Here is a 57,671-nt window from a genome sequence, read left to right on the forward strand (position 1 = left end):
GTTAATAATGCAGTACAGACATTTGCAGAGAATAAGCCAGATGAGATAACAAATATAGAAATTTTTTTCCCAAAGGAAAACAAGAAAAGAGTGTATTTGGGTAACGGATGGTTGTGGATGGCAGATATCATGGAACATAACCTTCCGGTGGTATTGACGGACATTGTTTTTGTAATAAAGAAGACTGTTATTAATTCTATGAGAAATTCTTCTGACAGTACATATATTAAAGGCTTAGCAGAATACGTTAAGAATACTATATATGAAAAGGCAAACAACGTATTGCTTTTGTCTATTATTGAGGCTATAGGGATGAATTTTCAAAAAGAAATGCCGGGATATGCATTAGAATTAGCATCCAGTATGGAATTAATATATTTTGATATTCATCGTAGTGGCGAATTTATTTCTAATCCGACAAAAGAATTGTTGGAAAAACACATAATGCTATCAATGGGAGTTCCAGAAATAACCAGGCGATATGAGAAAGATGAAAAGTGTGCATGTAATTTGCAACAATACTTTGCTAATTCGTATCTTTATGGAGATGATGGAATAAAAAACAGATGTCATGTTATTTTAGATTACTTATATTCTATATACGATGAAAAAACGTATTCCAATGAGAATTTACAGATTCAAAAAATGGACTTTCGCGATGCTGCTGTGACAAAAATAGATGAAAAGACAATAATGATCGAACCGCAGATCAAGGGGGAAGCGCAAAAGATTATTAAGAATAATGAAGTTACAAACGAACCAATATTACATTTGAATGAAACTATAAATTATCTGATAGAGGATATAAATGAGAAAAAAGCGAATGCTGACCGAATTATTACAGTGATTGATACTCTTTGTGAAAAGATGAAAGGTGATTATCGTATTGAAATGCAGTTCGAGAAAGTACTTGTTACATTTATTGCGTCTGCATTGATAATGCCAGATATTACGGATGAACAGCGAAATAAACTAGTCGAGGAGTGGATTAGGCGTGTAAAGAAAATATTTTTAAATCAATCTTATGTTGCTGAAGTTAATATGGTAATTGCATTGTGGGAACAATTGAATAAAGATATAAATAACGACCTTAAGCAACAGATTTTGTTAATGATATTAGAGAGTATAATTAATGACGATAATTCAGGATTAATTAGCCAGATAGCAGAATTAACAAAGTATTTTTTGGAAAAAAATAGGAATTATGCAAGTAGGATTTTTAATACAATTATTATGCTTGCAGAAGATGAGATGAATCACCAGAAGTTTAATGCTGCATATATAAAAGATAATCGTAATGATGATGACTATGAATTCATTCCTAATATGGTTCCTAAATTATGTGGTGTGGATCATTGGATTCGGGAAAATAATGGAAATGAATATCAAAATAAGAGGTCCGAGATAATTCAAGAATATTTGTATGATGGTAAGGGGGTAGATCTTTCTGAGTTTGATATCAGTGATTATGATATAGACATTCTCAGTAATATTGCATGTTGTGGATTGAATACAGAAGATGAGAAATTTGCCATAGTTATTAGTTCGATTGTGCAATGTATGATTGAAATATGGCATAAAAACTGTAAAGAAATGCGGGCTCATGAAATAATTGACACATTTCAAGAACATAAAGTATCCTCTTATTTTCAAAGAGAATTGAATATTACAGGACGAAATCCAGAAGCTGTTTATGATATTCTGTTTAAAGGAACTGACTTTTCGAAATTTACCAGAGATACATTGGACTTTTATGAAGATGTTCTTAGTGGCTTTTTGGTGTCATATGTTGATGGATTTAGGGAGAAGGGTAAGAGAGATGACATTGAGAAGAAGATTCGAATTCTTGAAACTTATGTAAATAGTATTCCAGAGGACTATGTAAGAAATATTCTTGAAAAGAGATTGTTCCTTTGTAAAGGAAGATATAGCAGATGGGATGTAAACAAAGTAAAGGCAGAATATAGTTATAAAGATAAGTGCTTTCTGAATGTACAGATTGAGAAGTATGGCTCCAATCATTTGAACGATGTTCTATACACAGTATATTTGCTCAATATTAGTGAACTCTTACCAGAAATTTTGATATCTATTAGTTCATGCTTTACAAAAGCTATTAGAAATAGCAAAGAACAGTTTGCAAAAGAAATAATAGATTCACAAGTGATAGTTGATATGATTATCTTAAAATCCTTTATATTCTATAGCGATGAAATAAAAAAGGATGAGAAGCTGATTAATGCATATGAGGACATACTATTAGCATTGACAGAAATAAGAAATGAGAAGGCTGCTGTACTATTAGATGAATTTCGAATTCATTGATTTGAATGTGAAGATTGGAAGATAGAATTGGGATGTTAAAAGGAATTGGACGGAGTTATATCGTTGGATGATTTGGAAGAAATTAGTGATGATTAAAAAAGGCAGTGAAATATATATTAGAGAAATGGTAAATCTTAGTCTCACCAGTCTCAAATTACTATGAGACTGGTGAGACTAAGATGAGACTAACTCAATAGAGTATTTCCTCAACTGGGGGAATAATTAATTAAATTCATTCATAGCATCCACATAATCCTGCAATCCGTTTTCTTTCAATGCCAGTTTGGCATATAGCAGAGGGGTTTCCTCTGCCAGCCGGTATAGATATACAATATCAGTAGGATTATCAAAGATAACAGAGAAATTACATTCCTTACAACGTATAACAAGAATTGCGTTCTCGCCGGTATTGACGATAATGGAGTCTGTGGAAGGTTCGTACATTCCGAACTGAAAATTAAGATTGTTGTTCATGACAGTCTCCTTCCCACAGATATTTTGCATCATCCAGCAGGTCGATAATAGCTGTTAGCATATTAGTGTATTCGATTTGTAATTCCTTGATGGCTTCCGAAGAAGGAAGAGTATCGGGAGTGCGGTCTGGTGAGGTAAATGCCTTTTGCATTTCAAGTAATTGCAGATAAAATGCATTCACAGTTTGCACCAGAGGATAGATGTTTTCTTTCTTGCCAACAACGCAGATACGATTGTAGATGCATGAACGGACGAAGTAATCTTTCTTCATCAGTCCACTGGCAAGGATACGGGCTTCAATTTGTTTCCTTTCAGCGTCAGTGATTCTGAAGCTGATGGTTGGGTTTTTATGTTGATTGCTCATGGTAATGCTCCTTTCGTTTTGGCTGTGGCAGCAGGCGTAATAGATAACCTGACAGCCACAGGAATTTATTCATTGTGAGTAATAAAAAAGTAGATTATATCATTCCTATGGAAAAAAGTTTAGGTGCAGATACTGCAACTAATTTGCTACTAAAAGTTTTGAAAACGATGCGAAAAGAGCGATATTTGGCGAAATAGATGTGTCCAAAATGCGGGAAATATCAGCATTTATGAGTTGCCGATAATAAACTCGGGAAGAGTTTGAATAAAATACTATTGTTAACAGAGGATGCGGGAATATATTTCTGCACCCTTTGTTAATTGTCAGCCCCCTTGCGGGGCTGTGAGTTGAAACAAAAATCAGGTAATCGACTTTTCTGCCGCCCTCAAAGTCAGCTTTCTTGTGGATTGTGAGTTGAAACAATTTTTCTCTACATCTAAATGAAAAACTTAAGCTTTCAGCTGTTCTTGGGAGAATGGAATAAGTGCAGTCGGTGAGGACAACTAAATAAAGCCTCCTGCAATATGATGTCGCAAGCCAAACTCAAAACCAGAGGAGGCGTTCCAAATGAACAATGGAAGTTTATCACATACCCAATGAAATAATATAAAATTGCATACATGGTATAATTATGGTACAATTAAACTACATAAAGGAGGTGCTTTTATGCCGCAAATTGTTCCAATCAGTCATTTGAAAAACACTTCAGAAATTTCAGAAATGTGTCATTCTACAAAAGAACCAATCTTTATTACGAAAAATGGGTATGGTGATATGGTGCTCATGAGTATGGAAAACTATGAACGGATGATGAAGTTGTCAAAAGTTTATAAGGAGCTGGAGGAGTCGGAGAGCCAGATAGAAGCGGGGCAGACGATGAATGCGAGAAAGCAGCTTGCATCCATGAGGGAGAAATATGGGTTATAAACTGGAAATTGCGCAGAAGGCATCTGAACATTTGGATCAGTTGCTGGCTTATCTGTTGAATCCGTTGAAAAGCGATCAGGCAGCCAAACATCTTCTTTCGGGAATCGAAGAAATTTATGATCGTCTGGAAGAAGATCCATGGCAATTTCCAACATGTATCGATTATGTGCTTCGAAAAAAGGAATACCGGAAGGCAAAAATACCGGGCATGGCATAGCTTATGATTTATCGGGTAAATGAAGATATAAGAACGGTCTATGTCATGGGAATCTTTCATGAATTAGAGAACTATGGAAGCAAGTTATAAAGAAGACCTGAGAGAAATCCGGTTGGATGACAATATATTTCCCTGGATATTACGGTAATGGGAAGAGCCGGACTATTTTGAGATGTTCTGCAAAGAACTAGAAGCGTGTGGGATCACATATAGGCTGAAATCGGAAGGACCGCTGATATTGACACAGATGGCGGAACTTTGGCACTGTGTTGCGGTGGTTCTATGCCGATAGTTGGGGTGGGATTTCTTAGAATCCCGCTCCATTATTGAATTTGGAGCTTTTCCAGATCCTTTGGAGGAAGTTTATAATTACGCACATTTTTTGACATGGAAAAGATTATGATGGCAGATGAAAAAAATCAGCAGTATTCCAGTTGCAAATGAGGTTCACTAGAAAGCGAAAGAGAGAACAATAAAATGAACAACAAGATCGTAGTCTGCCTCGGAAAAGGTGGGCAGAGAGATATGGCAGAGTCTTTTGCCAGAAAAACAGGAGCGCCGATCGTGGATAAGCCAGGAGAATATCTGACGATTCATTTTGATTCCAAGGGAGTGTCACTGTCAGGATTCGGGTTGACTTATCAGGGAGACTTTGCGGAGACAATGATGCATAGAGTCACCAATGGAAGACTGCAGCATGAGATGCTGGTAAAGGCGGCAAGCTCCGAGAAAGAAGGGCGGAAAGCAATCGATGCCACTGCCGGTATGGGAGAAGATGCTTTTTTACTGGCTGCACAGGGGTACGAGGTGACATTATATGAGCAGAATCCGGTGGTCGCTGCACTTCTGAAGGATGCCATCCGTCGTGCAAAAAAGAATCAGATTTTAAAGGATATCGCCGGCCGCATGAAAGTAGTGGAGGCAGATAGTGTAGAATGCATGTCAAAGCTTTTGGATCCGGTAGATGTGATTTATCTGGATCCGATGTTTCCTGCGAGACAAAAATCCAGTCTGATCAATAAAAAACTTCAGCTGATCCAGAAGCTGGAGCCGCCATGCTCGGAGGAAACAGATCTTTTTGATGCGGCACTAAAAGTCGGTCCGTCCAGAATTATCGTTAAGCGGCCATTGAAAAGTGAATGTCTTGCAGGCAGAGAGCCTTCTTATACATTGAAGGGGAAGGCAATTCGGTATGATTGCTATGTGCTGTAAAAACTCCCACTAACAGAAGAATCGCCCATGCGGTGTGGTCTGAGCAATTTTCCGGGAAATGGGAGATCAATAGTCTTGCAGTCTTAAGGTGCGAATGATATAAAATTTCATGATAAATTGGGCAAAACAAGAAATGCGAACCAATAGATAAAATAGTGGAATCAAGAGTCATAAAGAATAAAACATCACAGACTGATTCGGATGGCAACATTTACTACCTGAATCCGATCTCTGACAACACCAAAGGTAAAATGCAGACCGGATGGTTATGGATCCCGGATGCCAATGGTGTTAAGAGATGTTACTACTTCAACCCGGTTTCCGATGGCTACCGCGGAAAACTGCTGAGAAATACTGTCATTGATGGCAGTACCGTGAACGCAGACGGTGCATGGACGGTCAATGGAGTGGTGCAGACGAAATAGGGAAGAGAAAACAGATATGTAAGACATCATAATAAAAATATCACAGGCAGGGGCAGATGAAGCAGTCGTGTTTCATCTGCCCCTGCCTTTTTGTGTCCAAAATTTGTGAGAGCCTGAGCATAGAATAAAAATCACAGAGCATAACAGAAAGCACACTTTACAATATGAAGGAGGACACATATGAACACATTACTGAAAAGCGCAGGCGGTATCACACAGGTTTCGGCAGATTCCAGACTGCTGTCAAATCGGCTGATCTTTCTGGAGGGAAAGATCGATGCGGGCAGTGCGGGGGAGTTTGTCCGTCAGATCCTGATCCTGAATCAGGAGAGCACGGAGAAGGCGATCCGTGTCCTGGTCAACAGTGCTGGCGGGGAGATCAGCTCCGGTCTCATGATCTACGATGCGATCCAGGGAAGCCGGGCACCGGTCGAGCTCTACTGCATCGGACATGCGTACAGCATGGCGGCCGTGATCGTTGCGTGCGGATCGCATGGAAGATATATCCTGCCGCATGGGGAGATGATGATCCATGAACCGATGCTTGGGCAGCAGGTTGCCGGGAATTCGTCCTCGATCCGTTCCATCTCGGAGGGACTTTTGGAGATGAAGGGGCGGATCAACCGTCTTCTTGCAAAGCACACAAAAAGGAGTGAGGAGGAGATTGAAAAAGCAACTGCCTACGACCATTTTTTCAGCCCGGAGGAAAGCGTCGAATTCGGACTGTGCGATGAGATCGTGGGATTTGAGAAGATCCTGGAACCGATTCTGTAAATGCTCCTCGCCGGAGTTATCTGGGATTCCATAGTACAAGGAAATAAGATTTGCCCGGAGATAGAAGGCAAAGCCATCGGTGCAGCAGATGCGGGATGGTTTTGATCCACGTCTGAGAAAACATGAGACTGTGAACTGCTGCGGCGCAAAAAGGCACGTGCAGGGGGAGTGTACAGGCCGGTGCAGTAAAGATGCAGTTTAAAATTCTGTTACATAGTTTGGAGGTATGCGTATATGAAAAAAGAACGAGTTATTTTAGGAAAGAACTGTTCCTACAGCGCGGACAGCAAAATCACAGGAGTCAACAATAACCGCGTGATCGTCGGCGGTTCCGGATGCGGAAAAACGGTTTCCATCCTGGAGCCGGAGCTTTTGGAGCTTCTGAGAGCCGGATCCTCCAACATGATCGTTGTTGCGACGAAGCGGCGTCTGGTCGACAAGTATAGAAATCCATTAAAAAATGCCGGATATACTGTGTATGACTTGAATTTCGCGGAGCCGGAAAATTCGAATTGCTGCTATGACCCATTAAAATATACAAAAACCGAGGAGGACATCACAGATCTGGCATCTGCGATCGTGCTCGCAAATGCGAAAAAAAGCAACTCGAAAATGGACCCGTTCTGGGATGACAGCGCGATCTCGCTTCTCACTGCGGAGTGTGCAGCATTTCTGGCACTTGGTAAGGACTGCTTTGCCGATGTTGTCCGGTTTCAGAGCAGCATGGGTATCTATTCAGCAGGAAATGCAGGAATCACGACCAGCTTCGATAAGGTGATGGAAGAAGCGGCTGCCAGCCGGCCGGAGTATTGTATCGAAAAATACTGGAATACATTCCGGGAGAATCCGGATCGGACTGCCCGCTGCATTTATACATCATTAAACACTGCGATGGATAAAATGTTCACATCCAGGATCTGCAAAGTGATGAAGACAAGACCGGTTATCGATTTCCAGAATGTGGCGAACGAAAAGAGCGTGATCTTCGTGACGACAAGTCCGGTAAAAAAATCACTCCACGCTCTTGCCCAGATGTTCATCTCCCAGGCGGTGAAAGAGCTGTTTGAGATCGCGGAGAAAAAGCCATCCGGTACGTTGAAGAGGCCGGTCCATATTTCCTTCGACGATTTTGCCACCGGCGGGCGGTGTGCAAACTTTCCGGAGTATATCTCGATTTTCCGGGAAAAGGGAATGTCCTCGACGATCCTTCTCCAGTCGGAGGCGCAGCTTCACCAGATGTATGGGAGCGACGCGATCACGATCCTGGATAACTGCGACAGCTATGTATATCTCGGCGGAAACAATATCGATACCGCAAAGAGCATCAGTATTCGGCTGAATGTCCCGGTAAATGAAGTGCTGCACATGCCGGTCGGGCGGGAGATTGTTTTCCGCAGAGGTCAGCAGCCGGTCGTGACGGAACGGTACGATGTCTTTCAGGACGAGGACTACCGGCGGATCACGAGAGAGTACCAGGAGGAGGTACGGAAAAGTGAAGAGGTGATCGGGAGAATAGAAAATCGGTGCCAGAGTGTCAGACGGGCGAGGATGAACCGGCTGCTGAGCGAGGAGAGCGGCGAGGTGGAGATTAGGGAGGTGGAATAGGCGTATAAAAACATCCCGGTCACGTGGGAAATGTGACCGGGATGTTTTTATACGCTTGCGAAAAGACAAAGATCATTACAGATGACTAGGTACGCCGCGCGGGATGCGGACCGCAGACTTTATATAAGGAGTAATCAAGCCTTTAAATCTTTTTCAATCGCCTCGTAAATCTGCACATAAGATTCCAATGCGTGACAAATGACCGCAATAGAGTGACGGTTGCTGTCGTTGCCGGCATGATTTGTCTTATTTCGTTCATCCTTTAACTGCATATGCAGACGGAGAAGGATATTGATCTTCCGGTAGGATTTCGGATTTTCTGCGATATAATATTTGCGAACCGGAAACGTATTATCTTTTGTATTGAGGACGGATATAACCGGATTAGAGTTATATGCCTCCAGCGCGAGATAATTGGTCCGCTCTTTCAGCGGTACAAATGGGACCTTCTTGGAAGGACGTTTCGTATATCCGACCGCCTGCACAATATAGTTTTCTGCAGATTCCCACCCTTTTTTAGGTGAATTCTTCTGGGTGATATAGCTCAGAAAATCGTCACTCAGAACTGGATCCTTTGATTTTGAATTAAAGATAGAAAAAGCAGTTACTGCTTTTTGACCATTTTTTTCTTCTTTCTGCTTCTCAGAAATTAAAAATCCATTTTTCAGAAATACAGCCGGCATTTTGCTCTCCACCAGAGTAAGAGCCTGCTGAATGAAGCCCTTTTCGGTACACCATCTGATCTCATCAATAACACGGCGGTCTTTGTTATTCAGAAGACTATGACCATAGCTGTCACGGATCAGATCCTGGAACATTGTGAGATAACCGACATTCTGGAGAGAATTATTCTGTTTTCCCAGTTTCGGAAGAGAATCAGAAAGATTCTTTAACCCAGTTTCGAATTTTGTAACATCGCAAAGCTGAATACCTTCCGCAATCGTCTGCATATTTGCTAAAACTTCCTGTTCATCGCTATTGCTGCTTTTAAGAGCAGTATCCGAATGGGATTTTTCCGGTGCGATCGCCTGCTTCAGCGATGCAGTTTGTCCGTAATAGATACATTCATGAATGCCGGATACGAAATTCATGATCTTAAAAATTTCAGAAGCAGAGGTAAAAACAGCGCGAGGTCTGGAGTATTCAATGCTGTGAATATTTTTTTCCGGGATTGTGATGCCTTCCATCTGAAGCAGGGAGAGGATACTGTTCAGAGCTTCTTGATCAGTTCGGATACCACCGTGAGTGTCTACATGAATATCCATATTTGGGTAATGCTTTTTCAGAGAACGAATTTGCTTGACCACTTCGTTGATGAAAAGTACAGTCTTTTGCGTACGCCGCTCCTGGGTGTCAGATGACTTGGGAGAAGTATCTATATCCGTGTGAATTTCCTTATCAGACAATGAAGTGATCGAAGTTATACAATGGCGAAGAAATCAAAACAGACACAGGCGTGGCAGAGCTGGAAGAGCAGAGAGTGTCTGGCGGGAGCAAAAGCGGAACAGGCAGGGGATAGATGGACAAAAAATCCATCTGTCCCTTTTTTCGTCAGAAAGAAGAAACCTGTTTACTTTTCCAGAAATCCCTTTTATACTGGGTAAAGCGCATATATTAGCGGCTGTTCAGCGGGGCTGTGCAGTTCCTGCACGGACTGGAAAAAGAGTATGAGTAACGGAGGAGAAGAAGGATGCAAAAATGTAAAAAGGGGGGTAGCGCTGCTTCTTGCGGCGTCCATGATGACATTTCTGCTTGCCGGATGCGGATCGAACCAGGTGACGACGGAGAATACAGGCAGCTCGGACTACAGACCTGATCGCGGGCTTCCGTATATCATTTCTCTTCTGGTCCTGGCGGTTTCTTCGAAGAAGTCGAGAGCACCGAAGGCGGAAGGAATCCCGTATGATAAGGGACAGAGATAAGATCAGGGAAAAATTTTTGTCTGGGGTAGTCCGGAATGGGAAACTGCCCCAGATGTTGTGAAAGTGTTATGCTAGAGATAAAGGAGAAGAATATATAAGATGGGAATCGTTGTAATCGGAGATGTTTTTATTGATATTAAGGGATATTCCTTATCCCCGTATATCCCGCAGGGAAGAAATGCCGGAACGGTCATTCAGATCCATGGCGGAGTAGCAAGAAATGTGGCGGAGAATATCGCAAACATCGAGTTAAAGCCGACGTTCATCAGCGCTGTGGACAACAACGCGATGGGTGATGATGTGATCGAGAAGCTGAAACGCCATAAAGTTGAGACAAAGTATATGAAAAAGGTTGAGAACGGAATGGGAACATGGCTTGCCGTTTTCGACCATGAAGGAGATGTTGTCGCCTCCATTTCCAAGAGACCGGATCATAAGCCGATCGAGCAGATCCTCGATGAGTATGGGGACGAGATCTTCAAGGACGCGGACAGCATCGCGATCGAGATCGACACGGATAAGGAGATCGTGAAAAAGACATTTGCGTATGCGGAAAAGTATGGGAAAGAGGTCTACGCACTCGTGTCCAACATGACGATCGCAGTCGAGAGACGGGACTTCCTGCGCAGAACAGCATGTTTTGTCTGCAACCAGCAGGAAGCCGGGATCCTTTTTTCCGAGGATTATGAACACATGACAGCGGCGGAGCTCGCAAAGGTCCTTCCGGAGCGCGTCCGCTCAGCGCAGATTGCCCGCATGGTTGTGACCATGGGCGGGGACGGCGCTCTCTATGTGGATAAAGACGGAAGTACCGGGATCTATCCGGCAAGAAAAGTGGATGTTGTCGATACGACCGGAGCCGGAGACGCGTTTTTCTCAGGTGTCTGCATCGGTCTGACTTACGGAAAGAGCCTGCAGGATTCCTGCAGGATCGGAACAAGACTTGCAGCGACCGTGATCTGTACTTCGGAGAATATCTGCCCGAGATTTATGCCGGAAGAATTTGGTCTTGTGCAGTAGGATAGCAGCGTACCCGGGATGAACCGGGTACATTCGTTTTATGAGGTGATCAGAAATGAAAAGTGTTATTATCGGAATTGCTGGAGGTTCCGGCTCCGGAAAGTCGACCTTTACGAACAGGATCAAACAGTATTTCGGGGACGATGTGGCAGTTATTTATCATGATAATTACTACCGCAGACAGGACGGGATTCCGTTTAAAGAGCGTGTGAAGGTCAACTATGACCATCCGGATTCGTTGGAGACGGATCTTCTGGTGGAGCATTTGAAGGAATTGAAGGACGGCAGAGCGATCGAATGTCCGGTCTATGATTACAGCCAGCACAACCGCTCAAACGAGATCATAAAGATCGAGCCGCGACCGATCATCCTGGTGGAAGGGATCCTGCTCCTTGCGGATGAGCGCATCCGGGATCTTCTGGACATCAAGGTATATGTGGAGGCCGATGCGGATGAACGAATTTTAAGACGGATCGTCCGTGACGTGGAAGAGCGCGGCAGAGACTTGAGAGGCATTATCAGCCAGTACCTGACGACCGTAAAACCGATGCACTACATGTATGTAGAGCCGACGAGAGCTCTCGCGGATATCGTGATCAACAGCGGAAAGAACGATGTGGCGTTCGACCTCTTCGTCTCGAAGATCGGACAGCTGTTGGAGAGCACGGGATATTAGCAAGAAAGTAGAGATTATGTGATAACTTATATGTCAGATAACATGGTACCATCTTCCCCTTCATTCGCCTCGTCCATCGTGACGACAGCCTGTGAAACATCATCAGCGTAGTGGAACCTGAGTACAGCCTGGGGCCAGTTTAGCTGGATGTGGGCGGTCTTATTCTGCTCGGTTCCGGCTTTTTCGATGAGTTCGATCAGCTCTTTTAAGACTTCGCGGGTCAGATAGCCGCCTCGCCAGTGGAAGGTGAAGGTCCTGTTTTTCTTCGCAGTCTGCAGGGCACGTTTGTAGACTTCCTCCTGCTTTGTGAAGGAGAGTTTTTTCTCCTTGTAGTAAAAATGATCGCCGTCGGTGCAGGCCGGAGCCGGGGCAATCAGCGGTTCATGGTCACGGAAGATGGCTTTATCATCGAGATTAAAGTAGTCATATCGGATCTCCGCACCGGTCTCGAAGCATTTTCCGAGGCTGTTGTCGAAGGTTGCATCGAGGTGATAATAAGTTTTTCCAATCTTTACGATATTCCAGGTATGGCGGTATTTGATGCCTTTTTCCGGATTATTCCCGCACAGGGCGATCATGCACCAGATTCCCAGAGCATCACAGAGGATCTTGACGGATTTGGCAATTCCCTCACAGACGCCGACGCCGTGTCCGAGGGGACCGATGATCTCGTGGGAGTACGGCTTTTTCAGCTTATCGTAATGAATGTTTTCACAGATGAAATCGTGGATATATTTTTCTTTCTCGATTTCGGAAAGCTTTGCAGCCGGACGGGCAAGTTTTTCTACCCGAGCATTCATCGCTTTCTGATGATCTTTGATCTTGCTCTTTTCGAAGAGATATTCCGGAATAAAGATCAGATTGGGAGAGTCTGCGTAATATTTATATTTGAAGCTTGCGGCCCAGAAGAGTTCCGGGTGGTCCAGGCGGAGTTCAAAGAAGATGTCGCTCAGCGCATGACCGTCGATCTTCGGGACCTGAAATGAGTCAGCGAGACTCAAAAGTCCCTGGTGCATGGCGCGGTAGACGGACTGGCGTTCCCGGTCCATGTGGTTATAGTAGTATGGTTCCATTGTATGTATAGACCTTTCTTGGTTATCGTGATAAATGATCTAGATGTTGGGGTCAAAAGGTCTTTTGCCCCCTATGATACCGGATTGCTCCGTGCTTTGCACTCCCGCAATCCTCAAAAACATTCATAATCCGCTCATTTTTCTACGAAAAATGGCTACTTATTCATGTTTTTGGCGGGTCAAGAGTTCGAAAATCCTCTCGCAAGCAAGCTTGCATCAGATTTCCGACCTTTTGACCCTGGTATCTGATCAATTTAGGATAGCATATTTGGCCATGATTTACCAGTGCTTATACCAGCAATAAAAACATTGACTCTACAACTGTTGTAAGGTTTAAATGGAATTTTTTTTCATTTACGTATTTACATCTTTCAAACTTGTGCTTATAATAACGATGCACTACATAAATACTGCTAATAAGACTGCGGAAATGGGAACCCGACCGCAGATCGTGGCAGAAAAAACAAAAAGAATCCGGTCTCACTGTCTGGCAGAATGATAACAGAAGAACCGGAACTTTACGTAAAGGAGAAAATGTATGAGTGAAGAAAACACATCCAACCGGGCACCCTATGAATTTTATGGAAAAATGCCGTTGAAGCAGGCAATCCCGTTAGGACTCCAGCACGTCCTTGCGATGTTCGTCGGCAACCTGACACCGCTTCTGATCATCTGCGGTGCGTGTGGGATCAGCGGAAGCGAAGAATTTGCACATCTGCAGGTCAGCCTTCTGCAGAATGCGATGTTTGTCGCAGGAGTTGTGACTCTGGTACAGCTCTATGCGATCGGACCGATCGGAGGAAAAGTCCCGATCATCATGGGAACAAGCTCCGGATTCATCGGCGTATTTAAGAGTGTCGCAGATACAATGGGCGGCGGAGTTGCAACATACGGCGCGATCATGGGAGCGTCGATCATCGGAGGTCTCTTTGAGGGAGTTCTCGGTGCTTTTATCAAGCCGCTGCGGAAATTTTTTCCATCGGTCGTAACCGGAACCGTTGTTTTATCGATCGGTCTGTCCCTGATTTCTGTCGGAGTGAATTCTTTTGGCGGCGGGAGCAGTGCAAAAGACTTTGGATCGGCGGAAAATCTGCTGCTGGCGCTGTTCGTACTGATCGTAATCCTCATGGTGAAACACTGGACGAAAGGTCTTGCGAGCAACTCTGCAATCCTCATCGGGATCATTGCCGGATATGCGGCAGCGGTTATTATGGGACTGCTCCTTCCGAATTCAGGGATTACCGCGGATGGAGCAGAATATACAAAAGCATGGGTATTAAACTGGAATAAAGTGGCGGAAGCCAGCTGGATCAGTATCCCGGAATTTCTTCCGGTAAGGCCGGTCTTTGATGTCCGTGCGATCGCACCGATCATCATCATGTTTATCGTGACCGCTGTTGAGACAGTCGGTGATATTTCCGGCGTTATTGAAGGCGGAATGGACCGGGAGGCAACCGACAAAGAACTTTCCGGCGGCGTGATCTGTGACGGAATCGGTTCTTCTTTTGCAGCATTATTTGGAATTCTGCCGAATACTTCCTTCAGCCAGAATGTGGGACTTGTGACGATGACGAAGATCGTAAACCGAACAGCTCTGGCATCAGGAGCAGTTTTTCTGATCCTCTGCGGACTGATCCCGAAGCTTGGTGCGATCATCTCCATCATGCCGCAGGCTGTTTTAGGAGGCGCTGCAGTCATGATGTTTTCCTCGATCGTTGTCAGCGGAATCCAGCTGATCACAAAGGAACATATGACTCCGAGAAATCTGACGATCGTGTCAGTCGCACTCGGTGTCGGATATGGAATGGGAGCGAACACGGCAATTCTTGCGCAGACACCGCAGGCTGTCCAGCTGATCTTCGGCGGTTCCGGAATCGTTCCGGCGGCGCTGGTTGCGATCCTGTTAAACCTGCTGCTTCCGAAGGATGATAAGAACCTGTAGAGGTCAGAGATAAAAAGATAATAGAATGATAAAAAGAAACCGGAGGTGATCCAGGATGAATGTATGTCGTGGATGATCTCCGGTTTTATTTACGCGAACAACGAGCCAAAGTCTGCGCTTGCGCGAGACCCTGGCGACTGTCGCGATAACAAGGGGAAAACTCGTGAAGCGTGTTTTCACTTGTTGTGGTACATGAAGAAAAAACATTAGAGACTTCTAAAAATTTTTCAGATATTCCAATTCCTCCGGTGTATCGGCATCTGCAAGCTCCAGCGGAGAGGCAGCCGGGAAATAACGGACATGTTGCGGATATTTTTTCAGGAGTACATTTCCTCCGGAGTTGTCCGGAAGTGTGAGAAGCTCATTGAAATACCGGCGATCAAAGAGGATCGGGTTCCCGGGGGATTTGACCTCTCCATGCTCCATTGATGCGAGCCGGAGAATTTCGCCGCACGAACGATAAGCTTGAGTAGAAAATGTCAATACCATCGCTTCGATCGTTTCCTGCGAGAGAAGCGGCTGGTCCCCGAGTGCAAATATGCATCCGGCGAGATCTGGATTTTTTCCCAACAGCGCGGAGAGACCGAGTTTTACCGTGTGGTTCCGGTACGGCATCGTGTGGAGCAGGACCGGAATCTCGCGCTCCCGGCAGAGAGACTCGACCTCCGGAGATCTCGTCACGACGATCCGTGCCGCGAAGAGCGGTCCGTCTGTGGCGGACAGGATCCGGGTAATCAGCGGTTTTCCGTTAAAATCAGCCATCAGTTTGTTGGACCCGAATCGTTTTCCAAGCCCCGATGCCATGATCACACAGCCGACGGGGAGAACCGGATGGTCAAGGTCATAGACATAGACGTCGTCTCTGGCACGCAGGGCGTCGAGGAACGGCGTGGACTGGCTGCGGAGAACAGCGATCACCCGCTTTGTATCGAACAGGTGGAAAATGGCATCACAGAATTCCGGGCAGGAGCTTTCAAGGTAGCCGAGTTCGTCGATGACGGCGAAAGCGGCGGGAGAGTCGATCGCCCGTTTTATGGAAGCAAGACCGCCGCCGAGAAAACCGTTGAGATCCGGAACCATCTGATTGCCGGAAGAAGCGGATGAAGCCGCCGATTTCCCGGAATCAGAATCTGCCGGAAAGGCATGGAAAGAGAACTTTGGACGGTAAATTCCGATCCGCGAGGTTTCTCCGGTCAGATTGTCAGTCAGCTCAACGCGATCCTGTTTGAAAGCATGTGTTGTAAAGCCGGGAAACATCTGCAGGCGGGATTCGGCTTGACCAGGCAAAAACGGAATGTCTGAGATATGTCTTCGCAATCCGTGAAACACTGGCAGGCAGGATCCGGGCAGAGAGGAGTCGGCGGAGACAGGATTCCGGAGACTTTCAGATATTTCACTGGAAATCGTATCAGCCGGAAAATCCGGCAATGTCAGAATTTCCCGCAGCAGTGTGCTCTTCCCACTTCTGCGGCTTCCGGTGATGATCAGATGCCGCTTTTTGACCGGAACCGGATCGCTATCAGTTCCCAGGGAATTCTCTTGCGCCGTCTGCGCCGCTGTTGTTTCGGCTATATTTAGAAAAGATCTGAGTATAGAGCTCGCGGCTGCTCTGAATGCAGGCGTTCCGCCAGGTTTCATAATCATGTAAAAACTCCTTTGCTTCCGGTGTCAGGACACTCCCGCCGCCGCCTTTTCCGCCGATCGTTCTGGCGGTCAGTGAAAAACCAAGATTCTTTTCCGCACGCTTCATGAGATGGAGCGCTTTTGTGTATGCCATCCCCATCGAGAGGGCTGCCGCCCGCAGCGAACCGGTCTCCTCGATCAGGTGGAGCAGGCGGCAGGGACCTTCACCGAAGAAGCGGAGATTGTCGTTGTCACATAGAAAGACGCGGATGTCAGATTTCATGAAAAGATCACCTTCTTTCGGGTACATCAGTGGTATGGTGCGCAGGGATCATGAGGAAAATCCAGAGGTTTCCTATGAACAGGATCATGAGCCGGTTTTATGGAAAATACAACCAGGATCACGGGGCTATAGCTATAAAACCGGCAGGAGAACGAGTCGATTCCCTGCGCATTTTGATGGATCAGGAAGCGGAACCAGACGCACCTCCCCGTAGATCTCAGAAAAAGCCTGCTCCATGACGGAGACAGGATCCGTCTTCGGATGCAGCGTGTGGATCAGCGTGCCGTCCTTCAGGAGCAGCAGGATATCACAGTATGCGAGTGCGAGTGTCGGATCGTGGAGACAGAGAATTGCAGTTTTTTCTGTGAGAATTTTTCCGGTTGAGTAAGATAGCCCATCTGGTTCATCGGCGCTACATGCCAATGATGTGCATTCACGCAAAGAGTGAGATTGTTGCAAACAATCGGGCCCAGTGTGAGAATGTGTCGAGACAGGTTCTTTTTTATAGGGAAAAAAGGCAGGGGAAGCAGATCTACCGCCCTGTGCCGCCTGTACGATATCTGCGATCAGCCCCATCATCCGGTACTTATTCCCAAGGTCCAGCGAACTGTCCGGCTCATCAAAGAGCAGGAGCGAAGTATCTTCAATGAGTGTTCTCGCCAGGATCACGAGCTGCTGTTCCCCACCGCTGAGTGTTAAGTAATCCCGATTCGCAAAATCGTCCATTCCGACGGAAGCGAGCGCCTGGAGGGCTGCCTCCCGCATCTTGGCAGACGGCTGTTCGAAGAGTTTCAACCGGGAGTAAAATCCCATGAGCACGACATCCAGCGCACTCATGGAAATGGAGATCCCGCTCTGCTGCGGAATATAACTTACGAGTCCTGCGAGAGCTTTTGGAGAGAGAGCTGTGAGGTCCTGCCCGTTCAGGAGAACATGGCCGCTGTGGGAAAGCTCTCCGCATATGGCCCGCAAAAGGGTAGTCTTTCCGCTCCCGTTCGGTCCGAGAAGCGCGATCATATGCCCGGGATTTTCAACCGAAAGGGAAAGATGGTTTAGGATCTGATGACCGCCCAGAGAGACGGAGAGGTCCTGAATGGAAACATGTTCAGACATAATGATCAGCGCCTCCTTTCCGAGAGGATCAGATAGATCAAAAACGGCGCTCCGAGGAGCGAAGTAAAGATACTGACAGGAAGCTCCACTGCGGCGAGTGATTTTGCAAGAATATCCGCGGTCAGGAGCAGGAAACTCCCGATGAGACCGCTGAGAAAGCATGCGGACTTCCGGTTATGCCCGGTCAGGAGTCTTGCCGTGTGCGGAGCGAGAAGACCGACGAAGCTGATGAGTCCGGTCACACTGACAGCGGCTGCGACGGTGAGTGTGGCGAGAAAAAGAACGAAAAAACGTGTTTTCCGGACAGATACGCCGAGCATGCGGGCCTCATCCTCACGGACCGAGAGTGCCAGAAGATGGCGGTGGAGCAGGAAGACCAGCGCGGAGGAGATCAGGATGATCACGACCGGAAACGGGATTTTCGATGCGGTGACGCCGGAGAGACTTCCCATGATCCAGTATTCGATCGAGGCGAGCTGTTTTTCCGGATCTGCCATGAGCTTTAAGAGCATGAGAACGGTCTGCGCGAGAGCATGGACCGCGATCCCCGCGAGAACGATGGAAGAATGGTCCCGGACCGGGGAGAGGGCGGTGAGCCCGAGGGAAAGGCAGACGGCGAGAAGAGCACCGAAAAATGCGAAGAGCGTTGTGGACGGCGCGGCGGCGGAGACGAACAGGATCGCGAAAGCCGCACCGGCACTGGCTCCGGAGGAAACACCGATGATGTCGGGGGATGCCAGCGGATTCCGGAAGACCGTCTGGTAGACGAATCCTGCGATCCCGAGTCCAAAACCGCCGACGAGTCCCATGACAGCGCGCGGCAGGCGGAGAACCGTGAAGGTACGGAGCGCCATCGGATCCCCGGCGGCCAGGTCAGATAATGTGATCGGATATTTTCCGGTACTCAGGGCAGAAACAAAGGCGATGACCACAAAAGTCATCGCCAGTGTTAAGATTGCCATGGTTCGGTTTGAGTTAGTTTGCACTTTCCGGAGTGAATCCATAGAATGTTTCATAGAAATTCTTCTCTGCTGTCTTGAAATCGTCTTCAGTTACAACGTCCGGGTGAAGAACGGAAGCGACGTAGTAGCTTCCTAAAAAGTTTGCTGGAACCGGGGAATCGAGTGCCTCGATGTCGCTCGGGATCTGGTAAACATGTCCTTCTTTTACGGCTGTGCAGTCAGCAAGAGCGGAATCGTTCAGAACGGAGTCCACATCGTAGTCTGCATCAGCTGCGAGAATGATGTAATCCGGGTTCCAGGAAAGGATCTGCTCGTAGGAAGTATCAGCCCAGTAGGTATCTGTGATCTCAGAAGCTGCATTGACGCCGCCTGCATGCTCGATCAGAGTGGACTGGTACATTTCCGGACCAGCAGTCTGTAACAGAGCGCTGTTTCCTGCAAGATATACGGACGGAGTTTCTTTTCCCTCGAGAGACTGGACAAGCTCTGCAGTGGTATCAGAGATCCAGTATTCGAGTGTCTGTCCTTTTTCTACTACGTTTGCTGCGGTGGAGATCATGTCGATCGTCTCCATCAGCTTTGTGTCATCCTCCGGATTGACAGCGATCACGGTGAGACCGAGCTCTTCCATTGCCGGGATGGAATCCTTTAATTTCACAGGAACAATTACAAGATCCGGCTTTAATGCTGCGCAGCCTTCCAGATCGAACTCTTTTGCGGTTCCGACGGACGGAAGACTTGTGAGCTCCGGAGCGCTGAGTTTATAGATATTTCTTTTGTCCGCTTTTGCCTCGACGCCGACTAACTTGTCGTCAAGACCAAGCGCGATCATCAGGCTTGTGGAGATATAGTAGCCGCTGACAAAGGATTCTGGCTGCTTCTCGATCGTAACCTCACGGCCGAGATGGTCGGTGATGGTAACCGGATAGGTGACTTCCACGTCGGAGGCAGCGGCCTCGGAAGTCTCAGAAGCGGATTCAGAAGCTGCTTCGGTGGATTCTGCGGTCGTCTCAGCGGCAGCAGTTGTTGTTGATGCGGTGTTGCTTCCACATGCAGTTACGCTCACAGATAATGCGAGAGCTAAGAGCAGAGCGGAGAGCTGTTTGAAATTTTTTTTCATAATCTTTTGTCCTCTTTCGATCTTTTTTTGCTGGAATATCGTTGTGTTTTCCCAACTATAACGGAATTATAGCAGAAAGTATGTTAAAATAAAAGTAATTTTTGAAGAACGCTTCAGAATACAGGGATCCGGACTTTTTTGAGAGCAGGAAAAGGCGGGAACAACTGCATATTCTGAGGGATCATGAGGAGCAATGGTATGAGAGTCATCAGGGAATATAAAAAAGCGGAAAGCCTGGAAGAGGCGTGGCAGTTAAACCAGAAAAAGAGCAACCGGGTCCTGGGCGGCATGGTCTGGCTGAAGATGGGAAAGATGCAGATCGGTACGGCGATCGACCTGTCCGGACTCGGACTTGACACGATCGAGGAGACGGAGGACGAGTTCCGGATCGGCTGCATGGTCACATTGAGAGATCTGGAACTTGATTCGGGACTTAACGGGTATACGGACGGCGCTGTGCGGGAGTCGGTGCGTCACATCGTCGGCGTCCAGTTCCGGAATCTCGCGACGGTCGGAGGAAGTATTTACGGAAGATACGGATTTTCCGACGTGCTGACGATGTTTCTGGCGATGGACAGCTATGTGGAGCTTTACAAAGGCGGGATCATTCCGTTGAGAGAGTACGCAAAAATGCCGTATGACCGGGACATCCTGGTCCGGCTGATCGTAAAAAAAGAAGCGGCATCGTTTGATTACCAGTCCGTCCGCAACACGCAGACCGATTTTCCGGTCCTCACCTGTGCCGCGGCAAAGACAGAAGCCGGATACCGGTTCGCGATCGGGGCAAGACCGGGAAAAGCGGTTCTCTTTGCGCTGTCCAATGAGGATATGAAGGACAAAAATGTGGAAAACATCGCGGAGTATGCTGCCAAGTGTGTAAAAGAACAGATCGTGACCGGCTCCAACACGAGAGGAAGCGCGGAGTACCGGAACCATCTGACCGGGGTGCTGGTGAGACGGTCGGTATGTAAGTTGGGGGAATAAGAACAGACGGATGAAGAACGGTTTGAAAGAAGAAAGCTTTGTCTGACTGAAAGAAACTCAGTCCGTTATGGAGCATAAAGAAACTGGAAACAGATAAAAACGAGGAATCATACATGAACATCACGATAACATTAAATGGAAAAAAGATCTCGGAGGAGATCGACGCAGACCTTCTTCTGATCGATTTTGTGCGGAATCACGGCTGTTACAGTGTAAAGCGCGGATGTGAGACGTCGAACTGCGGGCTCTGCACGGTATTTTTAGATGAAAAGCCGGTGCTTTCCTGCTCCGTTCTTGCGGCGCGGGCAGACGGAAGAAGTGTGACGACGCTGGAAGGACTTCAGGACGAAGCGAAGGAATTCGGCGCTTTTATCGCGGATCAGGGCGCCGAGCAGTGCGGATTCTGCAATCCTGGCTTCATTATGAACGCGCTGGCACTGTTCCGGGAAAACGAATATCCGGATACGGAGGAAATCAAGGAATATCTGGCGGGCAACTTATGCCGCTGCTCCGGCTACGAGGGACAGCTTCGCGGTATCCAGGCATTTCTCGCATGGAAGAAAGAAAAGAACGGGTGACGGTCCGGTGAGGCGCGCGTGTGACGGTCGGACCGTGACAACACGCAGAACAAATGATGTGAGACTGTTACAAATACAGAAAGAGGACGAAAGTTATGAAATATGTAAATAAACCTGTCCGGAAAAAGGACGCGATGCAGCTTGTGACCGGACAGCCTGTATACATGGACGATATCGCTCCGAAGGACTGCCTGATCGTAAAACTCCTGCGCTCCCCGCATGCGAACGCGATCGTGACTTCCTTGAATAAGACGGCTGCGATGAAAGTGGACGGGATCGAGGCGATCTATACCTGGGAAGATATCCCGCAGGACACGAAGCGGTACACGCAGGCAGGACAGACATATCCGGAGATGAGTCCGTATGACAGACTCTTGCTTGACCGGCATGTCCGCTACGTCGGGGATGTGGTCGCGATCGTTGCCGGTCGCGATGAAAAATGTGTGGACCGGGCATTAAAGCTCATTAAAGTCCAGTACGAGGTCCTGGAACCGCTCCTTGATTTCAGGAAGGCGAAGGACAACAGGATCCTGGTGCATCCGGAGGACAACTGGGAGAGTCTTGTTCCGGTCGGGGCGGACAATAAGAGAAATCTGTGCGCCCATGACGAATCGGGAGAGGGAGATATCGAGAAAGTATTGAGGGAGAGCGATGTTGTGATCGACCATGTCTATCACACGAAGGCATGTCAGCAGACGATGATGGAGACATTCCGGACGTTCTGTACGATCGACGCTTACGGACGCCTCAACGTGGTCAGCTCCACCCAGATCGTATTCCACTGCCGCCGGATCATCGCCAATGCGCTCCATATCCCGAAGTCCATGATCCGCGTCAGCAAGCCGAGAATCGGAGGCGGATTCGGTGCGAAGCAGACATCGATCAGCGAGGTTTATCCGGCTTATGTGACCTGGATGACAAAGAAACCGTCAAAGATCATCTTTACCCGCGAGGAGAGCATGACCGCCTCTACACCGCGCCATGAGATGGAAGTCCATGTGCGTCTCGGTGCAAGTAAGGACGGGATCGTCAACGGCATCGACATGTACACGCTGTCCAACACGGGCGCTTACGGGGAACATGGTCCCACAACGGTCGGACTTTCCGGGCATAAATCCATCCCGCTCTACGGGAAGGCGAAGGCATTCCGGTTTGTGAGTGATGTTGTATACACGAACGTGATGTCTGCCGGGGCGTACCGTGGATACGGGGCGACACAGGGACTGTTCGCGGTGGAGTCCGCGGTGAACGAACTTGCCGCGAAGCTTCACATGGATCCGTTTGAGATCCGCGAGAAGAACATCATCAAAGAGGGCGACGTGATGCCGGCCTATTACGGTCAGGTCAATACGAGCTGTGCGCTTGATCGCTGTCTTGCGCGTGTGAAAGAGATGATCCACTGGGACGAAAAATATCCGGTCCGCGATATGGGCAACGGAAAGGTCCGCGCGGTCGGCATGGGAATGGCGATGCAGGGATCCGGTATTTCGTCCGTCGATGTGGGAAGTGCCACGATCAAGGTGAACGACGACGGATTCTACACGCTGTCGATCGGTGCAGCCGATATGGGAACCGGCTGTGATACGATCCTGGCGCAGATCGCGGCGGAGGTTCTCGAGTGCTCTGTCGATGAGATCACGGTGTTCGGCGCGGACACGGATACTTCGCCGTATGATTCCGGTTCCTACGCGTCCAGTACGACGTATGTCACGGGAAAAGCGGTCGAAAAGTGTGCACTGCAGGTTCGGGAACAGATCTGCAAACTCGGTGCACAGATGATGAACTGCCCGGAGAATGAGGTCGTGTTTGACGGGAAGGTTGTACGGAGAGAGAAAAAGAGAGAAGCAGGCAGCAATGTTCCGGGCAGGAGTGAAGAAACAGACATAAAAACTGGTGCTGAGCTGGCTGCAAAAGACGGTGCTGGTAGTCCGGAAAATAGCGGATCCGCGGAATCCTCAGAAACTTCGCAGGTTTCCCTTGCAGATATCGCCACCGCCTCCATGTGCGGAAACGGGATCGCTCTCGAGGCGACCGTGACGAACAGCTCCCCGATCTCTCCGCCGCCGTTTATGGTCGGAGCCGCGGAGGTCGAGGTGGACCTTGAGACAGGTGAGACGAAGATCATCGATTATGCCGCCGCCGTCGACTGCGGAACGCCGGTGAACCCGAATCTTGCGAGAGTCCAGGCGGAAGGCGGGATCCTGCAGGGGATCGGAATGGCGCTCACGGAAAATATTACCTACAATAAACTTGGAAAGCTCGCGGAAAATTCCCTGATGCAGTATAAGATCCCGACCCGCGTGGATATCGGAAAGATCCAGGTCGATTTTGAGTCGAGCTATGAGAATGAGGGACCGTTCGGCGCAAAATCGATCGGTGAAGTCGTGATCAACACCCCGCTCCCGGCAGTGGCGGACGCGATCTACAATGCAACAGGGACAAGATTTTATGAGCTGCCGATCACGCCGGAGAAGATCGCGATGGCAGTGCTGGAATCGAAATGATTGACGGAATTCGGACAATAGAATGCGATATGACCATATGTTATAAACAAACTGTAACGATGAAGATCAACCGGGGCGAGAACATGAAAGAGCAGGTTTCGTGACAACAGAATAGGCGCGTCATCGGATTGCTCCGGGCAGAGAGAAAGCAGGGGCAGAGTATGACGAAGAAAATATGGGATTTCAGAAACTTCAGAGAACGAAAGAAAAAAGATCAGGGCGGATATTCCCTGGTGGAACTGATGGTAGTCATCGTCATCATGGTGATCCTTGCATCTGTGAGCATCGGAGTCTACAATGGATATGTGGAGCGCGCGAAGAACGCGGTAGCTTATGAAAAGGGACACCGGATCGCGGAGGCACTGAAGATCTGCGAGGCGGAGTACGGTCTTTCCGGAACAATCAGCCTGGATCGCCTGTCAGCGATTTCGGGAGATCTGATGAAGAAACCGAATGATCCGGACAGTCTCCTCTACGAATATGTGGGAGAGGACACGGATGACTGTACGGATTTTACGGTTTCCTTAAAGAAGATCGACACTGCATCGGTGGAGATCCAGGGATTCACTTACACAGCGGACACCTACGAGATCACATGGACGGAGGACGACGGTGTGGAAGTGACGATGAAATAACAGGGCTGATCATCCCGCATGTTTCCAGAAAATGGAACATCAGGCTGACGGCCAGGAGATCAGCACATCCGCCGGGACTCAAGTGCATGGCGATGTACTGTTCGTCCAGTGAAGACAATATTTCTTTGAATGAATCATTCGTGACAGCAGAGAGCAGGTGTTTTGCCTGCTCTTTGCTTTTTTTTGCGAGCTCCGGACCGCCGCGGTGCACCATGTTGGTGTCATCGACCTCCGAGATCAGGGTGAGGAGTGCCATGGCGGCCGCATCGTTTAAGGAAAAACAGGCGGCAAGCCATTTTTTGAGTGCCGGAAGTCCGATCCGGACAGCGGAAGGAAAACCAGCAGCAGCCTCTCCTCTGGCTCCCTGGATTCCGTAGGCGGAGAAGATTCGCTCGCCGTTCGAAAAATCCGGTTCGACAGCGCTGGGTTCATCCTGCGAGTTCATATCAATGGAAGAAGCTGGGGACAGCTTGTTCTGATGCCTGGAAAGTTTTGCCAGATCACCGAGGGAACAGCTTCCAAGCTTCCTGCATTCGCTGAGAACTTCCTCGGCCGGAAGCGGCAGACTCTTTCCTGCATGGACTTTTCCCAGCGCCCCGCAGAGGATCGCAGAGGCGAAGACAAGACCTTTGTGGGTGTTGATCCCGTGCGTGGCGGAGAACATGGCGGTCTCCGCGCGCTGCCCGGCATAGCGGAGCCGCTCAAAGATCTGTTCGTCCGCCTCGTCTGCATGGTCCCACCCGAGACAGAAAAATTCCCGGAACCATGGGATCAGGGAAGCGCTGCTGTCCAGAAATGTAAAAAAGTCCATATCCGAATGCGAACCGGAATTATTCCGGTCTACAAGTCCCGGCTTCGGGGTTGTTGAGACCTCGTAGAGCAGCCCGCGGACCGCCGCGGAGGCGGCAAGATCTGCCGAGCGGTCCCTGAAATGATCGTTAAAGAGTTTTGCCGTCTGCCACTGGATGAGTTCCATGGAATGGCGCTTTTGGGCCAGGCAGGTATTCGCATCCCCTCCGCACACCAGACAGGTGCGGGGAAGGAGATGAAGATCCTGCCGCTTTACGGAAACTCCGTCTAGTCCGCATACATCGAGATTGAAGAGACGGCCGAGCGGATGACTCTCCTCGATGGAGACGAGAAACTGTTTGACCGGAATTTCCGGGGAATCCAGGAGAAAAAAGGCGTGATCGCCGGTTGGCTCTTCACAGATCTTTGTATTTTTTATGGAGAAGCGGCCGAGTTTTTCCTGCAATTCCCGGAGTTCCTCGCGAAACGCGGCACGGGCGAAAGGAAACACTTTCACCGCTCCGGCAATATTTAAGGAAAATTCCACAAGGCAGGAGCCGTCTCCTGCGGAGAGCAGCTCCCACTTTTTCAGTATACGCCGGTCTCTTGCGGCGCGGAGTTCTTCGGGAGTCACCGGAGTGCCGGTGATCACGTCGGTCAGGTTCATGGATACCTCCCATGTTGTAAAAGAAGTAACTGTTCAGTAGGTCTGAAGGCAAAAATCCCGTCTGCGCAGCCGATTTGAAACGGATTCCTGCCTTAGTGTGTACTTTCAGCAGAAAACTTTTCTTTCAGATACTTCGCAGTACATTCTGGCACCAGGGAAAGTACTTCATCCGTTACGCCATGCTCGGCGAGGAGCTTGCGGACGCGGGAAGCGCTGATAACTTCCGGTTTTCCGTCCGGGCCTTCGGTGGTGATCCGGTCGATCTTTATGAAGGAGATCCCATAGCGGGGCAGGATCCGGATCATGGCTTCGTTATAATTTCTCGTCACCGGATCGAACGGTTCTTCCCCTGCAAAGCGCTTTTTAATATGAAGAAGCGGTGCGATCCGGGAGGCGAACAGGGTGATATCGAGCTCACTCTGGATCTTTGCGGCGTCTTCGCCTTCCTTTAAGAAATAGGTCGGGAAGGTCGCATTGGAGATCATATATGGGCCGGACGGATGAACGATGACGTTCGCAAGGTGGTCGGTTCCTTCGCGGACAAGGCGCAGGCGGTCCGCAAACGGGAACTGGGAGCGGTTTTCCTCGACCACAAAGATGTGGAGCAGGTCGCAGGCTCTGGCCGCGTAGGTGATCAGTGCAAGATGGCCTTTTGTGAACGGATTGCAGTTCATGACGATGCAGCCGATGTTGTCGGAATCTTCGGTTCCGGCAAGAAACTTTTTATAGAAATTGTCGAGTCCATTTTTCTTGTTTTCCAGCATCAGAACGGACTCTGTCTCCGCTAACGGATAGAATCCGCAGGAGGTAAAGAGTACCTTATTTTTCGGCCGGGTGATGACAAAAAGATCGTAATGACCGGCGGCAAAGCGGTTTTCCACAAGGCGGGAGACGAGACTTCCGAGCGCATTCTGCCCGCGCAGACTTTCATCGACCGCAAAACATTTCAAAAGATTCCCGGCACAGCATCCGCAGCCGGTCAGATTCTCATCGGCATCGAACACGCCGAATGCCGCCTCGATATCATCCTCATAATTTAAATGATGCTTTGCGAGAAAATCGGTCAGCATCTGTTTATCGTGAGCGAATCCAAGGGATAATTCATGAATACTTAAATCTGTCATAACGAAAACACCTCCAAAAATATTCAAGCCAAGCGCATGTTGCCATAACAGTTCTGCGGAGGCTGCTCAGGAAAGGTCCGCAGAAGGAAAGTGCTGTGGTAGCGGAAAGATGATCTTTCCGTGTACCTATAGTATAGTGGAAATGGGACAGGTTTTCCAGAGAAAAGGAGAGAAATTTGCCTGTAGCAATAAAATGTGGTACGATAATGAAAAATCAAACGAACGATACGAGGAACATAAGACATGCATATCTATTTTGCCCCGCTTGAGGGGATTACAACCTATCCATACAGAAACCTGCACCACAAATATTTTGGCGGTGTGGAGAAATATTTTACTCCGTTTCTGGCGCCGGGACCGGAACAGGGGATGAGCGTGAAGGAGATGAGGGATGTATTGCCGGAAAACAATGCCGGGATACCGGTCGTTCCGCAGATCCTGACAAACAGGGCTGGGGATTTTCTTCTTGCATCGAAGAAACTCTCAGAGATGGGATACCGGGAGATCAACCTGAATCTCGGATGTCCGTCCGGAACGGTCACGGCAAAGAAGAAAGGTTCCGGATTTCTTCTCTACCCGGATGATCTGGACCGCTTTTTTGATGAGGTGTTTTCGGATGCTGCAGTGCGGAATGGTGAATTCTTCGTTTCGGTAAAGACACGGATCGGGAAGAATGAGGTGGAAGAGTGGCCGGAACTCATGCAGGTTTATAACCGCTACCCGATCCATGAACTGACGGTCCATCCCCGGATCCAGAAGGAATTTTATAAAGGAACCCCGCATCTCGATGTGTTTGCGGACATTTTGAAGGAGAGCAGGAATCCGGTCGTGTATAACGGGGATCTGTTTACCGTGGAGAAGGTAAAAGAATTTCGGGAAAAGTTTCCAACAGTCGGGACGGTCATGATCGGGCGTGGACTGATCCGGAATCCGGCGTTGGCGGAGATGATCTTGCAGGAAGAGACGGAAGCTTGTACGGATCGTCTTGAAAACGGAGTTAGGATTTTTGAAGCAGATGGGCAGTTACAGACTCAAGGGAATAGAAACAAAGGGGACATCCTGCCGAGGATCCGCGAGTTCCATGACGCCCTCTTTGAACACTACCGCGAGACCATGTCCGGCGACCGGAATCTTCTGTTCCGGATGAAAGATCTCTGGAGCTACATGCTGGCAGAAGTGCCGGACAGCGAAAAACTCGCCAAAAAGATCCGTAAATCGCAGCATGTGCCGGAATATCTGGCGGCGGTGGAGGAAGTATTTGCAAGATGGGATGCAAACAGATAGTCGGAAAGGAGGCCACTATGCAGTTACTGATCAAACAAAGAGTCTTCTCATGGACCGATACCTATGACGTCTATGATGAACATGAGAACCCAAAGTATTTCGTAAAAGCGGAATTTTTTGCGCTGGGGCATCAGATCCACGTGTATGATAAGAGTGGAAAGAAAGTCGGCATGGTGAAACAGCGGCTGTTTGCGGTTTTGCCGTGTTTTGATATCGAAATCGGAGGAAAAGAGGCCGGAAGTGTTCAGAAAGAATTTTCCTTTTTCAAGCCGCGCTATGAGTTGGATTACAACGGATGGCGGTGTGAGGGAGACTTTCTGGCGTGGGAATATGATGTCTATGAGGCGTGCTGTGTGGCGGTCCATATTTCAAAAAAACCGTTTCAATGGGGCGATACCTATGTGATCGACATCGTGGATCCGAAGGATGAGGTCATGGCGCTCATGCTGGCGATCGCGATCGATGCGGCGAACTGTACGAAATAGATGAGATCATGTCATTCAGCACAAAAATACGAAGAGAGCAGCAGGAGGAATAAGATGGATACAGAAAAACAGCCAAAAGAAACATTCGTAGAACAGATGGAGCGCGTAAACCGCACCAATCCATTCATGATCCACAACAACATCCGCGCAGTCGCTTTGTCCGAGGACGCAGCCGAAGTGTGTGCGGAGGTTACGGAGGATTCCTTAAATGCCATGCAGACAGTCCACGGCGGACTGATGTTTGTGATGGCGGAGATCGCAGCAGGACTTGTGACGAGGAATGACGGAAGAAAATACGTGACACTGGACAGTTCGTTCCGGTTCCTCCGCGGCAGCAGCGCGAAGAAGCTCCGCGGAGTCGCAAAGATCACGAAGCGAGGAAAAACCGTCTGCTTCACAAAATCCCAGGTGATGGAGTCGGAAACCGGGAAGGTGCTGGCAGAGGGAGAGTTTACGTTTTATTGTATGGGAGAGTAAGACAGAAGCAAGAGAAAGATGTGACTGTGATATGTCTTCCGGGAGAACGGATGTGATTCCATCATCTCCCTCGGCGGCGGTTCCTCCCACGACTGTGCGAAGGCGATCGCCCTGGTTGCCTCAAACGGAGGAAACATCAGAGACTACGAAGGTGTCGACCGCTCCAGCAATCCGTTATGCCCGATGATAGCAGTCAACACAACAGCCGGAACTGCTTCTGAGATCACCCGTTTCTGTATCATCACCGATACAAGCCGGCATGTAAAGATGGCGATCGTTGACTGGCGCGTGACTCCGCAGATCGCGATCAACGACCCGAACCTTATGGTCGGAATGCCGCCGGCCCTGACAGCAGCAACCGGAATGGACGCCCTGACCCATGCGATCGAGGCGTATGTCTCCACAAATGCAAACCCGCTGACCGATGCGGCAGCACTGATGTCGATCACGATGGTCACCCAGTATCTCCCGAAGGCAGTTGCAAACGGAGTTTACATGAAGGCCCGCGACAAGATGGCTTACGGACAGTATCTCGCAGGTATCGCATTCAATAACGCATCCCTCGGATATGTCCATGCGATGGCACATCAGCTCGGCGGTATGTACAATCTCCCGCACGGTGTCTGCAACGCGATCCTTCTCCCGCATGTGGAAGAGTTCAACCTGATCGGCAATGCGAACCGCTTCCGCGACATCGCAAAGGCCATGGGCGAGATTACGGAAAATAAGCTCTTGCAGGCAAGCTTGCATCGGATTTCCGACTTTTGACCCTGCTATCTTAAAATGCAGATAGAATCTGAAATAATTACTGTGAATCATCAGCAGTATTTCGGCTGCTTCTCGCCTCCTCAAGATAATTATAAAGCGTGTATTTTGAAACCTTCAGCGTCTCACAGAGGAGTACGCTCGTCTTGGAGATCTTGAAGACACCTTTCTGGTCGAGATAATCCAGGGCGCGGATCTTTTCTTCTTTGTTCATGAGTCCCATCGGCTTTCCGACGAGGAGTTCTGCCTGATTCATATAATACTGAAGGATATCGTCCACATTCTTGGTCGCAAGCGCGTCTTTGTCGCTCATCGGTGCATGGTGGGTCATCGGATACTGGACGAACGCATGGAGCGCACGCTGGGCATTTAAAAAGTCGGAGACATCGAGATTTACGCAGACAGCTCCGATGATCTTGCCGTTCTCATCCGGGATCAGGGTCGTGAAGGATTTGTAAAACTGATCTTTCTGACCGTTTGAGAAGGTCTGGAGACTTTCCTTCATCGGTTCGATATCTTTTCCGAACTGTGTGATCATTCCACCCTTCGGAGAACCGCCGACATCGCGTCCGCTGAGCGTGGCATTCAGGGCATAGACGATCGTGTGATCGTAACCTTTCCGGTAGTCGTGGATCAGGATCTCGCTGTTTTCACCGAGAAATTTCTGGAGCCCTTCGAGAAAACGGATCAGAAAGTCGAAATCAAGATACTGGGAAATTTCCATAAATGTGTACCTCCATGGAGACAGATACCGGATCAGGCATTCCCCCCGAAATACACTGCCGGAATATTACGTGAAAATATTAACAAAGCAGAGGCGAACAAACCTCTGAAACTCTTAACTGATCTCAGAATACCATATAACAAACTGTTTGTCAATTATATAACATTTTTTCACACAAAAAGTTTGAAATAATGATTGACATTCTATGAAGTATGGCCTATAATAAAAACATAAAAACAAAAAGAAAGATAAACAAACTAATTTTTAGTTATTGTACCCATCCTTTTCCGGACCCGGGATCCACTCACAGGGATCCCGAGCCCACCCACTTGGACAACGACGTCCGGCTTTTGGAAGCTGTAAAGTTGTCTGGTTGAATTTGCAGATTCCCCCACTTTGATAGATTCACATCGTGGTGGATGTGATAAAGACCGGTTTTTCTGCGGAATGGATGCCCGCAGGAGAAATGGAAGGCCGAAGGGCCCGCTGCCTCGCCACAGCGAAAAAATCCGCATTTCCGGCCGTGATCCCCATAAGGGAAAAGATGATACATATTGAGCGCAGAACCCCTGAGGCAGACGATCCCCAATATCGCTGTTTCAGGGGTTCTGTCTGTTTGGGAGTGTCATGTGTATTTCTCTTTGGGAGAGGAAAGGAAAACGATCACGCGCATATATTTATAAAATGAGATGGGAAAACAGGTAGGCAGGAGGTATCAATGAAATTCAGACAGAAAATCGTTCTGTTTCTGGTGATCGTAGTTGTGGATCTGATCCTGTGCGGCGTGACCTTGCGGATGTGGAAAGGAGAAGATGGGGAAAAGGATTTTAAGGGAGACGTGTATCATGAAAGAAATAAAGAGGAAAATGAGTCAGAGGAGCAGGAAGATCGAAAAGACAGGAACGTCATGTCGAGGGAATCGGACATGGTACGGGAGAAGGAGACCGATATGAGAAAATACGTGGCGCTCACATTCGATGATGGTCCGAATTCCAGATACACAAAGCCGCTCCTGGACGGTCTCAGGGAACGCGAGATCCGTGCATCCTTTTTTCTTGTAGGCGAGTGCATTGACGGAAAGGAAGATCTCGTAAAGCAGATGGCGGAGGATGGCCATCTGATCGGTGTCCATTGTATGACACATAAGGATCTCACGAAAGAACCGCTTTCGGATGCCAAAAAAGAAATATGTGAGACCGGGGAGAAGATCCGGGCAGTGACCGGAGTCATGCCGGAGTACGTCCGCCCGCCATACGGAAGCTGGAATGCGAAGCTGGAGGAGGCGGTGGACATGATCCCGGTATTCTGGGATGTCGATTCCATCGACTGGCGTCTGAAGAACACGGAAAAAGTGACCGCAAAAGTCTTAAAAGATACGGAGGACGGGGACATCATCCTGATGCATGATGAGTTCCGGACATCCGTGGAAGCTGCGCTCCGGATCATTGACAACCTTACGGCGAAAGGGTATACTTTTGTTACAGTAGACGAACTGATGGTCGATTAAAACATTCGGGAAAGGCAGTTTTCATGGATTTATTTGATTATATGAGACAAAATACGATGGAGAAGGAATCGCCCCTCGCGTCCAGAATGCGCCCGACGACTCTGGACGAGGTGGTCGGTCAGAAACATATTATCGGAAAGGATAAACTCCTTTACCGTGCGATCAAGGCGGACAAGCTGGGATCGGTGATCTTTTACGGACCGCCCGGAACAGGAAAGACGACGCTCGCAAAGGTGATCGCGCATACGACAAGTGCGCGCTTTGAGCAGATCAACGCCACTGTTGCCGGAAAAAAAGATATGGAAGAGATCGTGAAAAATGCGAAGGATGCGATCGGCATGTACGGACAGAAGACGATCCTTTTCGTGGATGAGATTCATCGCTTTAATAAGTCGCAGCAGGATTATCTCCTGCCATTCGTGGAGGACGGGACGATCACACTGATTGGAGCGACGACGGAGAATCCATATTTTGAGGTGAACAACGCGCTTCTTTCCAGATCCAGGATCTTCGAGTTAAAACCGCTGGAAAAGCAGGATATCCGGGAACTGGTAATACGGGCTGTCTATGATACGGAAAAAGGGATGGGAACTTATGGAGCCGATATCACGGATGAGGCGGCGGATTTCCTTGCGGATGTGGCAAACGGGGACGCGAGAGCGGCGTTAAATGCGGTCGAGCTCGGAATTCTCACGACGGACAAGTCGGAGGACGGAAAGATCCATATCACGATCGATGTCGCGGCGGAATGTATCCAGAAACGGGTGGTTCGCTACGATCATGACGGGGATAACCACTACGATACGATCTCTGCATTCATCAAGAGCATGCGTGGATCGGACCCGGATGCGGCGGTCTATTACCTGGCCAGAATGCTGTATGCAGGTGAGGATGTGAAGTTTATTGCCCGCAGGATCATGATCTGTGCTTCCGAGGATGTCGGAAATGCGGATCCGAATGCGCTTGTGGTCGCGGTGAGCGCGGCGCAGGCGGTGGAGCGGATCGGAATGCCGGAGAGCCAGATCATCCTCTCCCAGGCGGCCGCCTATGTCGCGACGGCTCCGAAGAGCAATGCGGCCTATGTGGGGATCCAGAATGCGATGAAGGCTGTAGCGAATATGCGGACGATGCCGGTTCCGGCGCATCTTCAGGATAAGCACTACAAAGGCGCGGAGAAGCTGGGACATGGACTCGGCTATAAATATGCACATGACTATCCGAATCATTATGTCACCCAGCAGTATCTGCCGGACGGGATGGAAGGAATGAGATTCTATGAACCGTCGGAGAATGGGTATGAAAAGAAGATCAGGGAGCATATGGAGTTTATAAAGCGGGAAGCTACTTTTCACGGGTAGGAATTTTCTGAACTGAAAATTCCGTATGATACCGTTGTGGTCGCGGATTTTGCCGATTTGGAATGCGAAGCATCGGCAAAATCCTGTTACAGTGCGCGGGCACTGGAGGATCCGTGTACTGTAACAGAGGGAAGCCGGAGAGATGGAATAAGCAGGATCAGGGAAAGAGGAAATTGTGAAATTTCCTCTTTCCATTTTTTTATGTGTGCGTTATAATGAGATATACTCATCAGAACAGCCTGGGAGGAAAGTATTGGAAACGATACTTGCTTCTTTGCTCCCGGGCAGTTTCGAAAAAGTCCTCCGATATCGCTGAAATGCGGTGATCCGATCGGAGAAAAGTTTCAAATCTAATGGTTCCAAGGCAGCGGATCCGGAGACGGGGAGGCTGTTATGATCTTTTTTTGATTCCCAACGAGATGATAAAACCGGAATAAGGATGAAGGAGTATTATTATGCGTGAAAAATTAGCAACATTACCGCTGACCCAGTTAAAAGAGCTGGCAAAGAGCCAGGGAATCAGGAATATCAGCGGCTTGAGAAAAGCAGAATTGATCGATCGCCTTTGTGAGGCGGCGGAAAGTGCCGGCGGCGCAAAAGTACCGGCAGAAAATAATGAAAATAGAGAGAATACGGCAGCACCGATGCAGGCGGCAGCGCAGAAAGAGAAAGCGCCGGCTGCTGGAAATGTTTCCGGAGGTGCGGGACAGGAGAAAATGGCATCGGAGAGACCGGCGGTCTTCCAGGACCGCACGGGGCGTCCGGAGAAAACCGAGCGTGCGGAACGATACGAGAGAAATGACCGTCAGGAGCGTGGGGAGCGCCAGATGAGAAATGACCGGCAGGGCAGCTACCAGAGCCGTCAGAACAATTACAGAGATCGCCAGAGTAATTACCAGGATCGTCAGAGCAGCTATCAGGACCGTCAGAGTGGTCAGCAGGATCGCCAGATCAGTTACCAGGACCGCCAGAGCAGCTACCAGGACCGTCAGAATGCTTACCAGGGGCAGTCATCTGCGCAGGATTCCCAGACTCAGGGAAACTATCAGGACCGCCAGACTCAGGGCGGCATGCCGGATACCCAGGGAATTCAGGAGAGCTCAAGAACCTATCAGACTGGTTACCAGACAAGAAACCAGGGTGCTCAGAGTTATACCGCGGAACCGAAGGCAGATCTTCAGGATCTCGACAGCGGGATCGAGGCAAACGGAATTTTAGAGGTCATGCCGGATGGCTTCGGATTTATCCGCTGTGAGAACTTTCTTCCGGGAGATAACGATGTCTATGTGGCACCTTCCCAGATCCGCCGCTTTAACATGAAGACCGGCGATATCATCCGCGGAAGCCGGAGAGTGAAATCCGCGACAGAGAAATTTGCGGCACTTCTCTATGTAAAGACGATCAACGGCTATCCGACGAGTGTTGTGGAGCACCGCCCGAACTTTGAGGATCTGACCCCGATCTTCCCGAACCAGAGACTGAATCTGGAAGTCAGAGGTGGAAAAAATACGACAGCGATGAGAGTCATGGACCTCCTTGCTCCGATCGGTAAAGGCCAGCGAGGTCTGATCGTATCCCCGCCGAAAGCAGGTAAGACAACCTTATTAAAACAGGTTGCAAAAGCAGTTACGACCAACTATCCGGATATGCATATGATCATTCTTCTGATCGATGAGCGCCCGGAGGAGGTTACAGACATTAAGGAATCCGTTGTAGGACCGAACGTGGAAGTCATCTACTCTACGTTTGACGAGCTCCCGGAGCGCCACAAACGTGTCTCTGAGATGGTCATCGAGCGCGCGAGACGTCTGGTAGAGCATGGGCGTGATGTCATGATCCTCTTAGACAGTATCACAAGACTTGCAAGAGCCTATAACCTGGTTGTTCCGCCGAGCGGACGTACTCTTTCGGGTGGTCTTGATCCGGCGGCACTCCACATGCCGAAGCGTTTCTTCGGAGCAGCGAGAAATATGAGAGAGGGCGGAAGCCTGACGATCCTTGCAACCGCACTTGTCGATACCGGAAGCCGTATGGATGACGTTATCTACGAGGAATTTAAAGGTACCGGCAATATGGAGCTTGTACTCGACCGCAAGCTCTCCGAGAAGCGGATCTTCCCGGCAATCGATATCTTAAAGTCCGGTACACGCCGCGACGATCTCCTGCTCACAAGCGAGGAGGCGGAAGCTGTGGATATCGTCCGCAAGGCGACAAACTCCATGAAAGCGGAGGAGTCCGTGGAGAAGATCCTGGACATGTTCGCACGAACAAGAACGAACAGAGAGTTCGTGGAAATGACAAAGAAAACACGATTCATATAAATGACGGGCCGGTGCTCGGAATCCGTTGGTCATTTTTCAGACCGGGTTCCGGACACAGAGTCTTATTAAGAAAAATCGTAACTGTGAGGGTACTGAACGTTACTTTTCACGGATAGGAATTTTCTGAACTGAAAATTCCGTATGATACCGTTGTGGTAACTACTGAACAGTTACGGGGAAGCGTGTAAATACCTGACAGAAAACTGAACTGTCGGGGTAGATAGGAGAACAGAAAGAATGGAAGAAACAGGAAAAAATCCGATCCAGGTCGCAGAGCGCCTGTTCCAGGTGATCGAATGTCTGGCGGAGAATGGTCCGATGGGGATCATGGATCTGAGCGCGCAGCTCGGATTCCATAAGAGCACGACGCACCGGCTCGTGACTTCCCTCCAGTATATGGGCTATATCCGGCAGGACGAGGAATCCCTGAAATACGCGCTGTCTCTGAAGTTCCTGGAGATCGGAGGTAAGATCCTGGAACAGACGAACATGGCTTCTCTGGTTCATCCGTCACTGAAGAAACTGTCGGAGCAGACCGGAGAGACGGTCCATCTCGTCCGCAGAGAGGGAACGGAGGCCGTGTATATCGATAAAGTGGAATCCAACGTCAGCTCGATCCGGATGGTATCGAGAGTCGGAAGCCGGATCCCCCTGTACTGCTCCGGCGTCGGCAAGGCGCTGCTCGCGGAGCTGCCGGATCCGGAGATCAGAGAGATCTGGAACAGCTCAGAGATCGTGTCCCTGACACCGTACACTGTAACAAAGTTTCAGGATCTCATGGAACGGATCGGGACAGTGCGGAAGGTCGGATATGCGATGGATGATGAGGAGAATGAGGAAGGCGTCCGCTGCATCGCGGTCAGCATTCCGGATTACCATAAAGAACCGGTCTACGCCCTGAGCATCTCCGCACCGGTGAGCCGGATGACGGATGCCCGGATCGCGGAACTTGCCGTGGATGTGCTGGCATTTAAGAAAGAACTGGAGAAGACGCTGGGATTCTCGAGAAGCTGAGGAAAGCACAGGAACAGTTACAGAATAAAAAGAGCGATGAGTTCTGGAATCTGATGTCGGATCCCGGAGTTCATCGCTCTTTTTCGTTACCGTGTGTGGGGATTTTCAGTGTGTGTATTGTAACTGGATTTTACTGATACTTTGTAACTGGTCAGTAGGTCTGCGCACTTGCTGCGCTGACCGTAATAAAACACAGGCTTGAAGGCAAAAATCCCATCGGTGAAGCCGATTTGGAATGGATTTTTGATATTTCCCGATCAGTTTCCGCACTCGATACTGATCGCGTTGAACATGTCGAGGATATCATCTACTTTCGTGTTCGCCTTTTCCTCGCCCTTTTTGTCCATGACCGCATGTCCCTGGTGCATCATCAGGAGACGGTCGCCGTACTCGACGGCAAAGCGGAGATTGTGGGTGACCATGATCGTTGTCAGGTGTTTCTCCGCAACGATCTTTCCTGTGAGTTCCATGATGATGTCGGCGGTCTTCGGGTCGAGGGCTGCAGTGTGCTCATCGAGGATCAGAAATTCGATCGGGGTCATCGTGGACATCAAAAGTGCCATCGCCTGGCGCTGGCCGCCGGAGAGAACGCCGACCTTCACGCCCATCTTATCCTCAAGACCGAGTCCTAAGATCTTTAACTGGTCGCGGTAGAAATCGATGCGGGACTTGTTTGTCCCAGGCAGCAGGTTAAACGGTTTTCCTTTATTATCGGCGAGTGCCATATTCTCCAGAATCGTCATGTTCGGGCAGGTCCCCATTGCCGGGTGCTGGTAGACGCGGCCGATGCGGCGCTGGCGCTTGTACTCCGGCATCTTTGTGATATCGACTCCGCCCATCGTGATCGTTCCGGAGTCGACCGGAATGCTGCCGCAGATCAGGTTTAACATGGAAGTCTTTCCGGATCCATTGCTGCCGATTACGGAGACGAACTCGCCGTCGGCGATGCTCAGGTTGAAATCCTTAAAGAGGCACATTTCGTTCACGGTGCCTGCATTGTAATATTTATTGATGTTCTTTAATTCAAGCATGATGTGCCCCCTTTCTCTTCACGGAATCACTGATGATCAGGATCAGAAGAAGGATCGCTGCAGTGATCAGTTTCAGGTCAGTTGCTTTTACGATGCGCATGGAAATGACGAAAGCGACGCATGCCTTGTAGAGGATCGCGCCTGCGATGACCGCGGTGGTCGCTTTTAATTTTCCAAAGCGATGGAACAGCTGGGTTCCGAGGATGACGCTTGCGAGACCGAAGACCATGGTTCCGGTTCCGATGGAGATATCGAAGAAGGCCTGCTTCTGAGCAAGAACTCCTCCGGCGAGAGCTGCGAAGCCGTTCGCGATCGCAAGACCGATGATCTTCACGCGGCCTTTGTCCTCCGCGAGAGAGGTTACGAGAGCGTCATTGTCTCCGGCTGCCCGGAGCAGATATCCGGATCTCGTGTTTAAGTACCAGTCGAGGACGAATTTGCAGATCAGGGTGATCACTGCAAGGATGATCACAACGATGTACGGTCTCACGGATGCCGGCAGGCTGTTTCTCGTCCATTCATTGTCGAAGATCGTATCCTGGGACAGGAACGGGAGATTGGCTTTCATTCCGGCGATCCGAAGATTTACGGAGTAGAGAGCGGTCATGACAATGATACCGGAAAACAGATCGCGGACCTTGCATTTTACATGAATAAAGCCGGTCACGCATCCGGCGAGCACGCCTGCGAAGAAAGAGAGCGGTAATGCCCACACCGGGGAAATGCCTTTCACGATCAGCCCTGCGGTCAGCGCTGCGCCCAGGGGGAATGTTCCATCGACCGAAAGATCCGGAAAGTCCAGGATCTTGTAGGTGATGTATACGCCCAGGGCCATGATCGCGTAGATCAGCCCTTCCTCAAAGATTCCTAATAAGATTGCCATGTTATCCTCCGAAAATCAATAACCTATATTTTATCGCGGTTATTACAGTGGGTGTTCAGCTCTGCTGAACAGTTACTTTTACAGTTACATTCTGGTGCAAAGTCCGGCAAAGCGGATGAAATGCTTTGCCGGACTTCCTGACATTGTGTCTGTTTGAATTATTACTGGGTGATCTCAGTGAATAATTCTTTTGCATTCTTGGAGAGGTCCTCCGGGAATGTGATCCCGAGATCCTCAGCGACTTTGGAGTTTCCGTAGAAAGCTGCTTCCTCGATGACTTCAAAGTTCAGTTCGCTTGCTTTTTTCTCGCCCTTTAAGACTTCGGCAGCCATGCGTCCTGTCTGCTTTCCAAGATCAACATAATCGAGACCCATTGCAGCGAGGCAGCCGATCTTGACCTGTTCGATCTCACTTCCGAATACCGGGATGTTCTTTGCGTTTGCTTTGGAAAGGATCAGCGGAAGAGAAGCAACGACGGTGTTGTCCGTTAAGTTGTTTAAGCAGTCAACCTGTTCTAAGAGGCTGTCAGCTGCCAGCGGGATGTCTGCTGTGGAGGAAACGCCGGACTCAACGATCTCGAAACCGTAATCAGCAGCTTTTTCCTTATACTCTGCGAGTGTGGAAGCGGAGTTTACTTCGCTTGTTGTATACATGATACCGATCTTCTTCGCATCCGGAAGGATCGCGCGGATCATTTCGAGCTGCTGTTCAACCGGAAGCTTATCACTTGTTCCTGTCACTTCGCCGACCGGTGTTCCGTCTGCGTTTGCAAGTTCAGCTGCGACCGGATCGGTAACTGCTGTATAGATGACCGGAATATCATTCTTTCTGCCGACGCTGTATGCGCTCTGGGCGCTCGGTGTTGCGATCGCGCAGATGAGATCCACCTTCTGTCCGGCGAAGTTTGTACTGATCTGTGCTGCTAACCCTGGGTCAGCCTGTGCGTTTTCTTCTAATACGGTAAGATTTTTGCCTTCCACGAATCCGTTCTCGGCGAGACCTTCGATGAAACCTTCCCGGCAGTTGTCGAGAGAGCCGTGAACAGCGAACTGGTTGATGCCGATCGTGTAGGAACCGTCTGCGAGAGCGGTATCCGCTGCGTCTGCGGATCCTGCAGTTGTTGCTTCAGCAGTTGTTGTCTCGGCAGCTGTCGTCTCAGCGGCAGTCGTTGTGGAAGCTGTGTTTGAAGAGCAGCCTGCGAGAAGTGCTGCGGTGAATGTTGCTGCGATGATTGCTTTGATCGATTTTTTCATAATTTTGTTCTCCTCTTCTACTTTTTAATTGAGATGATTCGTAACTGCATTCCGGGTCTTTCCGATCCGGTCATGCGGTTCAGTAGTTGTTGGAGGTGTGGAGCGAAGGTGCCGTGGTGTGGGATATCTTGTACAGAGCATGTATTTTTGCTGCCATACATCTGTAGGGAGCTGCCGTCGGCAGGTCCTTTAGGTATAAAAAAATCCCAAGGATCAGATATCGATTTAAAATCTGATCCTTGAGACGAATTTCATATCCGCGGTGCCACTCAATTTGACCTTTCGGTCCGCTTTTTTCGTATACCAACATATACGCCGCTCTCTTAACGACTGCGGTAGCCGTCAGTCCATACTAAAATTCAGGACTGCCCTCGAAAGTCCATTCCATTTCCAGTGCAATACTGCAATCCCACCGCCTGCAGCTCTCTGTGAAAACATGATCGAAAATGTACTCCTCTTTCTCAACGGTTTTTCTTGTTTGGTTATGGGTATCATAGTACGAAAAGGATTGTTTGTCAAGAAGAACAATAAAAAAAGTTTGGAAACCTGCAAACTCTGCCAGCCAGAAAGAAAAATGGTAATTTCTAAAAAAAATATAACATTTCAGAAACTTCCATAAATTCCATTGACTTTCAATGTTTCCTGATATAGGATAAATATCACACGAAATGACAGGGTGTCATCTCACGCAGATCTTCAGAAAACAAAGCATGTAAAAGACAGAAAAAGTAACAGCAGAGGCTCGGATGCGATGAAAAGCTCTGCAGAAAAATGAAAATCAAGGAGGCAGACGTATGGGTACCAAAGACGGCGGAAAAAAGCCGAACCCGAATGATCTCAATTCATTTAAGGGATTTTTCTATTATATGATCATAATTCTGGTCATGACGGTCCTGTTAAACGGACTCGTATTCCCGTCCGCACTGAAAAGTCAGGTAAAGGAAGTCGGCTACAACGAATTTCTGGCTATGGTAGACAATAACCAGGTCACACAGGTAGAGAAAGATGACACGAACGGCGAGTACGTGTTTATCGCGAAAGACAGCAATGGAAAAGAGCAGGTCTACAAGACAGGACTCTGGGATGACCCGGATCTGACAGATCGCCTGTACAGCAAGGGCGTCACATTCGATAAAGTGATTCCGAGAAAAGAGTCAGCGATCATGAATATTTTCGTGAACTGGATCCTTCCGTTCGTGATCATGATTGGGCTCGGGCAGATCTTAAGCCGCAGCATGGCGAAGCGTATGGGCGGAAACGCGATGACATTTGGAAAGTCCAATGCAAAGATCTACGCGGAGAGTGAGACCGGCGTGACATTCGCGGATGTCGCAGGTGAGGAGGAAGCGAAGGATGCGTTAAAGGAGATCGTAGATTTCCTTCATGATCCGAAAAAATATGCGGATATCGGTGCCACACTTCCGAAGGGCGCGCTCCTCGTAGGCCCTCCTGGAACAGGTAAAACGTTGTTAGCAAAGGCCGTTGCCGGTGAGGCGCACGTTCCGTTCTTCTCGATCTCCGGCTCTGAGTTCGTTGAGATGTTCGTCGGCATGGGTGCCGCGAAGGTCCGGGACCTCTTCAAGCAGGCAAATGAGAAAGCTCCGTGTATCGTCTTTATCGACGAGATCGATACCATCGGTAAAAAGCGTGACGGAAGCGGCATGGGCGGAAACGATGAGAGAGAACAGACCTTAAACCAGCTTCTTACAGAGATGGACGGATTCGACGGACGAAAGGGTGTTGTGATCCTGGCGGCTACAAACCGTCCAGAGACCCTTGATAAGGCCCTCTTGAGACCGGGCCGGTTTGACAGAAGAATTCCGGTGGAGCTTCCGGATCTCAAAGGCCGTGAGGCGATCCTGCGGGTACATGGAAAAGATGTCAAGATGGATGAGTCCGTTGACTTTAACGCCATCGCGAGAGCGACTGTCGGAGCCAGCGGTGCCGAGCTTGCGAACATTATCAACGAGGGCGCACTCCGTGCCGTCCGCATGGGACGCCGCGTTGTATCCCAGGCTGATCTGGAGGAGAGCGTTGAGACTGTTATTGCCGGTTACCAGAAGAAGAACGCTTCCGTATCCGAGAATGAACGCCGGATCGTCGCTTACCACGAGATCGGTCATGCCCTCGTTGCAGCGTGCCAGAGCAACTCCGCTCCGGTACACAAGATCACAATTATTCCGAGAACATCGGGTGCTCTCGGTTATACGATGCAGGTGGAGGATGGCGAGCGTCTTCTTATGAGTAAGGAGGAGGCACTTAACAAGATCGCAACTCTGACCGGCGGCCGTGCGGCGGAGGAATTTATGTTCCACTCTATCACGACCGGTGCATCCAACGATATCGAGCAGGCCACAAAGCTTGCCCGCGCTATGGTGACCCGCTACGGTATGAGCGACCAGTTCGGTATGGTTGCCCTTGAGACCGTGACGAACCAGTACCTTGGCGGAGACACCTCCCTCGCATGCTCACCGGAGACAGCGAAAGCCATCGATGACGAGGTGATCGCTACCGTGAAGGCACAGTACGAGAAGGCAATGGGAATCTTAAGAGACCATGCAGCAAAATTAAACGAACTTGCCGGATATCTTCTCGAGAAGGAGACGATCACAGGAGAAGAATTTATGGAGATCCTGAACCGGTAAAAGCAGTATATCAGTGTGAGAAGACTCAGAGACCATGCAAAGTGGCTGCTCTGAGTCTTTTTTCGTTTTGGGAAAAGAATCAGTTACTTTTCATGGGTAGGAATTTTCTGAACTGAAAATTCCGTACAATACAGTGGTGGTAGTGGATTTTGCCGATTCGGAATGCGAAGCATCGGCAAAATCCTGTTACAGTGCGCGGGCAAGGAGTGCCCGTGTACTGTAACAAGAATCAGGCATTGGGCTGACGATGTGAAATCTCGATTGTGTGCACTGGAAACCTATGTTAAAATGAGAGTAGAAATTTAGATGTTGGGCTTAAAATACAAAATTAAAATGACCTGAAAAGAGGAATACCGACAGGAGGAAAAACGGATGAAACAGAGATATTGTCCATACTGCGACCAGAAAATGACATCGGGTCTATACTGCAGCGGATGCAAAAGGATCGTGTGGCATCCATATGTGCAGGATGTGGATTACTATTTAAATGAGAGGCATCCGCGCCATGAGTCAGACTGCCTGTACCATGATGGCGGAAGCGAATACCCTGGAAGCAGCGTGTCCGGTACAGATTCGTACGCGGGCATATTTAAAGGGAATGGGGCATCAACCAGAATACAGGGCGGAAAGAAAAAGACAAATCGGGAGAAGAAGACAGCGGATCCATTCCAGAATATGGGAAACAGGACGACGGGGCAGCGGAATGCGTTCGAACATATGAAGAGCCAGCTTGAACAGTACCGCAGCCAGGCAGATACCTGCCAGAGTGGAACTTACAGCAGCCAGTCCGCGAAGAACATCATGGACCGCGTAAACTCCGAGCGGGGACGGAAGAAGCCGTTTACCGGCATTCTGATCGTCGTGATCATCTGGCTGGTATTTTCCGTCGGCGGAAACCTGCTGTTCCTTATCACTCATGCGATCCGGGAATCGATCTACGGGATCGAGAACATCTTCGACTCGTCCAACGGCGATCTCTGGTCCTCTGCCGATTCCAACGCCGTGGAGGTCCTTGGGGAGGGCGAGCTCTCCGACGAGGAGGTGCGGGCCATCGGAACAAACTGTACAAACTACGGTCACTATGACGCCCAGCTTGCGGATGTGACGGCCGCCCTGGACCGGCTCCTGCCGCAGTACGGATTTTCTGAGTGGTCGATGGAGGACACATACAGCTACAACTATGCTTCGGACGATATGAGCTGGTACAACACAGATCAGGCCTATTATCTGAGCCGTGATGGGGAGTATGTGGGAAGCATTACCATCTACGCCGACACGGCAACGGACGATCTCCATGGAATCGGTGCCTACAGCAGCGACGAGGAGGCCTTCTACCAGATCGTGGACGTGCTGGAAGCCACATTCCAGGAATTCGGCTATCTGGATACGGATCTAAATGGACAGGAGGTATATCAGGAACTGATCAATACCGAGGATATGATCGTTAGTAAGACAGATGACAGTGTCAACGGATTTACCACAGCTTATGGACCGGAGATTTTTGCAAGTAAAGAAAGCCCGTCAGGGGATGATTTCTACTCGATCCAGATGTATGCGCCGGGGTATTACACAAGCGTAGAGTAGGAAAACTTTGTAAAAAAGTGCTTGACAGATTGACAACCCCATGGTAGTATGAAATGTGCACTATTGTGGTATCATGTGCATATGGTACCAGTATGCCCAAAATTAGTTATTGATTATAGAGAAAGAAAACAGGGGTGAAACGTCAAATGGAGAAAAGCAGAATGCGTCCGGTGCCGTCCGGCAAGAGCGTAAGAATGAGCTTCTCAAGACAGAAAGAAGTTCTTGAGATGCCGAACCTGATCGAGATCCAGAAGGATTCTTATCAGTGGTTCCTCGACGAGGGCCTGAAAGAGGTCTTTGACGATATCTCTCCGATCGCTGACTTTGCTGGACATCTTAGCCTGGAGTTTGTAGACTTCACGCTTTGCAAAGATGACATCAAATACACGATCGAAGAGTGCAAAGAGCGTGATGCAACTTACGCCGCACCTTTGAAAGTCAAGGTGAGACTCTGCAACAAAGATAAAGATGAGATCAATGAACACGAGATTTTCATGGGCGATCTGCCATTAATGACAGATACCGGCTCCTTCGTTATTAACGGTGCAGAGCGTGTTATCGTCAGCCAGTTGGTACGTTCCCCTGGTATCTATTATGGTATCGATCACGATAAGATCGGTAAAGAATTATATTCCTGTACCGTAATCCCGAATCGTGGAGCATGGTTAGAGTATGAGACAGATTCCAACGACGTGTTCTATGTCCGTGTAGACCGTACCAGAAAGGTCCCGGTAACTGTCCTGATCCGTGCGCTCGGATATGGTACAAACGCTGAGATCATCGATCTCTTCGGTGAGGAGCCGAAGCTTCTCGCAAGCTTCACAAAGGATACGTCCGACAACTATCAGGATGGTCTCCTTGAGTTATATAAGAAGATCCGTCCGGGCGAGCCGCTGTCTGTCGACAGTGCTGAGAGCCTGTTAAACGGCATGTTCTTCGACCCGAGAAGATATGATCTCGCAAAGGTCGGCAGATATAAATTCAACAAGAAGCTTCATATGAAGAACCGTATCGTCGGACAGATTCCGTCCGAGGATATCGTTGATACAGAAACAGGCGAGATCCTTGCGGAAGCAGGAAAAGCGATCACAAAAGATCAGGCGATCGCGATCCAGAACGCTGCGATCCCGTATGTATGGATCCAGACAGAAGAGCGCGTGGAGAAAGTCCTTTCCAACCTTATGGTTGACCTTTCCGCATATGTGTCCTTCGATCCGGAAGAAGTAGGTATCACAGAGTTAGTATATTACCCGGTATTAAAAGACATTCTGGAAAAAGCAGGGGATGACGAGGAAGAGTTAAAAGCTGAACTCCGCCGCAACGTCCACGAGCTTGTTCCGAAATGCATCACAAAGGAAGATATCCTTGCTTCCATCAACTACAACATGCACCTTGAGTACGGCATCGGCGTAAAGGATGATATCGACCACCTTGGAAACCGTCGTATCCGTGCAGTCGGAGAGCTCCTTCAGAACCAGTACCGTATCGGTCTCTCCAGAATGGAGCGCGTTGTACGTGAGAGAATGACAACACAGGACATCGACGGAATCACTCCGCAGTCCCTGATCAATATCAAACCGGTCACTGCAGCAGTGAAGGAGTTCTTCGGAAGCTCCCAGCTGTCCCAGTTCATGGACCAGAACAACCCGTTATCCGAGCTTACGCATAAGAGACGTCTCTCCGCGTTAGGACCGGGCGGTCTGTCCAGAGAGCGTGCAGGATTCGAGGTTCGAGATGTACACTACACCCACTACGGTCGTATGTGTCCGGTCGAGACTCCTGAGGGACCGAACATCGGTCTTATCAACTCCCTCGCAAGCTATGCGAAGGTAAACCAGTACGGCTTCGTTGAGGCTCCGTACCGTGTCGTAGACAAGAGCGATCCGGCTAACCCGCGTGTTACCGACGATGTTGTCTACATGACAGCTGACGAAGAGGATAACTACATCGTAGCACAGGCGAATGAGCCGCTCGATGAGGAAGGCCACTTCATCCACAATAACGTATCCGGTCGTTTCCGTGAGGAGACTTCCTCCTTCCAGAAGAAACAGATCGACCTCATGGACGTATCCCCGAGAATGGTATTCTCCGTTGCTACTTCCATGATCCCGTTCTTACAGAACGATGACGCGAACCGTGCCCTGATGGGATCCAACATGCAGCGTCAGGCTGTACCGCTGCTTTCCACAGAAGCTCCGGTTGTTGGTACCGGTATCGAAGGCAAGGCTGCCGTTGACTCCGGTGTCTGCGTAGTCGCTAAGAATGCCGGCGTTGTTGAACGCTCTGCTTCCAACGAGATCATCATCAAGAGAGATTCCGACGGAAACCGCGACGTTTACCGCCTGATCAAATTCTCACGAAGCAACCAGTCCAACAGCTACAACCAGAAGCCGATCGTTTACAAGGGCGACCATGTAGAGAAAGGCGAGGTTATCGCGGACGGACCGTCCACAAAGGATGGCGAGATCGCACTTGGTAAGAACCCGCTGATCGGATTCATGACCTGGGAAGGTTACAACTACGAGGATGCGGTCCTGTTAAGTGAAAAACTTGTTATGAACGATGTCTACACATCTGTTCATATTGAAGAATATGAATGCGAATCCCGTGATACCAAGTTAGGACCGGAAGAGATCACAAGAGATGTTCCGGGTGTCGGCGATGACGCATTGAAAGACCTGGATGAGCGCGGAATCATCCGCATCGGCGCTGAGGTCCGTGCCGGTGATATCTTAGTCGGAAAGGTAACTCCTAAGGGAGAGACCGAGCTGACAGCTGAAGAGAGACTTCTTCGTGCGATCTTCGGTGAGAAGGCAAGAGAAGTCCGCGACACATCCTTAAAAGTACCGCATGGCGCATACGGAACCATCATCGACGCAAAACTCTTCACAAGAGAGAATGGCGACGAGCTTGCTCCTGGCGTAAATGAGACAGTCCGCATCTACATCGCTCAGAAACGTAAGATTTCTGTTGGTGATAAGATGGCCGGCCGTCATGGTAACAAGGGTGTTGTCTCCCGTGTACTTCCGGTAGAGGATATGCCGTTCCTTCCGAACGGACGTCCGCTCGATATCGTATTAAACCCGTTAGGCGTGCCGTCCCGAATGAACATCGGACAGGTCCTTGAGATCCACTTAAGCCTTGCAGCAAAGGCACTTGGATTCAATGTTTCCACACCGGTATTCGATGGCGCAGACGAGAATGATATCCAGGATACACTGGAGCTTGCAAACGATTATGTAAACATGGAATGGGATGCATTCCAGGAGAAGTATAAAGAGATCCTTCGTCCGGAGGTTATGGAATATCTCGGTGAGCACCTTGATCACCGTGCTCTCTGGAAGGGCGTTCCGATCAGCCGTACCGGTAAGGTACAGCTCCGCGACGGACGTACAGGCGAATACTTCGATGGCCCGACTACGATCGGACACATGCACTACCTGAAACTGCATCACCTGGTTGACGATAAGATCCATGCACGTTCCACAGGTCCATACGCACTCGTTACACAGCAGCCGCTCGGTGGTAAAGCACAGTTCGGCGGACAGCGTTTCGGTGAGATGGAGGTTTGGGCTCTTGAGGCTTACGGCGCGGCTTACACACTTCAGGAGATCCTGACAGTGAAGTCCGATGACGTTGTTGGACGTGTAAAGACCTACGAGGCGATCATCAAGGGCGAGAACATTCCGGAGCCGGGTATTCCGGAGTCCTTCAAGGTACTCTTAAAAGAGTTACAGTCTCTCGGACTGGATGTAAGAGTGCTGCGTGACAATGGTGAGGAAGTCGATATGTCTGAGAACATCGACTACTCTGATACAAACTACGATCTTCGTTCCATCATCGAGGGAGACCGCCGCTACAACGATAAGGAAGACTTATCCGACTACGGATTCCAGAAGCAGGAATTCAAGGGCGACGAGCTTGTCAATGTGGAAGACGATGACTATACAAACGACGGTGCCAAAGACGACTATGTCGATGACGATTATACCGAGGATGACGACAAATAATTAGAAGGGAGTACCGTTCATGCCTGAGACAAATGAAACTTATCAGCCGATGACATTCGACGCGATCCGTATCGGACTTGCCTCTTCGGAAAAGATTCTGGAATGGTCCCATGGTGAGGTTAAAAAACCGGAGACCATCAACTACAGAACCTTAAAACCGGAGAAGGACGGTCTGTACTGCGAAAGAATCTTTGGACCGACCAAGGACTGGGAGTGCCATTGTGGTAAATACAAGAAAATCAGATACAAAGGTGTTATCTGTGACCGCTGCGGCGTTGAGGTAACGAAGTCCAGCGTGCGCCGTGAGCGTATCGGACATATCGCGCTTGCCGCTCCGGTATCCCATATCTGGTATTTTAAAGGTATCCCGAGCCGTATGGGTCTGATCCTGGACATCTCCCCGAGAGTCCTCGAGAAAGTTCTGTACTTTGCTTCCTATATCGTTCTGGATGCAGGAAATACCGGACTTCAGTTAAAGCAGGTCCTTTCCGAGAAAGAGTACCGCGATGCTGTTGAAAAGTACGGCTACGGCACATTCCGCGTAGGAATGGGTGCTGAGGCAGTCCAGGAACTTTTAAAGAATATCGATCTGGATAAAGACTCCGAAGAGCTGAGAAAAGCTCTTCAGGAGGCTTCCGGCCAGAAGAGAGCGAGAATCATCAAGCGCCTTGAGGTTGTTGATGCATTCCGCAGCTCCGGAAACAGACCGGAGTGGATGATCATGAACGTGATCCCGGTCATCCCGCCGGATATCCGCCCGATGGTACAGCTCGACGGCGGACGTTTCGCGACATCCGACTTAAACGACTTATACAGAAGAATCATCAACCGTAACAACCGTCTCGCAAGACTTCTCGAACTCGGCGCTCCGGACATCATCGTCCGCAACGAGAAGAGAATGCTCCAGGAGGCTGTTGATGCCCTGATCGATAACGGCAGACGCGGAAGACCGGTTACAGGACCGGGCAACCGTGCGTTAAAGTCCCTTTCTGACATGTTAAAAGGTAAGCAGGGACGTTTCCGTCAGAACCTTCTCGGTAAACGAGTTGACTATTCCGGACGTTCCGTTATCGTCGTTGGACCGGAACTTAAGATCTACCAGTGCGGTCTTCCGAAAGAGATGGCGATCGAGCTCTTCAAACCGTTCGTTATGAAGGAACTCGTTGCAAACGGAACTGCACACAACATCAAGAACGCGAAAAAGATGGTCGAGCGTCTTCAGACAGAGGTCTGGGATGTTCTCGAGGATGTAATCAAAGAGCATCCGGTTATGTTAAACCGTGCCCCTACTCTTCACCGTCTTGGTATTCAGGCGTTCGAGCCGATCCTTGTAGAAGGTAAGGCAATCAAGCTTCACCCGCTCGTTTGTACCGCATTCAACGCGGACTTCGATGGAGACCAGATGGCGGTTCACCTTCCGCTGACGATGGAAGCACAGGCAGAGTGCCGCTTCCTTCTTCTCTCCCCGAACAACCTGTTAAAACCGTCCGATGGTGGTCCGGTAGCAGTTCCTTCCCAGGATATGGTCCTCGGTATCTACTATCTGACACAGGAGAGACCGGGCGCAAAGGGCGAAGGCATGTTCTTCAAGAGCCCGAACGAAGCACTTCTTGCATATGAGAACGGAGCCGTTACTCTTCATGCGAGAATCAAAGTCCGTGTGACAAAGACACTTCCGGACGGAAGAACGATGACAGGCATCGTTGATACAACTGTAGGACGTATCCTCTTCAACGAGATCATCCCGCAGGACCTTGGATTTGTCGACAGAACGATCCCGGGCAACGAGTTAAAGCCGGAGATCGATTTCCTCGTAAAGAAGAAACAGTTAAAGCAGATCCTCGAGAAAGTCATCAATACACACGGAGCGATCCAGACAGCGATCACTCTGGACGATATCAAGGCGATCGGTTACAAGTACTCCACAAGAGCCGCTATGACCGTATCCATTTCCGATATGACTGTCCCGGCAACCAAGAAACAGCTCCTTGCGGACGCTGAGGCAACGGTTGACCGTATCGCAAAGAACTTCCGCCGTGGTCTTATCACAGAGGAAGAACGTTACAAAGAAGTTATCGATGTATGGAAAGCAACCGATGACCAGTTAACACATGACCTTCTGACAGGTCTTGATAAATACAACAACATCTTCATGATGGCGGACTCCGGAGCCCGTGGTTCTGATAAGCAGATCAAGCAGCTTGCTGGTATGCGAGGACTTATGGCGGATACAACCGGTCACACGATCGAACTCCCGATCAAGTCTAACTTCCGTGAAGGTCTTGACGTACTTGAGTACTTCATCTCCGCACATGGTGCGAGAAAAGGTATGTCCGATACCGCTCTTCGTACAGCCGACTCTGGTTACCTGACAAGACGTCTTGTCGATGTATCCCAGGATCTCATCATCCGTGAGACAGACTGCTGCGAAGGAAAAGGAACGATCCCGTACATGGAGATCGAAGGCTTTACAGACGGTAAAGAGACGATCGAGACTCTCCAGGAGAGATTAACAGGCAGATATATCGCTGAGACGATCACAGATCCGGATACCGGAGAAGTTGTTGTCAAGGCAAACCATATGTGTACACCGAAACGTGCCGCAGCCGTTATCAAGGTTCTTGAGAAGCTCGGCAGAAATACCGTTAAGATCCGTACAGTCCTGACATGTAAATGCCATATCGGTGTTTGCTCCAAGTGCTACGGCGCGAACATGGCGACAGGTCAGCCGGTACAGGTCGGCGAGGCTGTTGGTATCATTGCCGCACAGTCCATCGGTGAGCCGGGTACACAGTTAACCATGCGTACATTCCACTCCGGCGGTGTTGCCGGCGGCGATATCACACAGGGTCTTCCGCGTGTCGAGGAGCTTTTCGAGGCAAGACGCCCGAAGGGACTTGCGATCATTGCTGAATTTGGTGGTGTTGTCACAATTAAAGATACCAAGAAGAAACGTGAGATCATCGTTACTGATCCGGAGACCGGAAACTCCAAGACTTATCTGATCCCGTATGGTTCCAGAATCAAAGTTACGGACGGACAGGTTCTCGAGGCCGGTGACGTTCTCACAGAAGGTAGCATCAACCCGCACGACCTGTTAAAGGTTAAGGGCGTTCGTGCCGTACAGGATTACATGATCCGTGAGGTACAGCGTGTTTACCGTTTACAGGGTGTAGAGATCAACGATAAGCATATCGAGATGATCGTGCGTCAGATGTTAAAGAAGATCCGTATCGAGGAGAGCGGCGATTCCGACGTTCTTCCGGGCGTATCCATGGATGTTCTTGATTTCAACGAGATGAACGAGGAGCTCATCGCTGCAGGCAAACAGCCGGCAGAGGGCAAACAGGTCATGCTCGGTATCACAAAGGCATCCCTTGCAACCGATTCCTTCTTATCCGCTGCATCCTTCCAGGAGACCACAAAGGTTCTTACTGAGGCTGCGATCAACGGCAAAGTAGATCACCTGATCGGTCTGAAAGAGAATGTTATCATCGGTAAGCTCATCCCGGCTGGTACCGGTATGAAGCGTTACCGCAACATCAAGCTCAGCACCGGCGAGATCGAGGAGAAGAAGCCGGAGCCGGAAGTTCAGACTGCTGCTGAGCCGCAGGAGGAGACAGAAGCTCCGATTGAAGAGGCTGAGAAGATCATTCTCAACGAGGATGACACACAGGAAGTTGATGAATAATCGATTATAATGTGTAAAGCTTTATGAAAACAGGCGATCGTGCAGGTTTTCAGAACAGACAAGTTTATATTGTGGGGAAGCTCCTGGAAACAGGAACTTTCCCATAGGCTGATGCATATAAGAACAGCGAGGAGAACATGCGAGATCATGTTTTTCCTCGCTGTTTGAGTATACGGAAGGTTAGAGACAGGCAACTTTTACCAGGGGATATCTGGAAGGATTTCTTTCATTTGCGGATCTTATGATGGTTCGACCTGAATTTCAGGCTTATGTTTTATAGTCTGTATGCAAAGTGCAGACTGATTGGAGTGTTTTATATGATTACAATATTATCGAGCTTATTTATAAAAAACAGAGATCAGGTCGGAGACGGCAATGTGCGCCGCGCCTACGGAATGCTCTGCAGCATCGTCGGGATCGCACTCAACGTCTGCCTATTTGCCGGCAAGTACCTGGCGGGAGTGATCAGCGGATCGATCGCCATCACGGCGGATGCGTTTAACAACCTGTCAGATGCAGGATCATCATTTATCTCCCTGGTGGGGTTCAAATTTTCCGGAATGAAGGCAGATGCGGACCATCCGTTCGGACACGGTAGGATCGAGTATGTGTCCGGCTTCGGCGTTTCCATGATCATCATCCTGATGGGATTTGAGCTCTTAAAGACATCGGTCGGGAAGATCTTTCATCCGGAACCGGTCGAGACAAGCACTCTGGCGGTCGGAATCCTCATTGTCTCTATCTGCGTGAAGGCATATATGTTCTTCTATAACCGTTCCGTGGGAACGAAGATCCAGTCGGAGACGATGAAGGCGACAGCGATGGACAGTATGAGTGACTCCATCGCGACAACGGCAGTCCTGGTCTCGATGGGGATCGCGTATGCGACGGGAGTCAACGTGGACGGATGGTGCGGATGTCTGGTTGCATGCTTTGTTCTCTACGCGGGATATGGCGCTGCGAAGGATACTTTAAATCCACTCCTCGGAGAGGCACCGTCAAAAGAATTTGTCGATGAGATCAAGTCCATCGTACTCGCGCATCCGGAGATCCTTGGGATCCACGATCTTGTGGTACATGACTACGGCCCGGGAAGACGCATGATCTCCCTGCACGGGGAAGTATCCGGTGACAGCGATATTTTTGAGATCCACGATGTGATCGACAGGATCGAGAAAGAATTAAAGAGAAAACTCGGCTGTGAAGCTGTGATCCATATGGACCCGATCGTTGTCAATGACGAGAAGATTAACGAGACGAAAAAAGAGGTCGTGGAGATGATCCGGGAAAATTTCCCGGGTGTCACGATCCACGATTTCCGGATGGTGCAGGGACCAACCCACACGAACCTGATCTTCGACGCAGCCGTTCCGTTCCAATATGGAAAGACAAACGAGGAAGTAAAGAAAGGGATCGCGAAGCTGATCACAGAGAAGTGGAGCAACTATTATGCGGTGATCCAGGCGGAGCAGTCGTATACGGAATAGGAAAGAAATGATAACAGAATCCTGAAGAATTACGGAAAAAATATAAATCCGACATACAAATGAATTGCGGAAGAGAGCGGAACCTGTTATATTGTCAATAGATGCTGCCTGAAGATACAGGCGAAAAAGGTCCTGCGCCGGAAAGGCGTCCGGACGGTAAAAACAAGGAGGTCTCTCTTATGAAAAAGTGGAAAATGGTCCTGACAGCTGCGATGCCGCTTGCAATGGCACTCTCGTTCCCTGCATTTGCGGGTGAGTGGCAGGAAGACATGAACGGCTGGAAATACCAGAATGATGACGGTTCCTACTGTAGAAACGGCTGGTACTGGCTGGATGGTGATCATGACGGCTGGGCACAGTGCTATTATTTCGGAAATACCGGATATGCGATGACTGATTACGGTCGTGCGGACGGTTATGAGATCGACAAGAATGGCGCGTGGAGCGTAAACAGTGTAACCCAGGTGAAGTCGGTTCCGACTGATGTGGAAGAGAATGATCCGGAGGCCATGGAAGTTTACGAGGAAGCGCAGCAGTTAAATGAAACGCTCAAGAGCGAAAATATCGATGTGAACTACCGGATTACAACATCTTATCTTGATGAAACTCTGGATATGACTATGGACATGAACATCAAGATGAGGGAGACGGAAGACGGAAACATCGAATTCCTCTGCGACGGAACATCCAATACACTGGGAACAGAGGTGCCGATCGAGATGTTCTATACGGGCGGCAACATGTATGTGGACATGATGGGAATTAAATATAAGCAGCCGATGTCTTTGGAAGATGCTGCAAAGCAGGCGACCCAGCTCGATATGAACCTGGGTACAGATGTGATCAAAGGTCTAAGAATGTATCAGAACGGCGATACAAAGAAACTTGCCTACAACATCAACGAAGATAAGATCAATGAAGTGATCCAGGCGATCACCGGTGCGACAGCAGAGACATATGCGACTCTCGGTGTTGGCATGGACATGAAGGTCAACGAGGCAAACGGCGAGATGACGATCAACAAAGATGGCTACTACGAGAACATGAAGATCTTCATGGATGTTACAATGAACATTACAGATATGGAGACATCTGAGGTCGATGTGATGAACTACAAGATCGACATGAACATGGACTGCAAGAATCCGGGTAAGGAAGTTCTCTTTGAACTCCCGTCCACAGACGGATTTGAGGAGCTGAATCTTCTGGATCTGACAGGTGAGGAGCAGGAGTAAAAACGGTACATCAGTCTGGGCTCTGCGGATAGACGGCAGACGGGACAAACCTGCAATAAATACAAATGAAGAGTGAATGCCGGAAATAATGCCGGAGAAAACGGGCGCTGCCTTTGAATCCTTATGGATCCAGGCAGCGCCTGTTTATATACGGTGCGCCGGGGGCAGATGGATTCACACAATGGATTCACACAACATGAGAGAACTTTAAGAGAGCTGCCGGTATAAAATATGAAATATTCGGACAGATTTTACAGGATCTCATATATTGATAAAAAGGGACAACAGAGGGAATGTATGGCTTCTGTCAGTTTATGCATGATCGTCCGCAATGAAGAACAGGTCCTTGGAAGATGCCTTTCCTGTGTGAAAGATTTTGCGGATGAGATCATCATTGTCGATACCGGTTCAAACGACAAAACAAAGGAAATCGCGTCATTGTTTACGGATCAGATCTATGATTTTCCCTGGATCGATGATTTTGCGGCGGCGAGGAATTTTGCGTTTCAGAAAGGAACGGGAGACTATCTTTTCTGGCTGGATGCGGATGATGTGATCACGGAAGAAGAGCAAAAGAAACTGATGAAACTAAAAATGCGTCTGGATCAGGAGAAAACGGACGTGGTGATGATGAAATATGCGGTTGGATATGACGGAAGCGGAAGTCCGTCATTTTTCTTTTATCGGGAACGTCTTCTGAGAAGATGCGAAAGAGCGGTATGGAAAGGGCGGATCCATGAGGTGATCGAACCGTTTGGAAAGACAGTGCGGGAAGATATTCTGATCGAACATCGGAAGATCGGGACGGGAGATCCAGACCGCAATCTCAGGATCTTTGAAAAGATGATACGGGAGAAGGGAAAAATCGCGGGCCTGACTGCGCGTGAACACTATTACTATGGAAAGGAACTGTATTACCATAAACGATATAAAGAGGCGGCCGGTGTGTTTTTGACTTATCTGGAAAGGTCTGACGGCTGGCACATCGACCGGATAGACGCGTGCAGGCACGGGGCATTTTGCATGTATCAGCTGGGAAAGCGGGATGAGGCACTTTCTTTTCTGCTCATGGGTCTGCGGGAAGGAATTCCGGGACCGGAACTTTGCTGTGATCTTGGATGGTGGTTCTTTTCCGGAAAGCGGTATGCGGATGCGGAATTCTGGTACCGCCAGGCACTGAAAACGGGAAGATTGGCCGGGGAGGAAGGATTTATCATGCCGGAATACCGCGGGTATATTCCGTATCTCCAGCTTTGCGTATGCCTTGACCGGATGGGAGAGAGAAAAAAAGCGTGCTGGTATAACGAGCTGGCGGAACAATGCCATCCGGGAACGGAAGCGTGCAGAAAGAACCGGGAATATTTTGCACGGATCGGAATGAGAAAATAAAAATGCTGCGGCAGGATCAAGGCCGCGGATGGAGCGATAAAGAGAGCAGGAACGAATATGGACGGGCAGCATAAAGTATAGTAAACGGATATCCGGTTACGGAATATTCGTGAAAAATAAGGAGAAGGAGATTCAGATATGAGAAATATGGATTATGATCCTTATCGTGATGCCGGCTGTATAGGGGAGCGAAATCGCTGTGAAAATGGATGCCAGGGCGCGGGATGCGGCGGAAACTGCGGACGGCCGGGTGGAAACTGCTGCTGCAGAGGTCCGATGGGGCCGAGAGGTCCGCAGGGATGCCCGGGGCCGATAGGGCCACAGGGACCGACCGGTCCGCAGGGATTTCCTGGATATGACGGTGCGCAGGGGCCGATTGGTCCGACAGGGGCGCAGGGCCCGGTGGGAGCGACAGGAGCGCAAGGTCCGGTAGGAGCGACTGGTCCAACCGGAGCAACCGGAGCAGTAGGCCCGGCAGGCCCAGCTGGAGAGGCAGGAGCGCAGGGTCCAACAGGAGCAACCGGAGCAGCAGGTCCGGCAGGTCCGGCTGGAGCGACAGGAGCGCAGGGTCCGGTGGGAGCGACGGGACCGACAGGGGCAACCGGAGCAGCAGGCCCGGCTGGAGAGGCAGGAGCGCAGGGTCCAACCGGAGCAACCGGAGCAGTAGGCCCGACAGGCCCGACTGGAGCAACCGGCCCGGCAGGCCCAACAGGGGCGACAGGCCCAACGGGAGCAACTGGTCCAACAGGCCCGGCAGGAACTGTGACAGCGGCAGCTCCGGTCGCGGACGCGACGAGCACGGAAGATGTGGTAGCTCAGCTGAATGCCCTGATGGCAAGCCTTCGGACTGCAGGTCTTCTGGCAGTCGATGATTGAGAATGCCCGGAGAGGAGATCCACAGCCACAGCCGGATCTCCTCTCCGGTTCTTGCATGGAAGAACTACATATGATAAAATGCAGTAGGAGACAGCAGGTGAACATGCGTGTTTCATGACAGCAGAAAACTGCGCAGCACGTTATGACAGAATTTCAGGAGGCAGAAATGAGTGAAAAGATACAGTACGGGATCGATCCGGACGAATATGTAAAAAATAATCCCTTTATGGAATATACGAATATGAAGATCGAAAAGATCTCACCGGAGTGCAGCGAGATCAGCATGAAGATCACACATGGCGTCACAAACCTGA

General features: G+C 49.3%; 46 protein-coding genes, 1 pseudogene and 1 other annotated feature (2 of these 48 cut by a window edge). Of the genes and pseudogenes, 32 read left to right on the forward strand and 15 right to left on the reverse strand.

Features of this window, described 5'->3' with window-relative positions; genetic code table 11:
• Positions 1 to 2,325, forward strand: the final stretch of a protein-coding gene (locus ACXMYH_RS02190; RefSeq protein WP_329751779.1) for a hypothetical protein. 2,349 nt of this gene lie to the left of the window's left edge; 2,325 of the gene's 4,674 nt are visible here — the last part of the coding sequence; its start codon lies off the left edge, out of view; it ends in the stop codon at positions 2,323 to 2,325.
• A 222-nt stretch (positions 2,326 to 2,547) separates the two neighbouring features.
• On the opposite strand, the gene ACXMYH_RS02195 is transcribed toward ACXMYH_RS02190, so the two are convergent.
• Together ACXMYH_RS02195 and ACXMYH_RS02200 are read right to left on the reverse strand one after the other, a co-directional pair.
• Complete coding sequence (locus ACXMYH_RS02195) at positions 2,548 to 2,799, reverse strand: hypothetical protein (RefSeq protein WP_329751780.1); 252 nt, start codon at positions 2,797 to 2,799, stop codon at positions 2,548 to 2,550.
• A complete protein-coding gene (locus tag ACXMYH_RS02200) occupies positions 2,783 to 3,163 on the reverse strand; it encodes a plasmid mobilization protein (RefSeq protein ID WP_329751781.1) in 381 nt (126 codons plus the stop codon). Before ACXMYH_RS02200 ends, ACXMYH_RS02195 begins: the two co-directional genes overlap by 17 nt.
• A 666-nt stretch (positions 3,164 to 3,829) precedes the next feature.
• On the opposite strand from ACXMYH_RS02200, the gene ACXMYH_RS02205 reads away from it, so the two are divergent.
• From ACXMYH_RS02205 to ACXMYH_RS02230, 6 genes are all read left to right on the forward strand, one after another.
• Positions 3,830 to 4,090, forward strand: a complete 261-nt coding sequence (locus ACXMYH_RS02205) for a type II toxin-antitoxin system Phd/YefM family antitoxin (RefSeq protein ID WP_118297493.1) — start codon at positions 3,830 to 3,832, stop codon at positions 4,088 to 4,090.
• The gene (locus tag ACXMYH_RS02210) at positions 4,080 to 4,307 is read left to right on the forward strand and encodes a hypothetical protein (protein WP_486555439.1); all 228 of its coding nucleotides are present in this window, start codon (positions 4,080 to 4,082) and stop codon (positions 4,305 to 4,307) included. The genes ACXMYH_RS02205 and ACXMYH_RS02210 overlap by 11 nt, the downstream gene beginning before the upstream one ends.
• A gap of 477 nt (positions 4,308 to 4,784) precedes the next feature.
• On the forward strand, positions 4,785 to 5,519 hold the full coding sequence (locus ACXMYH_RS02215) for a class I SAM-dependent methyltransferase (protein ID WP_118605188.1): 735 nt from the start codon (positions 4,785 to 4,787) through the stop codon (positions 5,517 to 5,519).
• 155 nt (positions 5,520 to 5,674) lie between these two features.
• The gene (locus ACXMYH_RS02220; RefSeq protein WP_486555440.1) at positions 5,675 to 5,944 is read left to right on the forward strand and encodes a hypothetical protein; all 270 of its coding nucleotides are present in this window, start codon (positions 5,675 to 5,677) and stop codon (positions 5,942 to 5,944) included.
• Between the two features lie 180 nt (positions 5,945 to 6,124).
• The gene (locus ACXMYH_RS02225; protein WP_118530106.1) at positions 6,125 to 6,718 is read left to right on the forward strand and encodes a ClpP family protease; all 594 of its coding nucleotides are present in this window, start codon (positions 6,125 to 6,127) and stop codon (positions 6,716 to 6,718) included.
• Between the two features lie 234 nt (positions 6,719 to 6,952).
• Entirely contained in the window at positions 6,953 to 8,323 is a 1,371-nt protein-coding gene (locus tag ACXMYH_RS02230; protein WP_486555441.1) for a type IV secretory system conjugative DNA transfer family protein, read from the forward strand.
• A 134-nt stretch (positions 8,324 to 8,457) separates the two neighbouring features.
• Here ACXMYH_RS02230 and ACXMYH_RS02235 read toward each other — a convergent pair whose 3' ends face one another.
• The gene (locus tag ACXMYH_RS02235; RefSeq protein WP_118530102.1) at positions 8,458 to 9,588 is read right to left on the reverse strand and encodes a TM1812 family CRISPR-associated protein; all 1,131 of its coding nucleotides are present in this window, start codon (positions 9,586 to 9,588) and stop codon (positions 8,458 to 8,460) included.
• A gap of 402 nt (positions 9,589 to 9,990) precedes the next feature.
• On the opposite strand from ACXMYH_RS02235, the gene ACXMYH_RS02240 reads away from it, so the two are divergent.
• The 3 genes from ACXMYH_RS02240 (at position 9,991) to udk (ending at position 11,941) form a co-directional block, all read left to right on the forward strand.
• Positions 9,991 to 10,245: a YgdI/YgdR family lipoprotein gene (locus ACXMYH_RS02240; RefSeq protein WP_486555869.1), complete on the forward strand. Its 255-nt coding sequence runs from the start codon at positions 9,991 to 9,993 to the stop codon at positions 10,243 to 10,245.
• Positions 10,246 to 10,344: 99 nt separating this feature from the next.
• Positions 10,345 to 11,265, forward strand: coding sequence for a carbohydrate kinase family protein (locus ACXMYH_RS02245; RefSeq protein ID WP_118297490.1), 921 nt, complete (start codon positions 10,345 to 10,347; stop codon positions 11,263 to 11,265).
• A 55-nt stretch (positions 11,266 to 11,320) separates the two neighbouring features.
• Positions 11,321 to 11,941: a uridine kinase gene (gene udk, locus ACXMYH_RS02250; RefSeq protein WP_486555442.1), complete on the forward strand. Its 621-nt coding sequence runs from the start codon at positions 11,321 to 11,323 to the stop codon at positions 11,939 to 11,941.
• A gap of 26 nt (positions 11,942 to 11,967) precedes the next feature.
• Here udk and ACXMYH_RS02255 read toward each other — a convergent pair whose 3' ends face one another.
• On the reverse strand, positions 11,968 to 13,014 hold the full coding sequence (locus ACXMYH_RS02255; RefSeq protein WP_118321689.1) for a transglutaminase domain-containing protein: 1,047 nt from the start codon (positions 13,012 to 13,014) through the stop codon (positions 11,968 to 11,970).
• A gap of 538 nt (positions 13,015 to 13,552) precedes the next feature.
• Here ACXMYH_RS02255 and ACXMYH_RS02260 point away from each other — a divergent pair.
• Positions 13,553 to 14,956: a uracil-xanthine permease family protein gene (locus tag ACXMYH_RS02260; RefSeq protein WP_118530098.1), complete on the forward strand. Its 1,404-nt coding sequence runs from the start codon at positions 13,553 to 13,555 to the stop codon at positions 14,954 to 14,956.
• A 216-nt stretch (positions 14,957 to 15,172) separates the two neighbouring features.
• Here ACXMYH_RS02260 and ACXMYH_RS02265 read toward each other — a convergent pair whose 3' ends face one another.
• The 5 genes from ACXMYH_RS02265 to ACXMYH_RS02285 form a co-directional block, all read right to left on the reverse strand.
• Positions 15,173 to 16,243: an NTP transferase domain-containing protein gene (locus ACXMYH_RS02265; protein ID WP_486555443.1), complete on the reverse strand. Its 1,071-nt coding sequence runs from the start codon at positions 16,241 to 16,243 to the stop codon at positions 15,173 to 15,175.
• Between the two features lie 232 nt (positions 16,244 to 16,475).
• A complete protein-coding gene (locus ACXMYH_RS02270; protein ID WP_118530094.1) occupies positions 16,476 to 16,862 on the reverse strand; it encodes a winged helix-turn-helix domain-containing protein in 387 nt (128 codons plus the stop codon).
• A 132-nt stretch (positions 16,863 to 16,994) separates the two neighbouring features.
• Entirely contained in the window at positions 16,995 to 17,975 is a 981-nt protein-coding gene (locus tag ACXMYH_RS02275; protein ID WP_486555444.1) for an ABC transporter ATP-binding protein, read from the reverse strand.
• Between the two features lie 5 nt (positions 17,976 to 17,980).
• A complete protein-coding gene (locus ACXMYH_RS02280) occupies positions 17,981 to 18,937 on the reverse strand; it encodes an iron ABC transporter permease (RefSeq protein ID WP_329751788.1) in 957 nt (318 codons plus the stop codon).
• Between the two features lie 13 nt (positions 18,938 to 18,950).
• Complete coding sequence (locus ACXMYH_RS02285; protein ID WP_486555445.1) at positions 18,951 to 20,057, reverse strand: ABC transporter substrate-binding protein; 1,107 nt, start codon at positions 20,055 to 20,057, stop codon at positions 18,951 to 18,953.
• 198 nt (positions 20,058 to 20,255) lie between these two features.
• Between ACXMYH_RS02285 and ACXMYH_RS02290 the strand changes: the two genes are divergently transcribed.
• The 4 genes from ACXMYH_RS02290 to ACXMYH_RS02305 all read left to right on the forward strand — a co-directional run bounded on the left by ACXMYH_RS02290 (position 20,256) and on the right by ACXMYH_RS02305 (position 24,758).
• Positions 20,256 to 21,041 (forward strand): FAD binding domain-containing protein, encoded by a 786-nt coding sequence (locus tag ACXMYH_RS02290; RefSeq protein ID WP_486555446.1) that lies wholly within the window; start codon positions 20,256 to 20,258, stop codon positions 21,039 to 21,041.
• A 113-nt stretch (positions 21,042 to 21,154) separates the two neighbouring features.
• The gene (locus ACXMYH_RS02295) at positions 21,155 to 21,619 is read left to right on the forward strand and encodes a (2Fe-2S)-binding protein (protein ID WP_118297480.1); all 465 of its coding nucleotides are present in this window, start codon (positions 21,155 to 21,157) and stop codon (positions 21,617 to 21,619) included.
• 95 nt (positions 21,620 to 21,714) lie between these two features.
• On the forward strand, positions 21,715 to 24,123 hold the full coding sequence (locus tag ACXMYH_RS02300; RefSeq protein ID WP_486555447.1) for a xanthine dehydrogenase family protein molybdopterin-binding subunit: 2,409 nt from the start codon (positions 21,715 to 21,717) through the stop codon (positions 24,121 to 24,123).
• 161 nt (positions 24,124 to 24,284) lie between these two features.
• Complete coding sequence (locus ACXMYH_RS02305) at positions 24,285 to 24,758, forward strand: type IV pilin protein (protein ID WP_118530084.1); 474 nt, start codon at positions 24,285 to 24,287, stop codon at positions 24,756 to 24,758.
• Here ACXMYH_RS02305 and citX read toward each other — a convergent pair.
• Both citX and citC read right to left on the reverse strand, forming a co-directional pair.
• Positions 24,715 to 26,214 (reverse strand): citrate lyase holo-[acyl-carrier protein] synthase, encoded by a 1,500-nt coding sequence (citX, locus tag ACXMYH_RS02310; protein WP_486555448.1) that lies wholly within the window; start codon positions 26,212 to 26,214, stop codon positions 24,715 to 24,717. The genes ACXMYH_RS02305 and citX overlap by 44 nt on opposite strands.
• A 92-nt stretch (positions 26,215 to 26,306) precedes the next feature.
• Positions 26,307 to 27,338 (reverse strand): [citrate (pro-3S)-lyase] ligase, encoded by a 1,032-nt coding sequence (citC, locus tag ACXMYH_RS02315; protein WP_118530080.1) that lies wholly within the window; start codon positions 27,336 to 27,338, stop codon positions 26,307 to 26,309.
• 243 nt (positions 27,339 to 27,581) lie between these two features.
• Between citC and ACXMYH_RS02320 the strand changes: the two genes are divergently transcribed.
• From ACXMYH_RS02320 to ACXMYH_RS02335, 4 genes and pseudogenes are all read left to right on the forward strand, one after another.
• The gene (locus ACXMYH_RS02320; RefSeq protein WP_486555449.1) at positions 27,582 to 28,622 is read left to right on the forward strand and encodes a tRNA dihydrouridine synthase; all 1,041 of its coding nucleotides are present in this window, start codon (positions 27,582 to 27,584) and stop codon (positions 28,620 to 28,622) included.
• Positions 28,623 to 28,639: 17 nt separating this feature from the next.
• Entirely contained in the window at positions 28,640 to 29,107 is a 468-nt protein-coding gene (locus ACXMYH_RS02325) for an LURP-one-related/scramblase family protein (RefSeq protein ID WP_486555450.1), read from the forward strand.
• A gap of 54 nt (positions 29,108 to 29,161) precedes the next feature.
• Positions 29,162 to 29,584 carry a PaaI family thioesterase gene (locus ACXMYH_RS02330; RefSeq protein WP_118530076.1) on the forward strand — a complete coding sequence of 141 codons (423 nt, stop codon included), beginning with the start codon at positions 29,162 to 29,164 and terminating at the stop codon, positions 29,582 to 29,584.
• A 33-nt stretch (positions 29,585 to 29,617) separates the two neighbouring features.
• Positions 29,618 to 30,307, forward strand: a pseudogene (locus ACXMYH_RS02335) (iron-containing alcohol dehydrogenase); the annotation flags it as partial.
• An 82-nt stretch (positions 30,308 to 30,389) separates the two neighbouring features.
• Here the strand turns inward: ACXMYH_RS02335 and ACXMYH_RS02340 are convergent.
• Positions 30,390 to 31,073 (reverse strand): helix-turn-helix transcriptional regulator, encoded by a 684-nt coding sequence (locus ACXMYH_RS02340; protein WP_405582320.1) that lies wholly within the window; start codon positions 31,071 to 31,073, stop codon positions 30,390 to 30,392.
• Between the two features lie 718 nt (positions 31,074 to 31,791).
• Between ACXMYH_RS02340 and ACXMYH_RS02345 the strand changes: the two genes are divergently transcribed.
• The 4 genes from ACXMYH_RS02345 (at position 31,792) to ACXMYH_RS02360 (ending at position 37,273) form a co-directional block, all read left to right on the forward strand.
• On the forward strand, positions 31,792 to 32,580 hold the full coding sequence (locus tag ACXMYH_RS02345) for a polysaccharide deacetylase family protein (protein ID WP_118530069.1): 789 nt from the start codon (positions 31,792 to 31,794) through the stop codon (positions 32,578 to 32,580).
• Positions 32,581 to 32,603: 23 nt separating this feature from the next.
• On the forward strand, positions 32,604 to 33,938 hold the full coding sequence (locus ACXMYH_RS02350) for a replication-associated recombination protein A (RefSeq protein WP_215702105.1): 1,335 nt from the start codon (positions 32,604 to 32,606) through the stop codon (positions 33,936 to 33,938).
• Positions 33,939 to 34,393: 455 nt separating this feature from the next.
• Positions 34,394 to 36,259: a transcription termination factor Rho gene (rho, locus tag ACXMYH_RS02355; protein ID WP_486555451.1), complete on the forward strand. Its 1,866-nt coding sequence runs from the start codon at positions 34,394 to 34,396 to the stop codon at positions 36,257 to 36,259.
• A gap of 237 nt (positions 36,260 to 36,496) precedes the next feature.
• The gene (locus ACXMYH_RS02360) at positions 36,497 to 37,273 is read left to right on the forward strand and encodes an IclR family transcriptional regulator (protein WP_118297464.1); all 777 of its coding nucleotides are present in this window, start codon (positions 36,497 to 36,499) and stop codon (positions 37,271 to 37,273) included.
• 257 nt (positions 37,274 to 37,530) lie between these two features.
• Here ACXMYH_RS02360 and ACXMYH_RS02365 read toward each other — a convergent pair whose 3' ends face one another.
• The 3 genes from ACXMYH_RS02365 to ACXMYH_RS02375 all read right to left on the reverse strand — a co-directional run bounded on the left by ACXMYH_RS02365 (position 37,531) and on the right by ACXMYH_RS02375 (position 40,440).
• Entirely contained in the window at positions 37,531 to 38,304 is a 774-nt protein-coding gene (locus tag ACXMYH_RS02365) for an ABC transporter ATP-binding protein (protein ID WP_118321706.1), read from the reverse strand.
• On the reverse strand, positions 38,297 to 39,187 hold the full coding sequence (locus tag ACXMYH_RS02370) for an ABC transporter permease (protein ID WP_486555452.1): 891 nt from the start codon (positions 39,185 to 39,187) through the stop codon (positions 38,297 to 38,299). The genes ACXMYH_RS02365 and ACXMYH_RS02370 overlap by 8 nt, the downstream gene beginning before the upstream one ends.
• 161 nt (positions 39,188 to 39,348) lie before the next feature.
• On the reverse strand, positions 39,349 to 40,440 hold the full coding sequence (locus ACXMYH_RS02375) for an ABC transporter substrate-binding protein (protein WP_118321708.1): 1,092 nt from the start codon (positions 40,438 to 40,440) through the stop codon (positions 39,349 to 39,351).
• 237 nt (positions 40,441 to 40,677) lie between these two features.
• Positions 40,678 to 40,914: a binding site (T-box leader), on the reverse strand.
• A 320-nt stretch (positions 40,915 to 41,234) separates the two neighbouring features.
• On the opposite strand from ACXMYH_RS02375, the gene ftsH reads away from it, so the two are divergent.
• The 9 genes from ftsH to ACXMYH_RS02420 form a co-directional block, all read left to right on the forward strand.
• Positions 41,235 to 43,085 (forward strand): ATP-dependent zinc metalloprotease FtsH, encoded by a 1,851-nt coding sequence (ftsH, locus tag ACXMYH_RS02380; protein ID WP_215702101.1) that lies wholly within the window; start codon positions 41,235 to 41,237, stop codon positions 43,083 to 43,085.
• Between the two features lie 372 nt (positions 43,086 to 43,457).
• Complete coding sequence (locus ACXMYH_RS02385; protein ID WP_215702100.1) at positions 43,458 to 44,669, forward strand: hypothetical protein; 1,212 nt, start codon at positions 43,458 to 43,460, stop codon at positions 44,667 to 44,669.
• Positions 44,670 to 44,815: 146 nt separating this feature from the next.
• Complete coding sequence (gene rpoB / locus ACXMYH_RS02390) at positions 44,816 to 48,679, forward strand: DNA-directed RNA polymerase subunit beta (RefSeq protein WP_118321711.1); 3,864 nt, start codon at positions 44,816 to 44,818, stop codon at positions 48,677 to 48,679.
• Positions 48,680 to 48,698: 19 nt separating this feature from the next.
• A complete protein-coding gene (gene rpoC / locus ACXMYH_RS02395; protein ID WP_118530057.1) occupies positions 48,699 to 52,370 on the forward strand; it encodes a DNA-directed RNA polymerase subunit beta' in 3,672 nt (1,223 codons plus the stop codon).
• A 317-nt stretch (positions 52,371 to 52,687) separates the two neighbouring features.
• A complete protein-coding gene (locus ACXMYH_RS02400) occupies positions 52,688 to 53,857 on the forward strand; it encodes a cation diffusion facilitator family transporter (protein ID WP_118530055.1) in 1,170 nt (389 codons plus the stop codon).
• 179 nt (positions 53,858 to 54,036) lie between these two features.
• Positions 54,037 to 55,092, forward strand: coding sequence for a DUF6612 family protein (locus ACXMYH_RS02405; protein ID WP_147352714.1), 1,056 nt, complete (start codon positions 54,037 to 54,039; stop codon positions 55,090 to 55,092).
• 297 nt (positions 55,093 to 55,389) lie between these two features.
• Positions 55,390 to 56,481: a glycosyltransferase gene (locus tag ACXMYH_RS02410; protein WP_486555453.1), complete on the forward strand. Its 1,092-nt coding sequence runs from the start codon at positions 55,390 to 55,392 to the stop codon at positions 56,479 to 56,481.
• A 138-nt stretch (positions 56,482 to 56,619) separates the two neighbouring features.
• Positions 56,620 to 57,357, forward strand: coding sequence for a collagen-like domain-containing protein (locus ACXMYH_RS02415; RefSeq protein ID WP_486555454.1), 738 nt, complete (start codon positions 56,620 to 56,622; stop codon positions 57,355 to 57,357).
• 166 nt (positions 57,358 to 57,523) lie between these two features.
• Positions 57,524 to 57,671: the beginning of a PaaI family thioesterase gene (locus ACXMYH_RS02420; protein ID WP_118297454.1), read on the forward strand. 263 nt of this gene lie beyond the right edge of the window; the window shows 148 of its 411 coding nt (coding positions 1-148); it begins with the start codon at positions 57,524 to 57,526; its stop codon lies beyond the right edge, outside the window.

The organism is Pilosibacter sp. NGB245 (assembly GCF_057397225.1).

Coding starts and splice junctions, on each gene's coding strand:
- ACXMYH_RS02195 (WP_329751780.1), bottom strand. CDS start 2,799: ATGAACAACAATCTTAATTTTCAGTTCGGAATGTACGAACCTTCCACA.
- ACXMYH_RS02200 (WP_329751781.1), bottom strand. CDS start 3,163: ATGAGCAATCAACATAAAAACCCAACCATCAGCTTCAGAATCACTGAC.
- ACXMYH_RS02205 (WP_118297493.1), top strand. CDS start 3,830: ATGCCGCAAATTGTTCCAATCAGTCATTTGAAAAACACTTCAGAAATT.
- ACXMYH_RS02210 (WP_486555439.1), top strand. CDS start 4,080: ATGGGTTATAAACTGGAAATTGCGCAGAAGGCATCTGAACATTTGGAT.
- ACXMYH_RS02215 (WP_118605188.1), top strand. CDS start 4,785: ATGAACAACAAGATCGTAGTCTGCCTCGGAAAAGGTGGGCAGAGAGAT.
- ACXMYH_RS02225 (WP_118530106.1), top strand. CDS start 6,125: ATGAACACATTACTGAAAAGCGCAGGCGGTATCACACAGGTTTCGGCA.
- ACXMYH_RS02230 (WP_486555441.1), top strand. CDS start 6,953: ATGAAAAAAGAACGAGTTATTTTAGGAAAGAACTGTTCCTACAGCGCG.
- ACXMYH_RS02235 (WP_118530102.1), bottom strand. CDS start 9,588: ATGGATATTCATGTAGACACTCACGGTGGTATCCGAACTGATCAAGAA.
- ACXMYH_RS02240 (WP_486555869.1), top strand. CDS start 9,991: ATGAGTAACGGAGGAGAAGAAGGATGCAAAAATGTAAAAAGGGGGGTA.
- ACXMYH_RS02245 (WP_118297490.1), top strand. CDS start 10,345: ATGGGAATCGTTGTAATCGGAGATGTTTTTATTGATATTAAGGGATAT.
- udk (WP_486555442.1), top strand. CDS start 11,321: ATGAAAAGTGTTATTATCGGAATTGCTGGAGGTTCCGGCTCCGGAAAG.
- ACXMYH_RS02255 (WP_118321689.1), bottom strand. CDS start 13,014: ATGGAACCATACTACTATAACCACATGGACCGGGAACGCCAGTCCGTC.
- ACXMYH_RS02260 (WP_118530098.1), top strand. CDS start 13,553: ATGAGTGAAGAAAACACATCCAACCGGGCACCCTATGAATTTTATGGA.
- ACXMYH_RS02270 (WP_118530094.1), bottom strand. CDS start 16,862: ATGAAATCTGACATCCGCGTCTTTCTATGTGACAACGACAATCTCCGC.
- ACXMYH_RS02275 (WP_486555444.1), bottom strand. CDS start 17,975: ATGTCTGAACATGTTTCCATTCAGGACCTCTCCGTCTCTCTGGGCGGT.
- ACXMYH_RS02280 (WP_329751788.1), bottom strand. CDS start 18,937: ATGGCAATCTTAACACTGGCGATGACTTTTGTGGTCATCGCCTTTGTT.
- ACXMYH_RS02285 (WP_486555445.1), bottom strand. CDS start 20,057: ATGAAAAAAAATTTCAAACAGCTCTCCGCTCTGCTCTTAGCTCTCGCA.
- ACXMYH_RS02290 (WP_486555446.1), top strand. CDS start 20,256: ATGAGAGTCATCAGGGAATATAAAAAAGCGGAAAGCCTGGAAGAGGCG.
- ACXMYH_RS02295 (WP_118297480.1), top strand. CDS start 21,155: ATGAACATCACGATAACATTAAATGGAAAAAAGATCTCGGAGGAGATC.
- ACXMYH_RS02300 (WP_486555447.1), top strand. CDS start 21,715: ATGAAATATGTAAATAAACCTGTCCGGAAAAAGGACGCGATGCAGCTT.
- ACXMYH_RS02305 (WP_118530084.1), top strand. CDS start 24,285: ATGACGAAGAAAATATGGGATTTCAGAAACTTCAGAGAACGAAAGAAA.
- citX (WP_486555448.1), bottom strand. CDS start 26,214: ATGAACCTGACCGACGTGATCACCGGCACTCCGGTGACTCCCGAAGAA.
- citC (WP_118530080.1), bottom strand. CDS start 27,338: ATGACAGATTTAAGTATTCATGAATTATCCCTTGGATTCGCTCACGAT.
- ACXMYH_RS02320 (WP_486555449.1), top strand. CDS start 27,582: ATGCATATCTATTTTGCCCCGCTTGAGGGGATTACAACCTATCCATAC.
- ACXMYH_RS02325 (WP_486555450.1), top strand. CDS start 28,640: ATGCAGTTACTGATCAAACAAAGAGTCTTCTCATGGACCGATACCTAT.
- ACXMYH_RS02330 (WP_118530076.1), top strand. CDS start 29,162: ATGGATACAGAAAAACAGCCAAAAGAAACATTCGTAGAACAGATGGAG.
- ACXMYH_RS02340 (WP_405582320.1), bottom strand. CDS start 31,073: ATGGAAATTTCCCAGTATCTTGATTTCGACTTTCTGATCCGTTTTCTC.
- ACXMYH_RS02345 (WP_118530069.1), top strand. CDS start 31,792: ATGAAATTCAGACAGAAAATCGTTCTGTTTCTGGTGATCGTAGTTGTG.
- ACXMYH_RS02350 (WP_215702105.1), top strand. CDS start 32,604: ATGGATTTATTTGATTATATGAGACAAAATACGATGGAGAAGGAATCG.
- rho (WP_486555451.1), top strand. CDS start 34,394: ATGCGTGAAAAATTAGCAACATTACCGCTGACCCAGTTAAAAGAGCTG.
- ACXMYH_RS02360 (WP_118297464.1), top strand. CDS start 36,497: ATGGAAGAAACAGGAAAAAATCCGATCCAGGTCGCAGAGCGCCTGTTC.
- ACXMYH_RS02365 (WP_118321706.1), bottom strand. CDS start 38,304: ATGCTTGAATTAAAGAACATCAATAAATATTACAATGCAGGCACCGTG.
- ACXMYH_RS02370 (WP_486555452.1), bottom strand. CDS start 39,187: ATGGCAATCTTATTAGGAATCTTTGAGGAAGGGCTGATCTACGCGATC.
- ACXMYH_RS02375 (WP_118321708.1), bottom strand. CDS start 40,440: ATGAAAAAATCGATCAAAGCAATCATCGCAGCAACATTCACCGCAGCA.
- ftsH (WP_215702101.1), top strand. CDS start 41,235: ATGGGTACCAAAGACGGCGGAAAAAAGCCGAACCCGAATGATCTCAAT.
- ACXMYH_RS02385 (WP_215702100.1), top strand. CDS start 43,458: ATGAAACAGAGATATTGTCCATACTGCGACCAGAAAATGACATCGGGT.
- rpoB (WP_118321711.1), top strand. CDS start 44,816: ATGGAGAAAAGCAGAATGCGTCCGGTGCCGTCCGGCAAGAGCGTAAGA.
- rpoC (WP_118530057.1), top strand. CDS start 48,699: ATGCCTGAGACAAATGAAACTTATCAGCCGATGACATTCGACGCGATC.
- ACXMYH_RS02400 (WP_118530055.1), top strand. CDS start 52,688: ATGATTACAATATTATCGAGCTTATTTATAAAAAACAGAGATCAGGTC.
- ACXMYH_RS02405 (WP_147352714.1), top strand. CDS start 54,037: ATGAAAAAGTGGAAAATGGTCCTGACAGCTGCGATGCCGCTTGCAATG.
- ACXMYH_RS02410 (WP_486555453.1), top strand. CDS start 55,390: ATGGCTTCTGTCAGTTTATGCATGATCGTCCGCAATGAAGAACAGGTC.
- ACXMYH_RS02415 (WP_486555454.1), top strand. CDS start 56,620: ATGAGAAATATGGATTATGATCCTTATCGTGATGCCGGCTGTATAGGG.